The organism is Dyadobacter sp. LHD-138, from assembly GCF_030929615.1.
Lineage (GTDB): Bacteria > Bacteroidota > Bacteroidia > Cytophagales > Spirosomataceae > Dyadobacter.
In genome coordinates this window covers 57,672-115,342 of sequence record NZ_JAVFVU010000022.1, presented here as the reverse complement: position 1 = coordinate 115,342, position 57,671 = coordinate 57,672, and the positions used below count along the sequence as shown (strand labels likewise).

The 57,671-nt window shown below is 44.4% G+C and carries 46 protein-coding genes (2 of these 46 cut by a window edge); 27 read left to right on the top strand and 19 right to left on the bottom strand.

All coding sequences use genetic code 11. The features are described from left to right. Both RB622_RS17550 and RB622_RS17545 read right to left on the bottom strand, forming a co-directional pair. On the bottom strand, window positions 1-878 hold the 5' portion of the coding sequence (locus RB622_RS17550) for a phosphatidylglycerol lysyltransferase domain-containing protein (RefSeq protein WP_308047887.1). Its footprint begins 1,738 nt before the window's first position; the window shows 878 of its 2,616 coding nt (coding positions 1-878); its start codon is at window positions 876-878; its stop codon lies off the left edge, out of view. Window positions 879-955: 77 nt separating this feature from the next. Next, window positions 956-1,864: an alpha/beta hydrolase gene (locus RB622_RS17545; RefSeq protein ID WP_308047886.1), complete on the bottom strand. Its 909-nt coding sequence runs from the start codon at window positions 1,862-1,864 to the stop codon at window positions 956-958. Between the two features lie 204 nt (window positions 1,865-2,068). Here RB622_RS17545 and epsC point away from each other — a divergent pair, with 204 nt between their 5' ends. After that, window positions 2,069-2,902, top strand: coding sequence for a serine O-acetyltransferase EpsC (epsC, locus tag RB622_RS17540; protein ID WP_308047885.1), 834 nt, complete (start codon window positions 2,069-2,071; stop codon window positions 2,900-2,902). Here the strand turns inward: epsC and RB622_RS17535 are convergent. Both RB622_RS17535 and ppk1 read right to left on the bottom strand, forming a co-directional pair. Beyond that, window positions 2,895-3,488: a TetR/AcrR family transcriptional regulator gene (locus RB622_RS17535; RefSeq protein WP_254560481.1), complete on the bottom strand. Its 594-nt coding sequence runs from the start codon at window positions 3,486-3,488 to the stop codon at window positions 2,895-2,897. The two genes, epsC and RB622_RS17535, sit on opposite strands and share 8 nt — an antisense overlap. A gap of 213 nt (window positions 3,489-3,701) precedes the next feature. Beyond that, window positions 3,702-5,801: a polyphosphate kinase 1 gene (ppk1, locus tag RB622_RS17530; protein ID WP_308047884.1), complete on the bottom strand. Its 2,100-nt coding sequence runs from the start codon at window positions 5,799-5,801 to the stop codon at window positions 3,702-3,704. 144 nt (window positions 5,802-5,945) lie between these two features. Between ppk1 and RB622_RS17525 the strand changes: the two genes are divergently transcribed. After that, window positions 5,946-6,968: an aldo/keto reductase gene (locus tag RB622_RS17525; protein WP_308047883.1), complete on the top strand. Its 1,023-nt coding sequence runs from the start codon at window positions 5,946-5,948 to the stop codon at window positions 6,966-6,968. A gap of 62 nt (window positions 6,969-7,030) precedes the next feature. On the opposite strand, the gene pyrE is transcribed toward RB622_RS17525, so the two are convergent. Both pyrE and RB622_RS17515 read right to left on the bottom strand, forming a co-directional pair. Further along, a complete protein-coding gene (gene pyrE / locus RB622_RS17520; RefSeq protein ID WP_308047882.1) occupies window positions 7,031-7,672 on the bottom strand; it encodes an orotate phosphoribosyltransferase in 642 nt (213 codons plus the stop codon). Between the two features lies 1 nt (window position 7,673). Next, on the bottom strand, window positions 7,674-8,975 hold the full coding sequence (locus RB622_RS17515; RefSeq protein ID WP_308047881.1) for a hemolysin family protein: 1,302 nt from the start codon (window positions 8,973-8,975) through the stop codon (window positions 7,674-7,676). Between the two features lie 101 nt (window positions 8,976-9,076). Between RB622_RS17515 and RB622_RS17510 the strand changes: the two genes are divergently transcribed. The 14 genes from RB622_RS17510 (at window position 9,077) to RB622_RS17445 (ending at window position 26,686) form a co-directional block, all read left to right on the top strand. Beyond that, window positions 9,077-9,766 carry an NUDIX domain-containing protein gene (locus RB622_RS17510; protein ID WP_308047880.1) on the top strand — a complete coding sequence of 230 codons (690 nt, stop codon included), beginning with the start codon at window positions 9,077-9,079 and terminating at the stop codon, window positions 9,764-9,766. A gap of 66 nt (window positions 9,767-9,832) precedes the next feature. Then, window positions 9,833-10,240 (top strand): DUF983 domain-containing protein, encoded by a 408-nt coding sequence (locus tag RB622_RS17505; RefSeq protein ID WP_308047879.1) that lies wholly within the window; start codon window positions 9,833-9,835, stop codon window positions 10,238-10,240. 262 nt (window positions 10,241-10,502) lie between these two features. Next, window positions 10,503-11,138 (top strand): sigma-70 family RNA polymerase sigma factor, encoded by a 636-nt coding sequence (locus tag RB622_RS17500; protein WP_308047878.1) that lies wholly within the window; start codon window positions 10,503-10,505, stop codon window positions 11,136-11,138. Between the two features lie 48 nt (window positions 11,139-11,186). Then, the gene (locus RB622_RS17495) at window positions 11,187-12,386 is read left to right on the top strand and encodes a FecR domain-containing protein (protein ID WP_308047877.1); all 1,200 of its coding nucleotides are present in this window, start codon (window positions 11,187-11,189) and stop codon (window positions 12,384-12,386) included. Window positions 12,387-12,609: 223 nt separating this feature from the next. Next, window positions 12,610-15,936, top strand: a complete 3,327-nt coding sequence (locus RB622_RS17490) for a TonB-dependent receptor (RefSeq protein WP_308047876.1) — start codon at window positions 12,610-12,612, stop codon at window positions 15,934-15,936. Window positions 15,937-15,978: 42 nt separating this feature from the next. After that, the gene (locus RB622_RS17485; RefSeq protein ID WP_308047875.1) at window positions 15,979-17,502 is read left to right on the top strand and encodes a RagB/SusD family nutrient uptake outer membrane protein; all 1,524 of its coding nucleotides are present in this window, start codon (window positions 15,979-15,981) and stop codon (window positions 17,500-17,502) included. A gap of 152 nt (window positions 17,503-17,654) precedes the next feature. Then, on the top strand, window positions 17,655-18,344 hold the full coding sequence (locus tag RB622_RS17480; RefSeq protein ID WP_308047874.1) for a DUF1080 domain-containing protein: 690 nt from the start codon (window positions 17,655-17,657) through the stop codon (window positions 18,342-18,344). A 107-nt stretch (window positions 18,345-18,451) separates the two neighbouring features. Beyond that, a complete protein-coding gene (locus RB622_RS17475; protein WP_308047873.1) occupies window positions 18,452-21,592 on the top strand; it encodes a HEAT repeat domain-containing protein in 3,141 nt (1,046 codons plus the stop codon). Between the two features lie 141 nt (window positions 21,593-21,733). Next, window positions 21,734-22,030: a Dabb family protein gene (locus RB622_RS17470; protein ID WP_308047872.1), complete on the top strand. Its 297-nt coding sequence runs from the start codon at window positions 21,734-21,736 to the stop codon at window positions 22,028-22,030. 75 nt (window positions 22,031-22,105) lie between these two features. Next, a complete protein-coding gene (locus RB622_RS17465) occupies window positions 22,106-23,338 on the top strand; it encodes a Tm-1-like ATP-binding domain-containing protein (protein WP_308047871.1) in 1,233 nt (410 codons plus the stop codon). 50 nt (window positions 23,339-23,388) lie between these two features. Then, window positions 23,389-24,252, top strand: coding sequence for a phosphoenolpyruvate hydrolase family protein (locus RB622_RS17460; RefSeq protein ID WP_308047870.1), 864 nt, complete (start codon window positions 23,389-23,391; stop codon window positions 24,250-24,252). A 344-nt stretch (window positions 24,253-24,596) separates the two neighbouring features. Continuing rightward, complete coding sequence (locus RB622_RS17455) at window positions 24,597-25,193, top strand: Crp/Fnr family transcriptional regulator (protein WP_308047869.1); 597 nt, start codon at window positions 24,597-24,599, stop codon at window positions 25,191-25,193. Window positions 25,194-25,281: 88 nt separating this feature from the next. Continuing rightward, window positions 25,282-25,944, top strand: coding sequence for an NAD(P)-binding domain-containing protein (locus RB622_RS17450; RefSeq protein WP_308047868.1), 663 nt, complete (start codon window positions 25,282-25,284; stop codon window positions 25,942-25,944). A 37-nt stretch (window positions 25,945-25,981) separates the two neighbouring features. Further along, window positions 25,982-26,686: a hypothetical protein gene (locus RB622_RS17445; protein ID WP_308047867.1), complete on the top strand. Its 705-nt coding sequence runs from the start codon at window positions 25,982-25,984 to the stop codon at window positions 26,684-26,686. A gap of 623 nt (window positions 26,687-27,309) precedes the next feature. Here RB622_RS17445 and RB622_RS17440 read toward each other — a convergent pair. The 5 genes from RB622_RS17440 to RB622_RS17420 all read right to left on the bottom strand — a co-directional run bounded on the left by RB622_RS17440 (window position 27,310) and on the right by RB622_RS17420 (window position 33,258). Beyond that, on the bottom strand, window positions 27,310-28,386 hold the full coding sequence (locus RB622_RS17440) for an FAD:protein FMN transferase (RefSeq protein WP_308047866.1): 1,077 nt from the start codon (window positions 28,384-28,386) through the stop codon (window positions 27,310-27,312). Window positions 28,387-28,390: 4 nt separating this feature from the next. Further along, window positions 28,391-29,599, bottom strand: a complete 1,209-nt coding sequence (locus RB622_RS17435; RefSeq protein ID WP_308047865.1) for a Gfo/Idh/MocA family oxidoreductase — start codon at window positions 29,597-29,599, stop codon at window positions 28,391-28,393. A 105-nt stretch (window positions 29,600-29,704) separates the two neighbouring features. After that, window positions 29,705-31,024, bottom strand: coding sequence for an alpha/beta hydrolase family protein (locus tag RB622_RS17430; protein ID WP_308047864.1), 1,320 nt, complete (start codon window positions 31,022-31,024; stop codon window positions 29,705-29,707). A gap of 39 nt (window positions 31,025-31,063) precedes the next feature. Further along, window positions 31,064-31,813, bottom strand: coding sequence for a glucosamine-6-phosphate deaminase (locus tag RB622_RS17425; protein WP_308047863.1), 750 nt, complete (start codon window positions 31,811-31,813; stop codon window positions 31,064-31,066). A 47-nt stretch (window positions 31,814-31,860) separates the two neighbouring features. Continuing rightward, window positions 31,861-33,258: a Gfo/Idh/MocA family oxidoreductase gene (locus RB622_RS17420; RefSeq protein WP_308047862.1), complete on the bottom strand. Its 1,398-nt coding sequence runs from the start codon at window positions 33,256-33,258 to the stop codon at window positions 31,861-31,863. A gap of 366 nt (window positions 33,259-33,624) precedes the next feature. Here RB622_RS17420 and RB622_RS17415 point away from each other — a divergent pair, with 366 nt between their 5' ends. The 3 genes from RB622_RS17415 (at window position 33,625) to RB622_RS17405 (ending at window position 36,027) form a co-directional block, all read left to right on the top strand. Continuing rightward, entirely contained in the window at window positions 33,625-34,644 is a 1,020-nt protein-coding gene (locus RB622_RS17415; RefSeq protein WP_308047861.1) for a LacI family DNA-binding transcriptional regulator, read from the top strand. 1 nt (window position 34,645) lies between these two features. Continuing rightward, window positions 34,646-35,221, top strand: coding sequence for a Crp/Fnr family transcriptional regulator (locus tag RB622_RS17410; RefSeq protein ID WP_308047860.1), 576 nt, complete (start codon window positions 34,646-34,648; stop codon window positions 35,219-35,221). Between the two features lie 65 nt (window positions 35,222-35,286). Next, window positions 35,287-36,027, top strand: coding sequence for an SDR family NAD(P)-dependent oxidoreductase (locus RB622_RS17405; RefSeq protein WP_308047859.1), 741 nt, complete (start codon window positions 35,287-35,289; stop codon window positions 36,025-36,027). A gap of 26 nt (window positions 36,028-36,053) precedes the next feature. Here the strand turns inward: RB622_RS17405 and RB622_RS17400 are convergent, their stop codons facing one another. After that, window positions 36,054-36,395: a hypothetical protein gene (locus tag RB622_RS17400; RefSeq protein WP_308047858.1), complete on the bottom strand. Its 342-nt coding sequence runs from the start codon at window positions 36,393-36,395 to the stop codon at window positions 36,054-36,056. Between the two features lie 328 nt (window positions 36,396-36,723). On the opposite strand from RB622_RS17400, the gene RB622_RS17395 reads away from it, so the two are divergent. The 4 genes from RB622_RS17395 to RB622_RS17380 all read left to right on the top strand — a co-directional run bounded on the left by RB622_RS17395 (window position 36,724) and on the right by RB622_RS17380 (window position 44,669). Next, window positions 36,724-36,885 carry a hypothetical protein gene (locus RB622_RS17395; protein ID WP_308047857.1) on the top strand — a complete coding sequence of 54 codons (162 nt, stop codon included), beginning with the start codon at window positions 36,724-36,726 and terminating at the stop codon, window positions 36,883-36,885. Window positions 36,886-37,303: 418 nt separating this feature from the next. Further along, window positions 37,304-39,607 (top strand): prolyl oligopeptidase family serine peptidase, encoded by a 2,304-nt coding sequence (locus RB622_RS17390; RefSeq protein WP_308047856.1) that lies wholly within the window; start codon window positions 37,304-37,306, stop codon window positions 39,605-39,607. A 454-nt stretch (window positions 39,608-40,061) separates the two neighbouring features. Continuing rightward, window positions 40,062-43,067, top strand: a complete 3,006-nt coding sequence (locus tag RB622_RS17385) for a TonB-dependent receptor (protein WP_308047855.1) — start codon at window positions 40,062-40,064, stop codon at window positions 43,065-43,067. A 21-nt stretch (window positions 43,068-43,088) separates the two neighbouring features. After that, window positions 43,089-44,669, top strand: coding sequence for a RagB/SusD family nutrient uptake outer membrane protein (locus RB622_RS17380; RefSeq protein WP_308047854.1), 1,581 nt, complete (start codon window positions 43,089-43,091; stop codon window positions 44,667-44,669). A gap of 78 nt (window positions 44,670-44,747) precedes the next feature. On the opposite strand, the gene RB622_RS17375 is transcribed toward RB622_RS17380, so the two are convergent. After that, window positions 44,748-46,535, bottom strand: a complete 1,788-nt coding sequence (locus RB622_RS17375; RefSeq protein WP_308047853.1) for a DUF885 family protein — start codon at window positions 46,533-46,535, stop codon at window positions 44,748-44,750. Between the two features lie 155 nt (window positions 46,536-46,690). Next, a complete protein-coding gene (locus RB622_RS17370) occupies window positions 46,691-48,514 on the bottom strand; it encodes a MutS-related protein (RefSeq protein ID WP_308047852.1) in 1,824 nt (607 codons plus the stop codon). A 759-nt stretch (window positions 48,515-49,273) separates the two neighbouring features. On the opposite strand from RB622_RS17370, the gene RB622_RS17365 reads away from it, so the two are divergent. From RB622_RS17365 to RB622_RS17355, 3 genes are all read left to right on the top strand, one after another. Continuing rightward, window positions 49,274-49,615, top strand: a complete 342-nt coding sequence (locus RB622_RS17365; RefSeq protein WP_308047851.1) for a hypothetical protein — start codon at window positions 49,274-49,276, stop codon at window positions 49,613-49,615. 10 nt (window positions 49,616-49,625) lie between these two features. After that, window positions 49,626-49,832: a helix-turn-helix transcriptional regulator gene (locus RB622_RS17360; protein WP_308047850.1), complete on the top strand. Its 207-nt coding sequence runs from the start codon at window positions 49,626-49,628 to the stop codon at window positions 49,830-49,832. A gap of 293 nt (window positions 49,833-50,125) precedes the next feature. Then, window positions 50,126-51,469: a Gfo/Idh/MocA family oxidoreductase gene (locus tag RB622_RS17355; protein WP_308047849.1), complete on the top strand. Its 1,344-nt coding sequence runs from the start codon at window positions 50,126-50,128 to the stop codon at window positions 51,467-51,469. A gap of 83 nt (window positions 51,470-51,552) precedes the next feature. Here the strand turns inward: RB622_RS17355 and RB622_RS17350 are convergent, their stop codons facing one another. Both RB622_RS17350 and RB622_RS17345 read right to left on the bottom strand, forming a co-directional pair. Further along, a complete protein-coding gene (locus tag RB622_RS17350; RefSeq protein WP_308047848.1) occupies window positions 51,553-53,250 on the bottom strand; it encodes a ribonucleoside-diphosphate reductase subunit alpha in 1,698 nt (565 codons plus the stop codon). 67 nt (window positions 53,251-53,317) lie between these two features. Next, complete coding sequence (locus RB622_RS17345; protein ID WP_308047847.1) at window positions 53,318-54,292, bottom strand: ribonucleotide-diphosphate reductase subunit beta; 975 nt, start codon at window positions 54,290-54,292, stop codon at window positions 53,318-53,320. Window positions 54,293-55,028: 736 nt separating this feature from the next. Here RB622_RS17345 and RB622_RS17340 point away from each other — a divergent pair. Next, window positions 55,029-55,505, top strand: coding sequence for a hypothetical protein (locus tag RB622_RS17340; protein ID WP_308047846.1), 477 nt, complete (start codon window positions 55,029-55,031; stop codon window positions 55,503-55,505). A gap of 65 nt (window positions 55,506-55,570) precedes the next feature. On the opposite strand, the gene RB622_RS17335 is transcribed toward RB622_RS17340, so the two are convergent. The 3 genes from RB622_RS17335 to fdhA form a co-directional block, all read right to left on the bottom strand. Further along, a complete protein-coding gene (locus RB622_RS17335) occupies window positions 55,571-56,008 on the bottom strand; it encodes a hypothetical protein (protein ID WP_308047845.1) in 438 nt (145 codons plus the stop codon). A 28-nt stretch (window positions 56,009-56,036) separates the two neighbouring features. Further along, complete coding sequence (locus RB622_RS17330) at window positions 56,037-56,486, bottom strand: hypothetical protein (protein ID WP_308047844.1); 450 nt, start codon at window positions 56,484-56,486, stop codon at window positions 56,037-56,039. Between the two features lie 320 nt (window positions 56,487-56,806). Next, window positions 56,807-57,671, bottom strand: partial view of a formaldehyde dehydrogenase, glutathione-independent gene (gene fdhA / locus RB622_RS17325; RefSeq protein ID WP_308047843.1) — the 3' portion only. Its footprint extends 326 nt past the window's final position; only the last 865 of its 1,191 coding nucleotides appear in the window; its start codon lies off the right edge, out of view — the gene reads right to left on this strand; it ends in the stop codon at window positions 56,807-56,809.

The following is a 57,671-nucleotide window of genomic DNA, read 5'->3' as shown; positions in this document are numbered from 1 at the left end:
TATTGGACCAACAACACACTCAGCGAAAGCTCAATGGCACCAATACCTCTTAAAAAAGGAGAAAGAATAAGAAAAATAGTGGCGATGAGGTATCCCATGAAAGCGGCTTCAAAAGGAGCCGTAACGTGCAGCGCAAAAAAGGCAATGTATAAATGAACGATACCGGCCAGATCGATCAGAACGGAGGCCAGTAGACAGTAACCAATCGAGGACCGGGAAAAACGGCCATCCGAAACCTGTTCCATCACCACATCCAGATCCGGCTGATATTTCAGCAAAAATTTGAAAAAGCGCCCGCGTTGGACGAAAGATTTTACTCCTAAAAACAATAAAATGATCAGTACAAATAACCCGCAAAATGCGTAAACCTCGCTATCGGAAACCGTTTTTTGAAATAAAAGCCAGACGATCGCGGGAACAGCGACGACAAAAACCGAGACAATCCCGCAAACGGCATAAATGGATGAAGCCAGATGGATTTCGGTTTTAGTTACCCCTTTTCGCTCCGTTCTGGAAGTAAAAAAAGCAAGCGAAGAAATTCCACCGGCAGGTAAGAAAACACTGATAAAATTTCTTCGAAGAAATAATTCTGTCAGAGTCAATAAATCTATCTTTTTTTCAAGCGCCTTAAAGGACAACTGATACGTTAACCCCTGCAAAAAAATGTATAATACCGTAACCAACAACCCCAGGGCGATGTACACCGGAGTGGCCGTTTGTACTAAATCGTAAACTTTCCTGACCTCGGCCTCTTCATGGCGAACAAACCAAACGGCCATGAGCATACAAACGGCTCCAATAAGCCCCCTGACAATGATCCGTTTGTTTTCCGTTAAAAAATTAAAGCTTGACCTAAATAAACTCGATTCCTTTTGCATAGAAACACCACCGGTAAAATGTCAGGAGAGAGGGATTACTCACCAGGTATCAGACAAAAAAAGGACAACTGATTTTATCAGTTGTCCAGAGTTATATCAACAGCCGTTATTTTCTCTTTAAAAAGCTGGCTTTTCAGAAGCATTTCCTTGATCATTTCCAGGTGCGTAAACGTGATCATGTGGCCCGCATTGTAAAGGAATATGTATTGGGCTCTTTTACTTTTAATATGTTTTTTTGCGAAGTCAATATTGGAAGGATCCGCAATCCAGTCATTGCCGCCCTGAATAACCGTGGTAGGGACATGAAGATTCTGCCAGACGGGCAATAGCTTTTTCAGTTCGTCCGAATGGCTATACTTTTCGGCAGTCGCCGTATTGAAGTCTCCCGGTAAAAAAAGCTGCACAAGCGCATTTCTTCCCCATTTTGAGAACCAGTAAAATTTTTCCTTGTCGGGATCAATCACGGGGGACACCATAATTAGCTCCTTCACTTTTTCAGGCACCATCGATACCATTTTCGCGGCGATTGGCGCGCCGTAAGAACGTCCCAGTACGATAACTTTCTGGTCGGAGTGATTCAGTGAAAAGACCGGAAGTAGTGCCTTTGCCTGGGTAGCGATCGACGTTACATACTTCCTTTTTTTCTTCATTTTCAGCCTGGATTTGCCATAACCCACCCGATCAACAGACACAATGTGAAAATGTTTCTGCAAATCCTGATCGTCCATGAGGTTCATATATCCCCAAAGCGAACCTGGCGCGCCATGTATGAGTAAAAGCATCGGCAGAGTATCGGCACCAACGCTTGCAATAGAAAGAGAAAGCGTATCGTTTTTAATGATCTGAATCTCAGGCTTGATATCTTTTGAGGCATAATGTCTGCGCACCTGCTTTTCAGAAATGAGATATCTTGAAAAACAGGATGTGAGTAATACCGACAGGATTACAATGATAATATGGGATCGAAAAAATTTAACACGCACCATAGCTTCCGTATTGTTCCAAAGAATTTATAACTTCACAGCTCCATTATATATACGATAGAATTTACTCAAAAAACACGTACAGGACAAAAATTTCAAAAGAATTAATTAAATTATAATCTTTCTGGACGATTTTTTGTTTCTATTTATATTGTACAAAAACAGTGCCGTTTCTGAATAAAGCATTACCCAATAAAATAAAGAATAATGACAAACCACCAGCAGGAATTATTTTTTCAAAGATTAAACGAACAGAATGTAAACTTTCAATACAAACTACCCTCAAGACACGACGCAGGGCTTTTTATCCAACGACTGATTAATTTTTTATTCCCGATCAGTCAGGATTGCCAGCAGAATGAACGAACGAAGGATATGCACGGTGCATTCAACGAACTTCGTAACAGGTTAGATTGTATGCTGACACCGCTCATGCCACAGATGGACCGCAGCAAGGATGAAATTCTGGATACTGTTTTTGCTCAGATCCCGGACATTTACGAAATGCTTTTGTTGGATGCCAAGGCAATCACGGAAAACGACCCCGCGTCTGTCAGCATGGAAGAAGTAATTGCTTTGTATCCGGGTTTTACGGCCATTGCTACGTACCGTGTTGCACACAGTTTTGCCAAATGCGGGATTCCGCTTTTACCAAGAATGCTCACCGAATTTGCACACAGCCAGACCGGAATTGATATTCACCCAAATGCCGTCATCGGTCATTCGTTTTTCATCGATCACGGGACAGGTATCGTGATTGGAGAAACGACGCATATTGGAAACAATGTTAAACTATACCAGGGCGTTACGCTGGGCGCGACGCATGTGTCCAAGTCACTTGCTTCCAAAAAACGTCATCCGACCATTGAAGACAATGTCGTGGTTTACGCAAACGCCACCATTTTAGGGGGTGATACCGTGATAGGCAACGATTCTGTCATTGGGGGAAATGCCTGGCTCGTTCGCAGCGTACCTCCCTACTCCATGGTTTATCACCAAAGCAAATTAGAAGTACGCCCGCAAACAACCTCGGCTACATAATACTTTTTATAAATCTCCGGACGCCCTCCATGTATATCGGTTCCGCCTGAGCGAAAGCGTAACGTGGCTGGGTGGTCATGGTGATGGAGATAAATCCATAGGTAAGGCACCACCACTCATAGTAAGTTTTGGTGACCGCCTCTCCTGACTTCGGACGTAATATCGCTATCATTTCCCAGACAGGATTATCACGGATATTCATGGCGTGTGAATAGACCCGTTTTGAATCGCAATAGGCACCTTCCAGGTTAAACATGACCTGAAAGATCTCCGGATTTTCCACCGAAAACGACCAGATGCAACGCGCAACCTCTGTCAGCTGCTTTTCAGGATTCCTGAAATGGCCTTTTATTTTTATGAACTCCGCCTGAAGAAAATCAAACCCTTCAACCCTTATCGCTTCAAGTAATTTGTCCTTACTTTCAAAATATTCATACAAAATAGGTGGGCTATACTCAATAACCTCAGCGATTTTACGAATCGAAACGGCGGTCCACCCATCCTCACGGGCTATTTCTTTGGCTGTCTTTACGATATCGGAACGTACCTGATTTCTCAGTCGTTCTCTTCGCTCTACTATTCCCATATTTCGTATTCCTGTTTATATATTGAGATACAGCTATATACTTTCAAATATAGTCATATAGTTTTTACATCTCAAGGAGATCTAAGGCCGACAGCAAGTCAAACACCGGTCAATTTCTGTCGGAAATTTTTAAATTATAGCCTGGCGAATCCAAAAACGCGCATCTGGAATATACGTTTCAGCGCGATTATTTTTGATAATAATTTAAAAAAATTATTCCGGCTTGCGAATTGGTACGCCGCGTTCAAGTCGTTCGGCGAGGCGATAATTAGCCTCCTGTGCTCTGACTTTTGGCATACTGGGATCGTAGGAAATTCTCAAATTATTTTGATACAAATCCAACCGGACAGCCTTCTGATTGTCATTAACGTAGTTTTTCAACACCTGCCTCATCTGGTTTTTGAGCGTATCATCCAGAATGGGAAAGCAAACATCGATCCGGCGATGCAGGTTGCGATAAGTCCAGTCGCAGGATGACAGATAGATCTCATCATTGCCCCGATTGCCAAAATGAAAAATGCGGGTATTTTCCATATATCTGTCCACATGGCGGCTTACGGTAATGTTGTCACTAATGGAAGGAAGCTCCGGAATGACCCCACAGCTTTCACTGATAATGACATGGATACTGACCCCCGCCTTACTCGCCTGATACAGTTTATCAATCAAGGTATGGTCCTGTATCTGATTCAGTTTAATGGTGATAAAGGATTTAAGCCCGGCATTCGAATTTTTGATTTCCCGGTCTATCAACTCGACAAGTTTCTTTTGAATCGTAAACTGCGTCACCTGTAAGAAATTGAATGGCAGATACTTATACTTCTTCGGTTCATCCTGTGTATAAAGATATCCGAATAATAATTCTAATTCGTTGGTCAGTTCGCGATGGCTCGTCAGCAGGGCATGGTCTACAAACTCCCGGCTCGTCAGGCGATAAAAACCACCGGTTCCCAGATAAGCATAACGCTCCCACCCTTTTTGGACCCGTCGCTTGATAAGCGCCATTTTAGCATGAACCTTCAACCCCGGAACACTGAAAATAATCTTCACACCGGCATCACGCATCTTTTTTGACCACAGGATATTTTCCTGAATATCAAGCTTGGCATTCAGTTCAACGTAGGTAACAACCCTTTTTCCGTTACGCGCAGCACTGATTAACGAATTAAGAATAAATGAGTTAGCACTAATTTTATACAATGAAACATGTATTTCCTTCACAAAAGGATCAATCGCAGCTTCATTGAAAAATCTGACTATCGGGTCATAAGAATGGTAGGGTAAATGCAGCAACTGGTCTGAACGCTGGATCGTTTCAAAAACCGATTCCCTTTCTTCAAAATCTACATTCTGAATAGGGCGCTGATAAGGATAGTCGAGTTTCTTTGAAAAAGCAGGAAAAGTCATCAGGTCCTGCATATAGATATACTGCCCCCGCTCATGAAATTCATTCATCAGCATGCCGGCTCTGTACGAAAGATATTCCTTGATGTACAGCGGTATCCCCGACTCACAGAAAAACTGAAGCGGCTGTACAAAATTTCTCTTCTCCAGCTGTTTTAAAATACGCTGCGCCGTGGCCAGAGGATATTCATCTTCAATGGTCATCTCGGTCTCTTTTTCAGCCCTTAACGCATAGGAATCAATAATTTCATACCCCGGAAACAGCACCTGCAAATTAACCCTGATCACATCCTCCATGAAAGCAACGTGCTTTTTACCATCCAGCTCAGGCAGTTCCAGAAATCTTCCGAACGGTTCTGTCGGGATATTCACCACGGCATACCAATCTTCATCGGGATCTTCCCTTCGTACCATTTGAATCACCAGATACAATTCTTTTGACTCAAAAAATGGCAGTTTTGAATTGCGCCTTCCATCCAGAAAAACCGGCTGAAGGTATCTGAATAACTTATCAATGAAGAATTTCCGGGCAAATGCCAGGTGCTCCTGCGCAAAGGTTTCCTTGTAATATAAATGAATTCCCTGGTCGCTTAATGCCGGTAAAATTCGTGAAATAAGGATTTCGTTAAACTCTCTTAGTTGATTATCAACAGTTTCATAAACATGTTCGAGCAATGGCTCCGGATAAACGTTCAATTTGGAACGAATATCTTTGCTCACTTCCCCCATGGCCAGAAGATTCGGGATACGCACCCTGAAAAATTCCTCGATCTGATACGAGTACTGTCCCATAAATTTCAATCGCTCGCGAACAGGGACGGTATCATCGTTTGCCTCAAGGAGTAATCTGAAATTATTGGAAAGCCAGCTTAAATTAGTATCAAAATAGGGGTAAGAAACATCAATCATTTAACAAACTAAAAAAGATTCGAATTTTCCCACAATATAAAGACATTTGTCGCTAAGGATATAACTTTGCACTGGAAAATATAACATTGTATCAAAAACATGCCATGTTACAAGCCGTTTTATTTAACTTAATTTAAAATATCAATGCGTTATCAATTACTGGGTCGGTCAGGTTTAAGAGTTTCAGAACTATGCCTGGGGACCATGACTTTTGGAACAGAATGGGGTTGGGGGGCTGATAAACATGAAAGTTTTAGAATATTTGAAACTTATGCCAATGCAGGTGGAAATTTTATCGACACTGCCAACAGATATACAGAAGGATCATCTGAAAAATATGTCGGAGAGTTCATCGAGGCGGATCGTGACCACTGGGTTTTGGCAACAAAATTCACCTTAAAGGATCGGAATGACGATTTGAATTTTGCAGGAAACCATAGAAAAAATATGATGCGTTCTGTGACAAACAGCCTCAAACGCATGAATACGGAATACATCGATTTATTGTGGGTTCATCTTTGGGACAACACAACACCGGTCGAAGAAGTGATGCGGGGGCTGGATGATCTTGTTACACGCGGACTGGTACATTACATTGGTATTTCCGATACGCCGGCCTGGATCGTTTCACAGGCAAACACCATCGCAGATTTCAGGGGGTGGAATGCATTTGCCGCACTTCAGTTTGAATATTCTCTGCTTCAACGCACACCGGAAAGAGATTTGTTGCCCATGGCCAAAGCCCTTGATTTGGCCGTAACTCCCTGGGGTGCTATCGGCGGCGGTGCTTTGACCGGTAAATACCTGCGCGGTGAAAACGGCCGTGTTCCTGATCATAGCAGCCGAAGAAATGAAAATAGCATGAAAATAGCACAGGAAGTTGTTGACATTGCAGCGGAACTCGGCGTAGCACCGGTACAGGTCGCCATCAACTGGACGCGTCACCGCCAGCAGGTGATGACCCCGATTATCGGGGCTTCACGGGCCAAACAGCTGGAAGATTCATTAGGCTGTCTGGACTTCACACTGCCGGAAGAAATGGTCGTCCGCCTCGATGAGATAAGCAAAATCGAGCTGGGTTTCCCGCACGAGTTTTTGAAATCAGATGGAGTAAAAGACGAAGCTTTTGGGGGTTTATACGAAAAACTGGACAATCACAGGCTTTAAAATAATAAGTCCTGACGGATACAAAAATCTGTCAGGACTTATCAATTATTTTTAACCGCAATTTACTTCCCCCACTGATCAGGGCTTAAACGCCATGCGCTCAAACTTTCTACCTGCTCCTGGCTGATGTAATCATGTTCAAGGGCAGCACTGATCAAAGCGTTGTAATTGCTAATCACGCTTAATTTCACATCTTTTTCTGCGAAGTTATTGGCAGCCAGTTCAAATCCGTAAGTAAAAATCGCGACCATACCGGCCACTTCAATACCTTCTTTTCTCAGCGCATCCACAACTTTCAATGAACTTCCACCGGTGGAAATTAAATCTTCCACGATCACCACCGATTGCCCTTTTTCAAGTCTGCCCTCAATCTGATTTCCCATACCGTGTTTTTTCGGTTCAGGACGTACATAGGCAAAAGGCAATTCAAGCAAGTCCGCAACAAGTGCTCCCTGCGCGATTCCGCCCGTTGCAACGCCCACTACGGCGTCAACATCCGTGTATTCCGCCTTAATCAGGTCAGCCAGTGCTTTTTTGATGAAAGTACGGGTATCAGGATAGGACAACGCTACACGATTGTCACAATAAATCGGTGATAACCAGCCTGAGCTCCATTGAAAAGGCTTTTCAGGGCTTAATTTGATGGCTTTCGCCTCAAGAAGCAATTCTGCTATTCTGCGGGATAATTCGGTTTCCTCTGCCATTTTATTCGTCTGTATCTTCTTTCTTGTTATTAGTAATCAGTAATTTATCAATTCTACTTTTATCCATATCAATCACCTCAAAATCAAAGTGTTTCCACTTAAACTTCTCACCGGCCTTGGGAATATTTTCCAATACATGAAGCACAAATCCGCCGAGGGTATTAAACCCGACAAATTCTTTTCTTTCTGCTTCCTGCATACTCAAATCGAAATATTGGATAAAATCATCGAACGGAAGCTGGGCATCGATCAGATAGGTGCCATCCTCCCGTTTAACAATTTCGGATTCTTCTTCATCTTCCTCTGAAATATTTCCAACCAGCGCATCCATAATGTCATGCATCGTTACAACCCCCAAAAGCCCGCCGTACTCATCAACAATAATACCGAAGTATACTTTCTGTTCTTTGAATTTTTCAAGCGCCTGATAGGCTCTGTTGCTCTCGGGGAGGTAAACAGGTTCTCGTAAAATATCGGTCAGATCAGCCAGTTTCGCCTCCAGGTCTGTCGCCAGAAGGTCTTTTATATAAATTAATCCGACCACATCATCCACGGTATCGCGGCAAACCGGATAAACAGAATGACGGGATTCAAGCACTTTCGCTTTATTTTCCTCGACAGAATCTTCAATGTCCAGCCAGACAATTTCCTGGCGGTTGGTCATCAGCGAAGTCACTTTCCGGTCGCCCAACTGAAAAACATTATGAACGATTTCCTGTTCAATTTCTTCAAAAACCCCGCCCGTTGTCCCCTCCTGGATCAGGCTTTTTATTTCTTCTTCCGTAACAGAATTCTCGCTCTGTTTGATATTCAAAAGCCGGATTATTAAATCGCTGGAAAAACCGAGCAATGAAATGAATGGTGCCGTAACAACAGAAATCAGGTTCATTGGCCGCGCCATAAACTTCGAAATCGCCTCCGGATTGGCCATTCCGATCCGTTTTGGCACCAGTTCACCCAACACCAGCGAAAGATAGGTGATCAAAACCAGCACCGTTCCCACCGCAAGCGTGTGGCTATACGGCAACAGAACCGGGATGCCGGCGATGATCTTTTCAAAGTCCGCGGTAATGTTGTCACCACTGTACATACCCGTAAGAAGGCCTATTAACGTAATACCGATCTGAACAGTAGAAAGAAATCTTGTTGGCGAATTGGCCAGGTTTAAAGCTGCTTTGGCACTGGAGTCGCCATTACGCGCCGCTGCTTCAAGTCTGGATTTTCTGGAGGATACCAGTGCAATCTCAGACATGGAGAATATACCATTGAGAAGCACTAAAAGTAGAATGATAAGGAGTTCCAAGAAATTATTATTTATTATTACTGCAAATTTATCAATAATAATCACTGTCTAAACTAAACTCTTTACTTAATTTTGCTGATCGACATCCGTACCAACAACAAATGATTATTTTTTTCGACGACCGTCCTTTCCGAATTGTACGGACAAACCAACTTACTGCCGCAGAAACATCTGATTTTGATCACATTGTGGATCTGAGGCTTGAGAAGCTTCAGAAAAGTATGCTTACCGGCCATGTTCTTTTTCTAAATGCCACAGCAACCACTGCCATACAGGTAATCGATGTGCTTGAAAGGGAAATCCCTAAACAGATGCTTTCCATCACCATGGCAACCCGTGAAAAGGCAGAAGTGGAAGAAAAAGTAAAAGGCCTGTACAAAGTCATTAAAGCCGCAGGTGGTGTGGTGGTGAAAGATGATAAATGGCTTTTCATGTACCGCCGCAAAAAATGGGATTTACCAAAAGGTAAACTGGACAAAGGAGAAAACTCCAAAACGGCAGCCATCCGGGAAATTGAAGAAGAGACTGGTGTGAAGGCGCTGGTCCGCGATAAGATCTGCACGACCTGGCATACTTATACCATGAACAACAGCCGAATTCTGAAACGTACCAAATGGTACCTTTTCGATTGCCTGGATGATTCAAAAATGAGCCCTCAGGCAGAAGAACAGATTGAAAAACTGGACTGGTACACGCCATTGGAGGCAAAATCAATTCTGATTAATTCATTCAGCTCCATTCGCTACGTGGTTGACAACCTGAAAAAAATTCAGAATCTCAAAGAACAATAAGCATACGGAGATGTGCAAAAGCTGCGCATCTCTGATTAAATTTTTTATTCACGAACCTTGATTTTCATGTTTAAAGGCACCAAACTATACAGTATCTTTTCTAACAAATGTCCTAAGTGCCAGACAGGCTCTTTCTTTAAAACAAACAATCCTTATAACCTCAAAAAGTTTGATAAACTGAATGAGGAATGTGCCTATTGCGAAGAGTCTTTCACAAGGGAACCTGGATTTTACATCGGATCCATGTATGTGAGTTATGCCCTGTCTGTCGCATTGATGGTCGTTTTTTTTGTTGGGTTTGTGTTGATATTAGGGCTCGAAATGGAGTATGTGCTGATAGGCCTGGTGGTCGCCTACGTCTTGCTGATACCAGTTATGTTCCGCCTTGCCAGACTGATCTGGATCAATATTTTTGTAAAATATGACCCAGAGAAAAGGAAAATGGCTGAAGAAAAGAAGTTGCGGATTGAATGAAAAAAGTAATTACGCCAACGATCCGTAATTAATTCCGGTAATCACAGGGCTTACGGGCCCTGGATACTTTAAATCCCGCTGCATCAAAGATCGTGGCATTTACAATCATAGTAATCTTATCATCCCGGTAGAAATAAGTCCATTTTAGTAAAGTAGAAAAACGATATATTTAATTTTAATATTAAATATGTACTATTGTTGCGTTTGTAAGTCTCGCATGTTCGAATGTCGGCGGTTGATGTAACGACTTTACCATAATAAAATGTCATACATATCTCTTTTATACGAAGAAAACGAAGTGTTACGGCACGCCGCAGCAGGCGATGAAAGGGCTTTTGGAATTCTTTTCAACCGATATCACCAACGGCTCGGCAGTCATATTTTCCGCTTGACAAAGTCCTATGAATTGGCTGAGGAAATTGTACAGGACGTGTTTTTGAAAATATGGATTGGCCGCGAATCGCTCAGTGAGATTCAAAATTTCCAGGCTTACCTGTACGTCATTTCAAAAAATCATGCGCTCAGCTGCCTTAAAAAAGTGGCGCAGGAAAGAACCATTTCAACAGATTTCAATGAGACCATTTATGATGTGGAGATGGAAGAAGCAGGTGAAGAACACGAACGATACATTCTTATTGACGAAGCGATTGACCACCTGCCTCCCCAACAACGCCAGGTATATTTGTTAAGCAGGCATGAACGGCTTCAATACGCCGAAATTGCAGTCCGGCTCAATTTGTCGCGGGAGACGGTGAAGAAATACTTACAACTCTCCTCCGAATCAATCAGCTCCTACATCCGTAAGAAGATGATTATCAATGCATTATTTATTATTTTATTTTTATTTAAAAATATCCGTATCCTACTACCCCCTTTTGTCACACTTTTTCTGTCTTAGATACAAAGAATGAAAATTTATTGCGGTTCAACATAAACCCGATGACAAATGGCGACTTCTCCTGCAAGGCTGGCAATTCTATTTAATCTTTATTACAACGGCGACGCAAGTGCGAAGGAAACGGATGAATTATTAACCCTTATTAGCAATGCAAAAAATGATAAGTTGCTCGCCGCACTTGTACAGGATGCATGGGAAAATCTGAACACGGATGATAATCTTTTTACTGCGGACAAAAGTGCGGGCATATTGGATTCAATTCTGAAGCCGGACGATAAACCGATTGAGAATGAAGAATTTGAAACAGCAGAAGTAAGAAGCCTGCACTGGTGGCGATATGTTGCTGCCGCCGCCGTTGTATTAATTGGTTTTGGCGTTTTCTGGAAGTATCAAAAAACAGCGGATAAACCGCTGGAGACTGTGGCAAGGAAAATCAGCAAAGACATTCCACCTGGAAGCAACAGGGCGATACTAACCCTGGCAGACGGATCGAAAATTTCACTTGACAGCGCTACCAACGGCTTGCTGGCCCAACAGGGCTCCACGGATGTACGAAAAACAGAGGACGGAAAATTGATTTATGATACAAAAAACGCTGATAATTCCGCCATATCACCGCACATAAACCTACTTTCAACACCCAAAGGCGGGCAGTATCAGGTTGTTTTACCAGATGGCAGCAAGGTTTGGCTTAATGCATCATCTTCGATCCGGTTTCCGGCAGTATTTAGCAAAAATGAGCGGACCGTAGAGATAACCGGCGAAGTTTTTTTTGAAGTGGCCAAGGATAAATCAAAGCCATTCCGGGTGTTATTCGGGAGCAACGAAGTGGAAGTGCTGGGTACTTCCTTCAATATCATGGCTTATGAAGACGAAGAATCCTCAAAAACAACTTTGGTCGAAGGTTCGGTTTCATTAAGGAGTGCTTATAAAAACAAACAGCTGAAGCCCGGTGAGCAGGCTTCTGTGCTATCCGGAGGCCAAATAGTTTCCAGATTCGTGGACGTAGAGGCGACAATTGCCTGGAAAAATGGTTTGTTTTATTTCAAAGATTCGGGGATAGAAGAGGTCATGCGACAGGCCGCGCGATGGTACAACATTGACGTAAAATACGTCGGCAAGATCCCCATACGACAGTTTACGGGTAAAGTTTCCAGGAATGTCAATATTTCGGAATTGCTCAGCATGCTTCGCTATGCCGGTGTCAATTGCAGGCTTGCAGATAATAAGGTGATTGTCTCTTCGTGACAAGTATCGTATAGTGACAATCGTTAACAGTTTTATATAGGAGTTGTCTAATTTTTAAACATATCTGCCACTATGATCCCGCAAAAACCACCTTGAAAAAAACGGCTGGCCATAACATAAAACAGGGAAAATGCTGCAAACATTTCCCCTGCGCAAATTCGGGCCTCGCAAATACAACTTTGTTCAGAAAGCAATTCTTGTAACACCCAAACCTTACAAATATATGAAAATTAACTTTTTACTCCTGCATAGGAGATATTATCTGGTATCTGTACCTCCAAAACTCCTATTGACAATGAAGCTGATCACGTTTCTGTTAATGGCCACGTTATCTCAGGTAACGGCCATTGGGTTTAGTCAGAAAATTTCCATGAATGAGCGTAATATCCCTATTGAAACCGCTTTAAAGGTCATTGAAAAGCAAACGGAATATCTATTTCTGTATGATAAACTTGATTTGCCTACTTCAAAAACGGTTACGCTGAGTATCAAAAATGCCACCATTGATCAGGCATTGTCACAGCTCTTTCAGAACCTTCCCCTGTCTTACAAGATTTTCAACAAGAGTATTGTCATTAAAAGACAGGAAAAAAGGAAGGATCAGGTATTCATTGAACCTGTGCCGGCAACAGAACAAATAATTAGGGGGAAAGTGACGGATGACAAAGGTGAGGCATTGCCTGGTGTGAGTGTACTTTTGAAAGGAACCCAAAACGGCACAACCACCGACACGCAGGGAAATTTCAATATTGAAGTAAAAGATGAATCCATGATACTGATATTCAGCTTTGTAGGATATATGAGTCAGGAAATCATAGCGGGAAATAAAACAACGCTTACGGTTCAGTTACTGGCTGACACAAAGACACTGAGCGAGCTCGTTGTGATTGGCTATGGGACGATCAAGAAAGCAGATCTGACAGGCGCTGTTGGCGTTGTCTCCGGAAAACAAACGGAAAACCAGGCTGTGGCTTCGGTTTCGCAAGCGTTACAGGGAAAAGTGGCCGGGCTTATGGTGCGACAAACGGATGGTATGCCAGGTTCAAGAGCGGAATTAAGGATACGGGGAATGGGAAGTTTTGGCGCGAATGCTTCTCCGTTGGTCGTGGTAGATGGGATTATCACCAATGGAGGGTTAACAGATATGGACCCGAGCAGCATTGAAACGGTGACCGTTCTGAAAGATGCTTCATCCGCAGCCATTTACGGATCCAGGGGTGCAAACGGTGTCGTACTGGTTACAACAAAGCGCGGGAAGGTGGGAAGGGAAGTTATCAATTTCGGTGCTTATTATAGTTTCGACCGGGTTATTCATAAAATTGGAACGGTGGATGCGGCAACTTACGGAGGAATGGTGAACGATTTTTACGTAAATCAGGGAAAGGAAGCTCCCTATGCGGACCCTTCTTCATTAGGAAAAGGTACCAACTGGCAGGATGAGATCTTCAAAACAGGTGGCAAACAAAATTATTCTTTGTCATTGAGCGGCGGTACGGAAAAGAATTTACATGCGATCACAATGAGCTATTATAAAGGCAACGGGATCGTCCTCAATTCCAAATACAGCCGGGTTAATTTGCGGGTTAACAATGATATCAAACCTTTAAAAGGCTTAAAAATTGGTAGCAGCATTGGGTTTAGTTATGGCGCTTCCCGGCAGGGAGATCCCCAGGGAGCGGTTAATGCATCGTTGATTTACGCACCAAACGTGAAGCCTTACAACACCGATGGAAGTTATGGTATTGCCGACCGTGCCGGACAGCCCACAACCATGACGGCGCCGCTGGTGTACGCCTACGAGCGTGTGAACAACAGCAACCGGCTCGGTTTGCTTGGAAATCTTTATGCTGAATACGAGATCATTGCAGGCTTGAAATTTAAATCAAGTATCAGTGCCGAATACATTAATATGGATTCCAAGAATTTTGTACCCTCCTATAATTTCGGACTTGGTAATTCGAACGGAATCGCCACGCTGACAAGAGGCATCGAGAGTACTAAAAATTACATCATTGATAACATCCTGACTTATAGCAAGACGATCAACACCGCGCATCAGTTTGATGTAATGGCTGGTTATACTTTCCAGGATGAACGGTTTGAATATCTTCGGGGATTCCGGAATACATTCAGCAGGAATGATGAAAACCTTCAGGTTTTGGATGCCGCCTCCGCAAATGACCAGGCCAGGGGTAACTACACCGAATGGGCCCTGCAGTCTTACCTTGGACGCGTTAATTATGCATTTAAGGAGAAATATTTATTGTCATCGAGCATTAGGGTGGATCAGTCATCCAGGTTTGCAAAAAGTAACCGAAATGGTATTTTTCCATCTGTTTCTGCCGGCTGGGTGTTGTCAAATGAAAATTTCCTGATGGGCAAGCTGGGGCCTTTAAGTTATCTGAAACTGAGAGCCGGTTACGGTGTTTTGGGAAATCAGGACGTTGGGATCTACCCCTATCAATCCATGATGGATTATGGATTGAGCTACGACTTTGGAAGCGCGCAGAATGTAGTGGCGGGCGCGGCGCCAACGGCACTGGCCAACCAGAATATTTCCTGGGAAAAAACAAAGACGACAGGTGCCGGATTGGAATTCAATCTTTTTTCAGACAAGCTAAGTTTCGTGGTAGACTATTACGACCGTCGTACTTCCGACGTTCTCGTACGTGTTCCACTCCCTAACCTCTCCGGGCTGGCAACCTATCCTTATCAAAATGTAGGGAGCGCCCGCAATAACGGCATGGAGTTTACAGTCGATTACAGAAACTCAAGCAGAAACCAGGAATTTAGTTACAACATCGGATTTAACTTAACGCTGAACAAAAACCAGGTTACGAAGCTGGATAAAGGGCTTGATATTATTCAGGCAGGTGGCGGACAGGGCGGCGTGGAGACGCGCACATCCCAGGGACACGGCATCAACGAATATTATGGATACGTTCACAACGGGATTTTCCAAACGGCGGAGGAAGTCAAAAGTTCAGCCTTTCAGCCTAATGCCGCGCCGGGCGATATCAAGTTTAAAGACCTTAACAACGACAATATCATTAATGATAAAGACAGGACCTATATCGGAAAGTTCCTGCCAACCAAGATCATCGGTTTCAACGCCGGCGCCCGGTATAAAAACTTTGATCTGTCTGTTTCTGTCAATGGTGATTTTGGACGGTCGCAAAACATCTTCGCCAGCGGATTTGCCGCCGCGAGAGCCGCAGAATCAACCAATATTATGTGGGCCGATCGCTGGACGGGCCCGGGAACAAGCAATTATGTACCCCGTATTATTGGCGGCGACCCGAATAACAATTCAAGATCATCCGATTTTTGGGTAAGAAAACAGGATTATATCCGGATTCAGAACATTCAGCTGGGTTATGATTTTTCTAATAAACTGGCAAAAAAAGCCGGACTTGGAAAAATAAGACTTTATATCGCCGGACAAAACCTATTGACTTTCACCAGTTACCCTGGTTTTGACCCTGAAACGACACCTACCGCCTACCCCGTTTCCCGCTCCATTTTCGCTGGCTTAAACCTGGGTTTTTAAAATACCTGTCTAAAACTGACGCATTATACCATTCAAAATATCATGAAAAAACTCATTTATTCACTTTCATTTATTACCGTTCTGATGAGCGGCTGTAATAGCAAACTGGATCTTGATCCGGTCGGGTCTGTTGCGCAGGACGGCTTTTACAAAACTGCCGGCGATGCAAATGCGGCCATTGTAGCTTGCTATAATTCGATCCTGGCTTATCATACCGGCAACAACAACAGCAATGTAACCGGTATGGATATGTGGGGAGATATTCAATCTTCCGACGCCGAGCCGCATCCCGATGGAGTAGCCTGGAACCAGATCTACCAGTATACCCTGCAGCCCAATAATGGTGAACTGGGAAATCAATGGTTCCAGATATACGAGGGGATTTATCGTGCCAATCAGGCGATGGAGAAAATACCGGGCATTGAAATGGATGAAGCCTTAAAGACCCGGTTGCTCAAAGAAGCCCATTTTCTCCGTGGCTGGTGGATGCTCAGGCTCGCCAAAATGTACGGCGACGCACCTTTGGTCACTAAAACGCTGGGTATTGACGAATTACTGGTGCCCAAGTCGCCAAGACAGGATATTTTCGATCAGGCAGAAAAAGACCTGAAAGAAGCGCAAACGCTGCCAGATACTTATGATGACGCCAATTTGGGCCGCGCCACTTCCTACGCTGCGAAAACTGTTTTAGCCGAACTATACCTTTGGGAAAAGAAATGGGCCGATGCTAAACCCCTGCTGGAAACGGTTATTAAGTCCGGAAAATTCAAACTGCTGGATTCTTACGCTTCATTGTTCGATGGCTCAAAAGAGAACCACAGCGAATCCGTTTTCGAGATTCAGTACAAAGCGAACACGGGTAAGAATTTGGGGAATTTTTCAACCACATACAGTGCGCCCAATGGTGAGGGTTATGTACCTGGTGGCGGTTGGGGATGGATCAGACCAACAAAAGATCTAGTCAATGAATATGAAATGACGCCCAAGGAAGATCCGCGCCTGGGCTATTCCATTTTTAGAAAAGGCGATAATTTTGAAGGACAGGTTTTTAAGGATGTGGTAAACGGGACAGGATATGCTTTGAAAAAATGGGTGATTTCCGGAAAAACCGGGACTGAAATTGAACAGAATTATCCATGGCACACCTCCGCTAATTTTGCATTATACCGTTATGCCGAGGTTTTGCTTTTTTACGCAGAAGTGCTCAATGAAACAGGAAATTCGTCAGGAGCCGTGGAGTATATCAATATGGTCCGGTCGAGACCATCCGTGGCCATGCCTGCGCTGGCCGGTACTTTAAGCAAAGCTCAGATATTTGAAGCAATACGCCACGAGAGACGCGTTGAATTCACCTTCGAAGGAAAAATTTCTTTTGACCTGCGTAGATGGGGCATTGCGGGAAGCTTTTTAAGATCCAAGGACAGATGGCAAAATAATACGACGATTAATCCGCAATGGGGTGGTAATTTTTTCAAATATGTCGATGGAAAACATGATGTGTTTCCGATACCGCAATCCGAAATTGATAAATCCGGAGGCACCCTGGTTCAAAATCCGAACTGGTAATTCCTGAAAACAGTGGATGCCAAAACAAATTTTGTCAGGTATACGCAGCTTATGCATTGCCTGACAAATATTTGAATTCACTGAATTATGTCAATTTCGTGATTAAATTGGACTCATGTTGCAAATATTCCTAAAACCATAAAATTGAAAATATGAAAATTCAGATTAAAAGTGTTTCCCGCGGAGTTCATCTGGTAAAATCCTGTTTCAAGTTAACGACTTTTATTACAATGTTGATTATAAGCACTATGAACAGCAAAGCGCAGTCAACCGTTAAAAGTGTTTCTCTTTTTAACGGCAAAACCCTGGACGGCTGGAAGACCGTTGATCCCGCTCATGGCAAGTTGTGGTCTGTAAAAGACAGCACCATTCACAGCGGTGACGGGGTTAACAAAATCCCTGAAAACACTTATTTGTGTACCGTTAAGGAATATACTGACTTCGAATTCCGGTGCCTTTTCAAATTATACGGCGATTCAAAAACCGGAATGATTAACAGCGGTATCCAGTACCGATCTGTTTTGGAAGGCAAAAAAATAGTGGGCTATCAGGCCGATATCGGCAGCGGGTACTGGGGTGATATCTATGATGAACACCGCCGGGGCAAACTGGTGGGCGGTGATTTGCGTACACTCAGCCACCTGTTAAAGGAAGGTGAATGGAACAGCTACATAATCCGCTGCAAAGGCAACCGTCATGAACTTTACATCAATGGCGTAAAAACGGCTGATTACACGGAAAAAGACGCCAAAATACCGCAAAAAGGCGTAATCGCCGTTCAGATTCATTCGGGTGGCGCCGGGCAGGTCGATTTTCGTGACCTAACCATTTCAGAACTGTGAGAAATCTTTTTGAAATGACCAAAGTCTATTGTCGTCAGTCATCAGCTATTGAAGTATAGCTGATTTGAAAATTATTGATTTTTTCAATGCTAATTTTTAATGGAAATATGAAGGCCATACAAATAAGTTTTGCAAGCCTGATTTTGTTAGGATTGCTATATGCTCCAACTGCTTTTGCGCAAAAAAAAGATAAAACACAGTCGGTGCGAACCAGAGTCTATACACCAGAAGAAGAACTCGCTGGATTTAAAGTAGCAGACGGATTCGTCATTGAACTCGTTGCCAGTGAGCGCGACAGCGTCATTCACCCCATTGACCTTACCTTCGACGATGCGGGCAGGCTATGGACGCAAACTGCGCGGATGTATCCGTTGGATCCCATTGCCGATATTCAGTGGAACGACTTGCTAAAATTAATGGACGACCAGGAAGCGCAGAAAAACCATCCCAATTTTAAGCGGGTATCGGATCTGTATACTGGCAAAACGAAGGGTCTTGATAAGATCATTGTGATTTCAGATCTGTATGGAAAAACGCCCGCCAAAACGAGTATCTGGGCGGATGGCCTTACAATCCCCATGAGTATTTTGCCTTACAAAGACGGGACTTATGTGGTACAAGGCTCTGAACTCTTCTTTTTAAATGACGCGAACAAGGATGGAAAAGCGGACCAGCGCACACCGTTGTTCACGGGTTTTGGTTTTACGGATACGCATACCATGGCGCACGTGCTGGTGAGAGCGCCGGGCGACTGGATTAATTTCAGCCATGGTGCCTTGAACAAAGGCGAAGTCTCCTCCTATAAAAGCGATGCCAGGCTAAAAGTCGATTACAGCAAAATCGCCCGCTTTTCCATGGATGCCCGAAAAATGGAAATCGTGAGCTCAGGACTTAATAATATCTGGGGATTTCAGCTTCGGGGCAATGGCCAATGGTATGGTTCGGAGGCAAATGATCTCGGATTTTCGGTGGCACCGATGGAGCCGGGAACCGGTTTTCCAGGGATTGGCAATGAGCGGATTCGGTTCTATCAGCCGTTTATGCCGTCTTTGCATGATTTTCGCGTGGGTGGTACGGGGATTTCCGGCACAGCATTCGCCGATGATATCTCGGGATCTTTTCCGGAAGCATATAAAAATGTAGCGTTTCTGGCCAATCCGATAACAAGTTCTATCAATGCCGTTCAGGTTGTCCGGAATGCGGACGGGACCGTTACCTCCAAACATTTGCCAGATCTGCTGACTTCGGAGGACGACTGGTTTCGTCCTGTCAATATGGAATTTGGCCCCGACGGATCCTTGTACATTGCCGACTGGTATAACAAGATCGTTTCGCACAACGAGCTTCCTACAACCCATCCGGACCGCGACAAGACGCACGGACGCATCTGGAGAATTCGTCATGTCAGTCAAAAACCAAGAGCCGTTCCGAATCTTTATGAGGTCAAAACGGAAGATCTGGTAAACCATCTTAAATCACCGTCCCTCTGGGAAAAACGGGCAGCCTGGCATCAGATCACAGACCGGCCCTCGTCCGAAACCAAAACTTTGGCACCGCAGCTCCTGGCACTGGCCTCCAATGAATCTCAGGACGAAATCACAAGGATTCATGCCCTCTGGTCACTGGAAGGCATTAAATATTATGACGAAAAACTTATCACGCTACTTCTGAAATCTTCCCTTCCGGATTTGAAGCGCGAGGCTGTTCGCTCGCTAAACAGCTTTTCACTGACACCGGCCCAGATTGCTGCCGCTGTGAAAACGTTAATGGAAGACAAAAATCCTGCGGTGCGTTCACAGGTACTCCGCACACTCAATGATGCCGGCGCGGCGGATCAGTCAACCATCGATATCCTGGTAAGGGCTTGCAAACCCGAAATTCCCGGCAATGCAATGGGTGGTTCTTATGAAAGAAAATTCGAGCGTTTCCTGGCCAGAAAAGCTTTGGAGCAATACGCCAGTGAACTCCAGACTTTTATCAATACCCCACTTCCTGATGACTTGCCCGTCAGTAACATTTTGTGGGCCGTTCAGGCGCTGCCAACGGAGCAAAAAGAAACGGCCTTTCTGAAATTCTGGCCAAAAGCGAATATCAATGTGCTTGACGAATCCACTTTCGTGAGCATAACAAAAATGCTGGGCAACAGGCAGATTTACAATGCAGTAAAACCCGTGATCGAGAATCCGGCCTATGCAAAGGCCTATGTTACTTTTGCGCTTCAAAATCAGGCGCAGGTTCAGTCCGATGCGTTATCCGGATTGCTATTGGTTCCTGTAAATACGTTGCTAAAAAGTAAATCCCAGTCCGATGTCGATCTGGCCCTGGATGCTGTCGGACGTTTCAAAATGGAAAATTCGCAGGCGGCCATTGTTTCCTTAATCCATGATGATACTTCCGACAAAACCCTCAAACTTGCTCTGAAAGCCCTTGAAATTAATCCAAAAGCCAATCGGGATATTTTTTCAAAAATCGTTTTAAACAAAAATCTAAGCTTTGATGTGCGGGCGGCCTCTTTAAATAGTCTATCAAAGGCCGATCCTGATGCGGGTCAAAAGGCTTCACTGAAATGGATTCCCGAACTTAATCCGGCTGAAAAAGGAGAATTGGCAACGATTTTGTCTTCGTCCAGTCAGGGAGCAGGTTTGCTGATGCATGCACATGAAAAAAAGATAATAGACCTGTCTGCATTCGATCTTTCCACGGCAGAACGAATTGTTAACTCCGATAAAACCGACGGTCGCCGACTGGCTGTTATGAAGGGTGTTAAAAAACGTGAAGAAGAAAAAAAGAAAGCTTTTAAGGGGGAGCTGGCCAGATATATGACCATCGCTGAAAAGAACAACGGAAATGTACAAAACGGAAAATTACTTTTCCAAACTTGTTTGGCATGTCATCAGGTAGGTAAAACTGGACAGAGTATTGCGCCCGCGCTGGACGGGTCTGCTTCGAGAGAAAATGAAGCGCTTCTTACGGCAATCCTCAATCCGGATGCAGCCGTAGAATCAGGCTATGCGGTATTCCGGTTGACAAAAAAGGATGGCAGTATTCTGGAAGGTTATTTGGTGAATAGAGATGACCGCGGAACTACAATTGCATTCATGGGCGGCAGTAAAGTGTTTGTCGAGGCGGCGTCTATCAAAAGTCAGGGTTTTCTGGGGGGGCGTTCATTTATGGTAAAAGGGCTTATCGACGGTTACACAGACAAGCAGGTGGCCGATCTGTTATCCTATATCCATACGCTTAAATAATTATGTAGCTGTTGGCAATTAGCTGTATGCGATTAGCTCAGTAACCGAATGATTAAGAACTTATTATAAAAATCAATAACATAAACTAATTTTTCACTACTACTTATTCTTAAATCAACAGCTGGTTAAATATATATAACGATGGTCAGACATTTTGGGGTATTTAAGTTTAAAGAAGCCGTGACCGAAGAGCAGATTGCGATGTGTTTCGGAACAATGAAGGATATGGTTGGCAAAATTCCCGGACTTTTAGACATGGAATATGGTTGCTACAATAGTTCAGAAGGGCTCAATGAAGATTTCACACATGGTTTTGTGATGACTTTTGATAGCCTCGCCTCCAGAGATGCCTACCTGCCGCATCCGGTTCACGAACAAGCTAAGGAAATAGTAGTACCAAGACTCGAACGTGTTGTCGTTTTTGACATTGAAGTTTAATTTTCTTTCAGCAATAGTGTTAATTTGTTTAACCATTAAAAATTAAACCCGAAAGGGTACTTAAAAAATTAAAGCATGTCATCAATACCGAAGTCTATTCTTATAATTGGTTGTTTTGATACTAAAGGGGAGGTTTTTGCTTACTTGCGGAATTGTATTTTGGCACAGGGCGAACAGGTCCTGACGATCAACACGGGGGTAATGGGAAGCACGAATCTTTTTCATGTGGATTTCCAATGCGATACTGTCGCCCTGGAAGGAGGTGAAAGCATCACAGCACTGCGCAAAAATCGTGACCGGGGACACGCGATGAATGTGATGGGAAATGGAGCAGCAAAAATCGTAGCAAAACTCGTAGCGCAAAACCTGATCAAAGGAGCCATTGGCATGGGTGGCGGCGGAGGTACTTACATTACGCTCTCCACCATGCAGGAAATTCCCTTTGGTATTCCCAAAATTTGTTTGTCTACCATTGCAACGAAAGACCTGGCCCGACAGATTGGCAATAAGGATATTACGCTGATACCCTCAGTGGTAGACGTTGCAGGGCTAAACAGCGTGATACAGATACTGGTTGCGCAGGCAGCGGCGGCGATTTGTTCCATGTCCAATGTTACCGTAAACAAGAACGTCATCGCGTCCGGAACCATTGCAATCAGCATGTTTGGAAATACAACCGCGTGTGTAGACAAGTGCACGGAATTATTAAAGGAACAGGGATACGAGGTGCTGGCATTTCATGCGACCGGCGTTGGTGGAAAAGCCATGGAAGCACTGATCCGGGAAGGCGTTTTTAGCGCCGTTCTGGACATTACCACCACGGAATTGGCAGACAATCTGTGCGATGGGATATGCAGTGCCGGGCCGGAAAGATTGGAAGCTGCCACGGAAATGGGATTACCGCAGGTAGTGGTTCCCGGCTGCCTGGACATGGTAAATTTTGCGCATTTGGACACCGTACCACAAAAATTTAAGGACCGTCATTTGTACAGCTGGGCTCCGGATGTAACTTTGATGCGAACAAATGAAGAAGAAAATGAAATGCTTGGTAAAACGCTGGCGCAAAAATTAAATCGGTCATCCGCACCTGTTTCGGTTCTGCTGCCACTAAAAGGTATATCTCAGATTGATTCGGAGGGAGGGATATTTTACAATCCCGGAGCGGATCGTGTTTTGTTTGAGTCCATAAAAGATCATATCAATGACAAGGTGGAGGTCATTGAAGTCAATGCACATATCAATGATGACATCTTTGCCGAGGCATTGGTAGCCAGATTACTGACCTTGATGCCGGTTAAAATTGAATAGAACAATCGAAAATATTTAAATCAAAAATTAGACAAATCTTAATTAACATTATGCCAAATCCGTGGACAGGTAAGGGAAATCCTTATACAAAACAGGAAGTAGTAGACCGTTTGCAAGCGACATTAGATCAGGGAAAAGCCATCATTGCGGCCGGGGCCGGAACGGGTATCAGTGCCAAGTTTATTGAAAAAGGAGGTGCGGATCTTATCATCATATACAATTCAGGAAGGTTCAGAATGTCTGGACATGGTTCGACGGCAGGGCTTATGGCTTATGGTGATGCCAATGCCGAAGCCATGGATATTGGTGAATTTGAAGTATTGCCGGTCGTTGAAGAAATTCCGGTAATCTGTGGTGTATATGGTTCAGATCCGCGCAGAAGGATGTGGCACCATCTGTTGAAGGTAAAGGAAATGGGTTTTTCCGGCGTTAACAATTTCCCTACACATTCCATTGTCGACGGGCATTTCAGGAATGTTCTGGAAGAAACCGGAATGGGATTCGACAAAGAAGTTGAAATGATCCGCATTGCCTCTGAAATGGATTTGTTTACCATCGTTTACGTGGCAAAACCTGAGGAAGCGCGCCAGATGGCAAAGGCCGGTGCCAATGCAATCATTGCACACGTTGGCACAACGGTTGGAGGCTCAGTAGGCGTTGTTGATGCATCCTGCACGATGGATGACGCGATGGCACGCACCCAGGAAATCATTGAGGCGGCAAGGGAAATTAATCCTGATATATTCTTCCTCGCCCACGGAGGGCCTGTTAATACCCCGGAAGACGTGCGGATCGTTCTGGACGGAACGGATGCACATGGTTTTGTGGGCGCATCGTCTCTTGAAAGGATGGGCGTTGAAAAGTCGCTTACGGACCTAACGATGCAGTTTAAATCATTGACTATCAATAAATAAAAATGCATTGGGGTTTTGATTACAACGGACCAAAAAAAACGATGTACCCTTAGTTTGACAAGATCTATCGCAGTTTTCTCCTGTGATAGATCTTATCTTTTTTGCATTCGCAAAAAAAAACGTATTGCACGGGCTACAAATATCCTTGCCTGCGGTTAGTCGTAGTATCCAGGCCATCCAGAATTGGTTTTGGCTATTTTTCCGTTTCAGTTTTTATCAAGTCGGAAACTCACAAAAAGCGCCCATTAAGACTGAGCACAATCGCACTGGTCTGCAAATCCCTGGAAATAAAGTAAATTGGACATGCAATAAATGCAAATTACCTTTTAACAGCCATTTTTATTTTGGATCTCCTACCACTGATCAAACATTTCGAGCATTACATTGCTTTGACTGAAGATGAAAAATACCTCCTGCACGGAAAAATCAGTCAGCGTGTTATCAGGCGCCGACAATTTATCTTACAGGATGGTTTTCCTTGTCAGCACTATACTTTTGTCGTTGAAGGCTGCTTTCGCATGTTTGCTGTTGACCCCAAAGGCACTGAACACAATATCCAGTTTGCAGCGGAGAATAAATGGGTGGCCGATATCGGAAGCTTCCACTCCGGAAAGGCCAGTGGTTTCTTTATTGAGGCCATAGAACCATCGCTGATTCTACAAATTGAAAAACAGGATCTTTATTATCTCTACACGAACATTCCCAAGCTCGACCGGATTTTCAAAGTGATCGTCGAGAACAATTATGTTGAGCTGCAAAACCGAGTGTTGCAAACAATCAGCTCAACAGCCCAGGAGCGCTATCTGACCTTTCTTGATCAATATCCGGAGCTGGGTTTACGGCTTCCCAATAACCAGATCGCCTCATACCTCGGCATTACCCCCGAGTTTTTGAGCAAGATCAGGAAAGCAATAGCCTCACCTGCCCCACCCCATGCTTAATATAGTTTAAGCTCATTTCTTAATCTACCTTATTGGCAGTGCAGCCAATCGGGCAGACCTTTGCATGGTCAAATAAACAAAATAGATCATGTCAAAAATCACAGAATCCAAAGTGGCCATTATTGGCCTGGGCAATATCGGTCAGGTATTGGCAACCGACCTCGTCAACGGAAACCGACCCGTCATTTTAGCCGCCCGCGATTTTTCAAAAGCGCAAAATCTCTCTCAAAAACTAGGTAGTCTGGCGCAGCCCCTGGAAATTGAGGCGGCTATTCAGCAAGCAGATATTATTGTTCTCGCGATCTGGTTTGCATCCATCGCTGAGTTCCTGGGGCAATATTCCTCCTTGCTGGAAGGGAAAATCATAGTCGATCCTTCCAATCCTATTGTCCCAAATGAAAACGGAGGTTTTAACAAGACCATCGGCGAAAACGAGTCGGCAGGCCAGATCAATGCATCCCTGCTTCCGAAAGGCGCAAAACTGGCAAAAGCGTTCGGTACGCTGGGAGCGGCTTCCCTGTCTGATGCCTCCGGCCAAAAGCCAGAACTTGCTGTGCTATTCTACGCTACGGATGACCAGCAAATCAACACTTCAATAGAAGAATTAATTGTCGATGCAGGTTTTGAACCGATGCGTGTGGGTGGACTGGATCAATCCATTCGACTGGAAGTTTTTGGCGAACTCCACGAATTCGGGGCCCTCGGAAAGACCGTCACGTTATCAGAAGCAAAAAAAGAAGTAATTGGTTGAACATGACCGGGCAAACAAGAAGTTATTTTAAACACCTATGAAAAACACAATGCATTTATTATTGCTGCTGAACTTTTGCTCAATCGCAGTAATTGGTCAAAAATTGACCTTAGGCAGCCAATCATTTGAATTAAAGAATATTACCGGCTCTATTGCAACGCTGAATGGAGAAAATGTTTTGAAGATCCAGCGCGATTTAAAAGTGTTGCCCTTTGATGTAAAAAACTTAGGATCTACTGTTGATGAGCCAACCTACGCTAAACTGACTGACCTGGACTTCGAAAATGGCGCTATTGAGGTGAAGATGCTAAGCCGGATTCAAGATCCGTCGCCGTTTGCAGCAGCGCAGGGCTTTATAGGCGTTGCCTTTCGGATCGATGGAAATGATTCTGCTTACGAATCCATCTATTTAAGACCGAAGGTTGGACGTTCCGATAATCAATTGTTCCGAAATAAAACGGTTCAGTATTATTCCTATCCCGACTACAAATTTGACCGTCTGCGTAAGGAAGCAAATGACATGTATGAAACCACTGTGCCGGTTGATATCAATGAGTGGATCACGATGCGGATCGAAGTGATCGGCCAGAAGGCATACATGTTCATCAATGATGCAAAATATTCAAACTTTATCGTAGAAAAAATGAAAGGAAAAACCACACATGGCTCGATTGCCTTATGGGTGGATATTGGGACAATCGGCTTTTTCAAAGATCTGAAAGTTACCAGAAAGCAACGTTAATCAGGCAAAATGAAAAACGGTAAATACTGCGAATTTGCCGTTTTTCATCTGACGACCTTTTTGCGACTAATGAATGAGAGAATTGGTTACTTATTCCTTTTTCAGAACAATAAATAACCAATTCGGTCCTTTTCAAACAGAACATAAAACTTTACCTATACTTGACTGATGTAACCTCAAATGGTACCGGAGAAATGTTCATTACATCTAAACTTGGCGAAGTTAAATGATATCCGCTAACCAATAGAGGCAAACTATCTTTCGCAAATTCCTTAGGTAAATTGCAGGCACTCCATGCACTACCATTTGCCAGCATAAGCCGCCCAGCTAACATCAACCCACCCGAAAGTTGGAAGGTTACCGGTACATCAACTACGCGTCCTCCCCGTTGGAGGTCTGCTATTTCAGGGTAACAAGCCGCAGCCAGGATGACCTTGTCTCGCTTACAACCTCCTAAAACGAGCGCAAAAACCATTAGTGATAAATAACGCATCATAATTCTTGTTCATCAGAAATGTAAAAAATATGAGTACTTCGTACAGCCCCCTTTCATTTTAGTAAAGTCAGCTCTGAAAAAAGACACTTTTAAACAAAATTTGGTTGGAAACAAAATGGATAAGTTTTCACCTAACATATGGATAAAATCCTGCTGTCGCCGTGTCAGAAACAGAGCCGTCTGGTTTTTGAAAAATGAAGTACGCCTGAAGGTTTTTATGTGCTTCCAGAAACCTCAATGACTTATTCAGTCCCATGAGCAGTAGCGCATTGTCATAACCGTCGGCCGTGATCGCATCATCTGCGATCACTGTCACGCTGATCAGAGATGTTTGCGCTGAATATCCTGTTTTGGGATCAATGATATGCGAGATTTTTTGGGAACCCGATTGCCGAAATCTTCTGTAATTTCCCGACGTGGTAACCGCTCCCTGATCCAGCTGAATGACCTTTTGGATGCCCGTCTTTTCAAATTCATTTTTTGAAGGCGTTTCAATACCAATCCGCATCGGCTTGTTCCCCGGATACTTTTTACCCTTCACACGAATTTCCCCGCCAACTTCCACCAGATAGTTTTGGATATGATTCCTTTCCAGAAAATCCGCAACCACGTCCACACTATACCCCTGGGCGATTCCGTTAACGTCAATTTGCGTGCAGGATACCAGTTTTTCAAGACGATTATTGCGCAGCCGGATCTTGTCAGAACCTACGCAGGGCAATATCGATTTTATGCGTGAAGAATCCGGCAAAACACCGACTTTCTCCGTACCAAAACCCCAGGCTTGCACAAGCGGCAAAACTGTTATGTCAAATGCACCGTCAGTGTCTTTGTAGACTTCCATCGACTTTCTGATCACCTTATCAAAATGCACATCCGTTTCAATCCCGAAATCCGAGGCATTAAACTGACTGATAACGGATTCAGGTTTGTAAATGGAAAGTGACTGATCAATACGACTAAAAATACTGTCAATAGCCGTTTTTTTGATCAGCTCTTTTTCGCTGTAATACGTTACGGCATAGGTGGTTCCTTGCGTAGTCCCCGCAATATGAAAAGCCTGAATTTCAGAATCTTTTGCACCATCACTGAATGCGCACAGCAAAAAAGTCATCACTGAAACAGCGATGACGATCAGTTTTTTATTAAGGTTTTCTTTCTGCCCTCCGAAACACGTACAGCAGAAAATCCCGTTAAATATCATAGACTCAGACCGAATAAGCAGGCTTCCAAAGCTGCACCGACTCTGTGTCCGCCGCCGCATTTCCCATATGGATCGCAATGGAACCATCACGCCCGGTTTCTACATTGGAGATCGGCTGTTTTTTGGTTTGAATGCAATGCGCAAAATCCTGCAAAGCCGTTATTGTTGGCTCAGGGACCGCTTCTCCCGGTTTCCCAAATTTTAATTCAACACCCTGCCCTTGTGTGGTTAATGCCAAAGTTGCACCCGTCACGCCGTCCACCGTTCCCTTTGCGTTGTTGATATTTTCAGGGTAAATAAAAGCTTTGTCACGCAGGATTTCGGCCGTTGCCTTATCACCCAGAATACGGATGCTGTACCCATTATACGCATTGGAAAGAACAGAGGTTACACTGGCTTTCACGCCGTTTGGATAGTCGTAAACCGTTCTGATGTTATCGTAGGTATCCCGGCCATCTTTCCAGTAATTAATCCCGCCGAGTCCGACCACTTTTAAGGGATGGCTATCGAGCATAAAGTTGACCACGTCAATCTCGTGCGCACATAATTCAGATAACGGTCCGCCGCAATACGCGCGGTACATACGCCAGTTCACGGCTCTTTCCAGTTTTGGATCCGACACGGGAAAACGCCAGTTGGAGTTCCGGTTATACTGGCATTCAAAATGCGTAATTTTCCCGAGCCAGTTTTCCTTCATAATTTCCTTGACCCGATGATACAAACTGTAATAACGATACTGATAGCCCACCTGGAATATCAAACCGGATTTGTGTACCTGCTTCACCAGATCTATCGCCTGCGGAATGTCATAAGTCATAGACTTTTCCAGATAAATATGTTTCCCGGCCTGCAAAGCGGCAATGGCCATCGGATAATGCAGATAAAGTGGCGTTGCAATGATGACCGCATCGATATTTTTATCATCCAGCAATTGACGATAATCTGTATACGCTTTCGCACCTTTCTCGGCATGCGCCATACCATTTTTCAGGTTCGCCGGAATGGTATCACAGCAGGCGATCAGGGATAAGGCCGGTATATTTTTCACCAGCGAGGCCAGTCCAGCCCCTCGAGAACCCGTCCCGATAATACCCAGCCGGATTTTATCAGCCGGTTTCGCTGTCGTCCCGAAACCCGGGTGCGTCACAAGGGATAAACCAGCCAATGCACTCAGGCCGGTTTCAATAAATTTTCGTCGTGAAGCAGTTTGCATTACACTCATTTTTAAGGTTTAGGTTTAGCTGCCATTTGCTGTTTCAAGCATGTTGTTACCATTTTCTTACAAATAGCAGTATCAAATTGCAAAATACTCATTTCATTATGATTTCAACCACTTATCAAACCAGTTAAATGCGTCCTTTTGCATAGCGGTGTCAAATTTGTGCGGTCCCTCATAGAACTTTGCCGCGTATTTTTCGCCTGCGCCAGCTTTTGTAAACACCTCCTTCAATATCCCATCCGCCTTTTTCATTTCGTCCAAAGTGAAAAGTTCATCCTGATTGTTATTCAGCACCAAGGTTGGCAAGGGCACCCGCAAACCCAGAATCTCTGGAAAATCCATGTAATTGGGCAAAAGCGGCGCATAAGTCATCCAGGTGTGCGTGAAGGATTTTGTAAGAATTTGGTCTTTCCAGGTCGTCATAAACCCAACGCAAACAGCACATTTGATCCTCGGATCCAGTCCCGCCAGATACACCGTCCGCAGTCCCCCACCAGACAAACCCCCGCAGCCAATTTTTCCAGATATCACATCTTTTCTTGCCGCCAGAATATCCAGTGCCACCTGATCCTCTGACAAAAAAACGCCCGGCCATGTTGTACCCGCGCAAAACAATGATTTGGACATCACATGCTCGTGCGCCCCCGACCAACGGTTGTAGGTTTCGATATTTTCGCTTTTTTCCGGATCCTTGTCGCTCTTATTTGTAATGTCCACGTCACCATAGTTCAACCCCTGCACATCTTCATACAATACACGCCTGCTTCCAAATGCGAAGGTATCGTGCACCAGAACAACATAACCGCGCCTGGCTACTTCATTGGCCCAGGCCATTCCGCCATAGTCAGAAGCCTGATGCTCCTTCAGCTGCGGATGCTGTTCATCGCCAGTCCGGACGATCTTCCGGTATCCGAAATATTTTTTCCCCGCGTGGTCATGCAAACCCAGAATCGCAGGTAAGGGTTTGTCTACGCCTGCCGGTTTTAGTACCACAGCCTGTGTTTTGCTGCCGTATGGAAGCTGCCAGGATATTTCTTCAATTTCCAGGCCGTCGTAAACATACTTTTTGTCGATCGTCACTTTCGGAACTTCATGATGCCGTGCCGGACTGGCCATGCATTCTTTTGTTTTACCAACCGCTTCTTTTTTCCAGGACGCGAGATCATTCCATTCCGGGTTTCGGAAAGATAAGGGCGGAACCGGTTTTAACAAGGAAGCAGCCCATTCGCCATAGGCACCGATGATACTTTTTCCGTTACTGATATCCTTTTTCATGATCATGTTTTCAGCGTTCATCATAGCAGGCAATTTATGGGTTGGCAGCGACAAAGAAAAGGCTAACAAAGAAACAGATGTTTTGATAAATCCTCTTCTGCCACTGACCGTACTTTGCGGATCCGGATTTTCTTCTTTAATCATTTGTTCTTATCGCGGTATGGTCGTTTTTGATCCGTTATGTTAAGCAAGTACCTGATCAGAAAGTAGTGACGCCGAACTTTTATCCAGATAAAATGTACAATCAGGGTGCTGCTGCAAAATACTCGCCGGATAAAGGTTGCTCACCTCACGGGTAAGACTGTTCTTAATCGCCAGCGCTTTCCGCGCATCAGGCACGGAACAAATGATATGTCCCGACTTCATGATCTGCCTCACCGACATGCTGATCGCCTGCAAAGGAACTTCTTCCAGCGTACTGAACCAGCCCTCGCCCATCTGTTGTTTCCGGCACGGTTCATCCAGGTTTACTACGAGATACGGTGTTTCATTTTCAAAATCCGCAGGTGGATCATTGAAAGCGAGATGCCCGTTTTCTCCGATTCCCACCAATGCGACATCAATCGGATGTGCACCGATGATTGCGCTCAAATGTTTTACCTCTTGTGCTATATCCCCTTCTCCATTAATGAGATAAACAGCTTTTAGCGCAGAAACCCTGGCGAGAAAACGCTCCTGAAGATATTTTCTGAAACTTGCCGGATGCGACAGCGGCAACCCGATATACTCATCCAGATGGAACATTGTCACCTTCGACCAATCGATATCCCTGGCTTCCACCAATGCATTTAACGTTTCAAACTGACTTGTTCCTGTTGCCAGAATAATGTTGGCACTGCCTTTTTCTTCTATAACATCCCGAATTAACGCTGCGGCATAACCAGCCGCTTTATTTCCCAGTTCGTTTGCACTTTGCGTTATGACAACTTTCATCCCTGCCTGATTTAAATGAGCTGTTTAGATTTAAATAAAAATTACCTCTATATTCTGACGCCTGTATTTCCGCCTTTTTCCAAGGCGATATCCACGGGTTTGTTATTTTTCCAGGCTCCCGAAGTGAAATCCGGAATATCGATGGAATTGGAACGGTGTGCCACCGACCATTCGCTCAACGGCGCAATGACACTCCATGAAGCCGCGTCATAAACATCCTGATCCAGCGGCAATCCGTTCCGCAAACAATCGATTAAACGCCAGTCCATCAGAAAATCCATACCGCCATGACCACCTATTTTTTTCGCAAGTTCGCCGATTCTCTTTACAATTTCGGGCTGAAACTTCTGTTCCAGTAACTTGAAATTCTCCGGGGTCAGCCACTCGTGCCCTTGCGAAATACGCCCCTGCTCCCCTTCCGCTAACGGATATTTCTGCGCCGAACCTTTCGTCCCGCTGATCAGGTGCAAACGTGAATAAACTCTCGGCGAAGTCACGTCATGTTGCAGCATGATGGTTTTACCCTTTGCCGTTCTGATGGTTGTGGTGTTCATATTACCCCTGAATTTTTTCCCCGCAAATTGTTGGAAAGCCGGGTTTTCTTTCGCCACTTTCTCAGCCTGCTGTCCAAGCATAAAATCATTACTCGACATACTTACCAGATAATCCATTTTATCCCCGCGGTTGATGTCAAGCACCTGCGCCACAGGACCCAATCCGTGCATCGGATACAAATTCCCGTTTCTCTGATTTTCTTTCAGTCGCCAATGGTCATATCGTTTCGTTGTATCAAAAAACGAGTCATAGATATCATGGATATAGGCGCCTTCAACGTGCACAACATCACCGAAATAACCCTGTCTTGCCATATTCAGCGTTAACATTTCGAAGAAATCGTAACAACAGTTTTCAAGCATCATGCAGTGTTTCTTAGTCCGCTCGGAAGTTTCCACAAGTTTCCAGCAATCATCGACCGTCGTAGCAACTGGAATTTCCACAGCCACATGTTTGCCATGTTCCATCGCATAAAGCGCCATAGGGGCATGCAGGCTCCATGGCGTACAGATATAAACCAGGTCGATATCATCCCTTTCACACATTTTTTTCCACGCATCTGCCGATCCTGAATAAACCTGCGGTTTTACGTCTCCCTTAAAAGTATTTCTGGCGGCTTCCGCATTTGCCGTCCTGATGTCACACAACGCCTTCACTTCCACGTTTTCGAGTTTCTGAATGCGCTGAATGGCACCACCGCCCCGGTTTCCCAAACCAATGTAACCGATGCGCACCGTATCAATTTTAGGCGCCGCATAGCCGCTCATATTGAACTTTTGCGGACGACTGCCCCGACTTGAAATTAACGCCGGCTGTGCATTGGCAGCATCAAAATGCATTAACCCAATACCGCTTAAACCAGTTAGTTTTAAAAAATCCCGTTTCTTCATAAATACAACGTTTGTCTATTAAGGGTTAGTTTTTTGTAAACATACAGGACTTCCAAAACCTGATTCAGGGCAATGGGAATCCAAAAAAGGCCGGATTAAGTCGCGGAATCAGTAGTTTCCGATAAGAATCTATTGCGCAACCGATGATCCGAAATCGAGCCCGGTTGCCGGATAAAATATTTCATTAACTTTGTTCAAAACGTACGAAACGGGCTTGCAGACATTAATTTTCAAATCCTCCGAACCCGATTTATCACACACAATTTTACAATGATTTTGATTGGTTATCGCCGACTTTCCCGGTAAATATTAGCGAGAACGTTATCGAAAACAACAACTTTTAAATTTCTGTCCTGACCCACATTGATGCGGAGATTCACTACGATCAAAGATATAGCCAAAGCGCTGGACATTTCAGTGGCGACCGTTTCCCGCGCGCTCCGGGATGCCTATGATGTGAGCCCGAAAACCCGGCAACTGGTACTGGATATGGCTTTGCAAATGAACTACAAACCCAATTTCAACGCAACGGGTCTGGTTAAAAGCAGTACGCATAACATTGGCGTGATCATCCCGGCCATTACCAATTACTATTTTTCGACTGTCATTACGGGTATCCAGGAAATGGCCCGAAGCAAGGGTTACAATATCATTTTATACATCACGAACGATTCGCCCGAGCTGGAAAGGAAAATTGTTCAGGACCTTTCGGTGAGCAGTCTGGACGGTTTGCTGGCCTGCGTTTCCTCAGCTTCGGATTCCTGCATGCACTTTCAGGGAATCATTGATGACGGCCTGCCCGTTGTATTTTTTGACCGGGTACCCGAAGAAATGAAAGGCTCAAAAGTCATGCAGGACGACTATAACGGTGCGTATCAGGCGGTAAAGCATTTGATTGAAAGCGGCTATCAAAACATCGCGCACATTACCGGTCCGCGGGGTGTTTTTCTCACGGAAAACCGTCTCCGTGGTTATCAGGATGCACTGCGCGACAACCAGCTGCCTGCCAGACCTGAATGGATCATTTATTCCGGTTTTTCGCAAAAAGCGGGCGAATCGGATATTGTTATTTTGTTTGATAAAAACGGGCCTAAACCGGACTCGATATTTGCTGTAAACGATAGAAAAGCAATCGGCGCGATCGTTGCCTTAAAGCGAAAAAATATATCCGTTGGCCCCGAAGTTGGCGTGATCGGTTTCACCAACGATCCTATTTGCGAAATTATCTCCCCAACCCTTTCCACGGTTGCCGAACCTGCGTATGATATTGGGCGAACGAGCTGCGAACTCCTTTTAAAACATATTATAAAAAGTAATTTCGCGGGAGAAGAAGTTGTGCTTGCGGGAGCGCTTATAAACCGGGAATCCACTGTAAAAAGTCGATAAAATGAATGCGTATAACGACCGAGAACTTTTCAAAAGCATGCAGATTCAGGAGAGGGAATATGCTGAATTACTAGAAATTTCAAAAGTAAGGAATATAACCAACGGAAGCTTTTACGTTGCCGAAGGCCAGATTCCTACAAAATTTGCCTTTCTGCTGAGCGGCCTTTTCAGGTACGTCTACATCGACAGTAAGGGAAATGAATTTACAAAATCCATAATCACGGAACATAACCTGCTTGTATCCTACTCCTCGATGCTTTACCAAAAGCCCTCTCATTTTTTTATCCAGGCCATTGAAGATGCTGAAATCCTGGAAGTGAATTACCAAAGCTGGCTGGAGCTTCAAAAGACGAATACCAGATGGGACAAATTTCTGATCGCCGCCCTGGAAAAAGGTTATTGTTTGAAAGAAAAGCGGGAAAGAGACCTCCTCATGCTCGACGCTGAAACCCGTTACAAAAACTTCCTGACGGAATTCCCCGGTCTGGAAAGCCGCATCACCCAGCAAATGATAGCATCTTATCTGGGTATAAAACCCGAATCACTCAGCAGGATCAGAAAAAAATTGCAGGGTTAACATAGGTCAATCCGATCCTTCAATCGCCTCTATACTTTTGAGCCATCATGTCAACTTAAAACATTATGGCTCTCACAAACAACACAATACTGATTACCGGCGGCAGTTCAGGAATCGGACTGGAAATGGCAAGACAATTTATTGCCAGTAAAAACCGCGTAATCATTTGCTCCCGTTCTCTGGAAAAACTTCACACGGCGAAAAAGCTATTGCCTGAACTGATCATTTATCAATGTGACATATCCAATCCGGAGGCCTTACAGCACATGGCTGACTGGCTTGTTACCGGGCATTCTGATTTGAACATTTTAATAAACAATGCCGCCGTTGTTCATCGAACAAATTTTGCAGAAGAAACCAATCTGCATGAAAAATTTGCTACGGAAATCGCTACGAATTTGCTGGCCCCCGCCAGTCTGGCACATATGTTATACCCGGTTCTTCTGAAACACCCCAACGCCAAAATCATCAACATCACGACCGGACTGGTTTATACACCCCGGGCAGATTATCTGTTCTACAACGCCACCAAGGCAGCCCTGCATTCATTTTCGCAGGTATTGCGCCACCAGTTGCGAAATGAGCCCGTTAAAATTATCGAAGTGTTATTCCCGGTTGTAGACACACCCTGGCACAAAGGCAATACACCAAAAATGGCAATTAGCCCGCAAAGAGCCGTGGAAGAAATGATCAGCAAACTAGAAAAAAATCCGGACGAAATAAGAATAGGCGCAGTAAAACTGCTATACTTTTTATCAAAGATTGCACCAAAATTTGCTTTCAAAAAAATCAATAGTTTGTCATAAAATGCAAGGCCTTCTCTCCGGCAGGTCTAGCGGCCGGAGAGACTTTGCATCTGATCGATCCTGCTGTTGATACGCCGGATTTCCTTCATAACAAGCGTGCTGTCATGTCCATTCGAACTGGACAAGTAGATATTGTTAAGAAATTTTTCAAGCCGATGTAGACTGTCCGACGGGAAGTATGATTTCCGTACCAGCTGATTCTGAATCGACTTTAACAATACATCCTGCCGTTGCCAATGTTGCTGTAAATCAAGAAAAGTGTTTTGGGCCACGTCAAACTGCCCACGTTTACATTCATTATGTAAATGAAAAAGGTATTCATTTATCTTAACCAGACCCGTGTGATATTTGAATTCGCTACTACTCATCTGACAAGTGAAAGGAGAAATATTTACTAAGAAATTATATAAAAACAACGCTATTAAAAACACGCCAGAAAATACTATCGATGGTTTTAACTGTGAAAAAAATGGGTTATTGTCCTGGTTAGACATAAAAACTAGTTCTTGTCATAGCACTAATAGGATTAAACGTAACACGCTAAAGAGGCCGTTCGACAGCTGAATGGTTGTATCCGCTCAGAGTTTTTCAGAAAAATATTCATAAAATGAAATGTACTATCCCCTATTAACCGGATTTCAACGGAAAATTCGGGAGCAATATCTGGTTCGGTGAGGTCCTCCCGAAAAATATATTTTGAAGAAAAAACAGAACAATGGCAACAATGCCCTGATCAATTACGGTTGTTTTCCGCCGGAAAGGTTTGTTTTCTCTCAAATTGTCGGGTTTTCACTTCCAACGGCCTCCCTTCCCACAGGTTCCTATACAGCACCTACTTATTATTCCACGATTTCGTAAAACTGCCGAATAAAACGCTTCAAATTCGCCAACAAGCCAAATCCGAGTTCAACTTAGGTTAATATCGGTAAATCAGTCGCTAATTACAATAAAGTTTGTATTGGATGTTACCGGTAATTTTACAAAAAGATAACAAAAACTCAATTTAATGATAGTACCTGAAAATACACATCAGGAGCACCGTCGCCTAATTAAAATTATTTTACTGATAAACAATGAGTTACACCTAACTTAATCCAACAGATAAAATAAATAGTTAAGAAGTTAACATTCAGTTTTGTATTTATCCCGTGCCGTCGAAATTCCGGTGAATAACACCACTTCACGTCACCAATCAAATGCCCTTTCCTAAACTGCCCAAAGGGCAGAATGATTTCGTATTGCTCTTTATCAAGTATAAAATTTTCAACAACCGGTCATGAAACCCCTTAGAAATTACGGCAAACTTGCACTACTCTTTTTGTCCTCACTGATTATATGTCAGAAAAACACTTATGGGCAAAAAAGCCAGCTACCTTCCTACAAACCCTCTCCCAGCGAAATAGCCGCGTCTTATAAACGGATGGAATTATCGGATTCACTGTCGAAAGGCACGGTTCTTAAATCAGGCATTCAACCTGGCTGGCAGGCCGACGGGAAGTCGTTCTGGTACAGGAATATTTTAAAAGACAGCCTTACCGAATACATGTATGTAGATCCGGTTGATGAAAAAAAGACCAGGGCTTTTGATAACGAACATATCGCGAAAGCGCTTTCAACGGCTGCCGACACAAGTTATTCCGCGCCAAAACTCCTGTTGCAGGATCTGCGTTTTGATCCCGCCGCGCACATTATTTTTGTTAAAGCAAAAGGCGGCTGGTTCGCCTATAACACTGAAAATCAAACGGCTAAAAAGGTAGACAAACCAACGGTTGAGCCTCCCAAAAGCATGGGCTGGACCTATCAGCCAAGCCGTTGGCGTCCATTCCGGGCTGACAGTATTTCGCCGGACAGAAAGCGTAAAGCTTTTGTCAAAAACGGCAATATCTATTTAAATGAAACCGGCAAAAAAGAAGCAGTACAGCTTACGTATGATGGAAATCCTTTGAAACCTTATGGCGAATTAAGCTGGTCTCCGACAGGAGATTATCTTGTTTGTCACCGCATTACGCCTCAGGAAGAGCGGCAAATCAGTATTTTGCTTTCCTCCCTGCCCAATACCACCCGCGGGGAAGTACGGACGCGCGGATATGCCCAGCCCGGAGATGAGTTCACAACGTATGAAATGTATGTTATTAATATTCAGTCAAAAGAAAATGTAAAAGTAAAATCGGAAGTGACGGATTTCTTCAACGCGCCGGTCATCCGATGGCGGCAGGAAGATAAAAATCATTTCACCTACGAAAAAGTAGACCGGGGGCATCAGCGTTTCAGGGTTATTGACGTCGATGCGGCAACCGGTGATACCCGTCCGGTTATTGATGAAAAGACGGATACCTTTATTTATCAAAACCTGATTTACACGCATTACCAGCCAGCAACGCATGAAATTATCTGGGCTTCCGAAAAGGACGGCTGGCGGCATCTTTACCTGGTTGATGAAATTACCGGTAAAGAGAAAAACCAGATTACAAAAGGCGAATGGGTTGTTCGCGACATTGACAGCATTGATACGCAAAAACGTGAAATCTGGTTTCGTGCCAATGGTATGGACCCACAGGAAGATCCGTATCATATTCATTATTACAGGATTAAATTCGATGGAACCGGTTTGGTGAAGCTTACCAGCCATGCCAAAGCCATGCATACGCTGACGTTTTCTCCGGACCGGACTTACTACATTGATACCTATTCCACCATGGTAAGCCCGCCGGTTACGGAACTGCGCAGAACTTCGGATGCATCCCTGGTCATGCAGCTCGAACAGGCCGATATAGCACAGTATTTGTCCTTGGGTTTCAAATTGCCCGAGATTTTCAAAGCAAAAGGGCGGGACGGCCAAACGGATATATGGGGAATTGTATATCGTCCGAGCAAATTTGATCCAAAAAAGAAATACCCGATTATCGAAAACATTTACGCAGGACCGCAGGATTCCTTTGTGCCCAAGGCTTTCAGACATTACGGCGAAATGCAAAGCATGGCTGAGCTTGGCTTTATTGTCGTGCAGATGGACGGAATGGGTACGGCCAACCGGTCAAAAGCATTTCATGATGTATGTTGGAAAAACCTGGCAGATGCAGGTTTCCCGGACCGTATCGCCTGGATGAAGGCATTGGCAGCCAAATACCCTCATGCCGATACCACCCGGGTTGGGGTCTATGGGACGTCGGCAGGCGGGCAAAATTCACTGGGAGCGCTGTTATTTCAATCGGGTTTTTACGACGCGGCTGTTTCTGCATGCGGCTGTCACGATAACCGCGTGGACAAACAATGGTGGAATGAGCAGTGGATGGGTTATCCCGTTGGCAAACATTACGACCAACAGTCCAATATCACGAATGCCGCGCAACTCAAAGGTGATTTGCTGCTGATCGTAGGAGAAGCCGATACCAATGTGCCGCCGGAATCAACCTACCGGGTCGCCGATGCGCTGATCAAAGCCAACAAGGACTTTGAACTGCTGGTCGTTCCGGGCATGGGACACAGTGACGGCGGGCCTTATGGCCGACGGAAGAAACGGGACTTTTTTGTCAATAAACTATTAGGAGTCAGCCCTCCAAACCGGAATAAAGGAATATAATTCCCGACGGGAATAAACATCGTGGTGTACCCGGAAACGGTTTTCATGGCTTACCAGACGGTAATTTCCAAACGGGAGAAATCTGTCCAGGCCAGTAATATACTCAAACACTTACCATCGTAATCTGAAAATGAAAAGAGCATGCATACATCAAATCGTTAAACAAGCGCACAACGTATAAGCTATATCGTCAAGTAAAAACGATAACCTATTCAGGTGCAGCAGCGGATCTGCTTGCCTGCAGTCCCTCGTTGTTCCTGGGCATTAATAAGTACGGAGGCTAGTGCAACGCTGATAGGGATTATGAGCTACAATAATCTGATTTTAAACATAAACGATCAGCCTATGAAAAAATAGAAAAACAGCACCCTAACAGATCCGAATTTCAGTTTCAGGACACGCACTTTTTACCCAAACGGCCTTAAAATTACTACCACCGTCTAAAACAACGAACATGAGAAGAAAATTATCCAAACACATCAAAACGTTATCCGGCTACCTGCCAGGCCTGATGACACTGCTGCTTTTCCTTTCCGGGAATGCCATCGCTTTTAGCGCAGACCGGCAAATTACCGGTACCGTCGTATCCTCCGAAGACAAGAATCCATTGCCCGGCGTGACCGTTATTATCAAGGGAAACAACACAGCCGGGACCTCCACCGATGCCGAGGGAAAATTTAAACTGACAGTCGGAGAAAATGCCACGCTTATTTTGAGCTACATTGGTTATGTCAGTCAGGAGATTGTTGTAGGCGCGCAAAGCAACCTGAGCATTGCACTCGATCCCGACCAGAAACAGCTTGCCGAAGTGGTGGTCATCGGATACGGAACACAGAAAAAAGGTGATGTAACCAGTTCTGTGGCGAGTGTCAAAAGTGAAGATTTCATCAAAGGGACGGTGCGCGACGCCGCTCAGCTGATACAGGGAAAAGTAGCTGGTTTGCGGATTACCACGCCAAGCGGCTCTCCTACTTCGAATACGCAAATCAACCTGCGCGGTATCAACTCCATTAACGGAACATCAGCGCCCCTGATCCTGATTGATGGTATTCCGGGAGATTTAAACACCGTGGCGCCCGAAGATATCGAATCGGTAGACGTTTTAAAAGATGGCTCCGCGGCTGCGATTTACGGGACAAGGGCAACAGGCGGGGTCATTCTAATCACGACCCGGAGAAACCGCACAGGTTCCCGGTCAACGATTGAATACTCGAATTACGTCAATATCCAGACCATCGCCAGCCGACCAAAATTACTGACGGGCGACGATTATCGTCAAAAAATCAAGGAGGGCATTGACTACAAAGACTACGGCGGCAACACCGACTGGCTTTCGGAAATTATGCAAAAACCGGTGAGCCATAACCACAACCTTACTTTTTTTGGCGGAAACAGCACAACGAATTTTACCGGATCCGTCAACTATCGCAACTGGGAAGGAATCTTTTTGAGATCAGGGCAGAACAGATTTACCGGCCGTGCAGACCTGAACCATGCAATGTTTAACAATAAGTTAAAAACCAATCTGCAAATCATCAACCGCGTGACCAAGACCAAAGGTGCCGTTAGCCCGGGTCCGGAGAATAACGACGAAGCCTATGGTTATATCTACCGTCAGGCCATGATCCGAAACCCGACAGACCGGGTAAAAACAGAGAACGGTAAATGGCAGGAGCGGGACGGTTATTTTTACGAAAATCCGGTTTCCAGAATTTATGAATCGGATTATGATGCGTCATTCAAAGAAATGCGGATGAGCGGGAGCCTGGATTATGCACCAATCAGCGATTTGAATTTCAAGTTGCTTGTGTCCAATGTGCAGAACAGCAACCTGGAAGGCGGTTCCACGTCTTTCAACCACACCAATACGTTGCTCAATAACCAGAATGCCACGGCGTATCGAAACACCTATGCCAACAACCAAAATTTGCTGGAATTCACCGGAAATTATGCCAAATCCTTCGGTAAACATCGTTTTACCTTGTTGGGCGGGTATAGCTGGCAGGATGCGACGTATGAAACCTTCTCTGCCAGCAACTGGGATTTTCCAACAGACGCTTACGACTGGAACAACCTGGGTGCAGGCGGCGCTCTGCAAAAAGGCCAGGCTGTGATGAGCAGCAACAAAAACAAATGGCAACTGGCCGGTTTCTTCGGTCGGCTTACTTACAGTCTGGATGAAAAGTATCTTTTCATGGCCAGCGTGCGCCGCGAAGGCTCATCCCGGTTTGGGTTTAATAACCAATGGGGAACATTCCCGGCTGCGTCGGTTGGCTGGCGTATCAGCAAGGAAAAATTCATGGAAAGCCTGACAGGCGTTTCAGAAATTAAACTGCGTGCAGGTTTTGGTGTCACGGGTACAATTGCCAACAATCCGTATATGTCGCAGATCAGTTATAACTTCGACCGCAGCCAGGGTGCTTTTATCGGAGGAAAATGGGTTCCGGGATTCATCCCTGCGCGAAATTTCAACCCGGACTTACGCTGGGAGAAAAAAGAGGAGATCAACGCCGGTGTTGATTTTGGTTTCCTGAAAAACAGGATCAATGGTTCGGTTGATTTTTACAGCCGTAAAGTGAAGGATCTGCTGTACAATTTCCCCGTGCCGGTTCCTCCCTACCTGACCAATTCCATGCTGATCAACGCCGGAACCATGGAAAACCAGGGGCTGGAAGTGCTTCTGAACGTTGTCCCGATTCAGACCACCAAATTGCAATGGAATTCAGGTTTTACGTATTCGACAAATCGCAATAAGCTGGTAAGCCTTTCCAACGATCAGTTTGAAGCTGCCAATGACTTCTTTGATGCCGGTTATACCGGTGAGCCAATTCAGGTTAGCACACACCGCGTCAAAGTGGGTGAACCAATCGGACGTTTCTTTGTACTGAAAAGTGTAGGGCTTGACGAAAAAGGCGGATGGCTGATAGAAAATAAAGACGGAAAAGTAATTTCGATTGCGGATGCCAAGCCGGAAGACCGCCAGTATTATGGTAACGGAATTCCCAAGCATATTCTGGGCTGGAATAATTCGGTACGATATAAAAACTTCGATCTGGCCGTAAACATGCGCGGTGCATTCGGTTTTGACATTCTGAATTTCCAGAGCATGTTTTACAATAACCCGAAAAACAAGGCTTACAACATGCTGAGCACCGCTTACGACCCAATTGGCGGAAAGGTACTGAACAACGATCTTGTATATGTTTCGAACTACATTGAAAAGGGCAATTACTGGAAAATTGACAACGTTACGTTTGGCTATACTTTACCTGCCAACCTGATCAAAGGCATGAAAAATGCCCGCGTATTTGTTTCAGGACTTAACCTGATCACCATTACCGGCTATACCGGTATAGATCCGGAGGGTGTTTCGATGACCGGTTTTGCTCCCGGCAGCGACCAGCGTGACAAATATCCAACGACGCGCACCTTCACAGCAGGACTTAGTGTAACATTCTGATCAACATAACTTTTTGAAACGATGAAAAATAAAAACACCCGATATATTTTGCTGGCATCCCTGATGGGCGCGGCCACTTTGTCCTGTACCGATCTTAAAGAGGAAGTTTACTCGGAGGTGCTTGCCAGTAACTATCAGCCTACCGAAAAAGATCTTCCCGCTATTGTGGCTCCCGTTTATTCTTCTTTACGCGGACTGATGCTCGGCTGGCAGGGTTACTTCGACTTACAGGAAGAATCTGCCGATGCGATCATCACCCCGGTCCGTCCGAATGGCTGGGACGATGCCGGTACCTACCGCCGGATGCACCAGCACACCTGGACGTCCTTGCAATGGCAGCCGGAAAACGCGTGGCAAAGTTCTTTCCGCAGTATCACCACCGCCAACCGGGTTTTATCGCAGATCGCAGACGGTGAAATTCCATTGACAACCGGCAAACAAGAGATCGAAGCGGAACTTAAAGCGGTCAGAGCATTGGCTTATTATCTGCTGTTGGATAACCACGGCAATGTCCCGATCGTTACCGATTTCAAAGATGTCAACCTGCCAAAACAAAGCACGAGAAAGGACGTCTACGATTTCATTGTCAAGGAACTGACCGATGCCATGCCGTTTTTAAGCGAAAATGCATCGACAACTTATGGGCAGCTGAACAAATGGGGTGCCAAGGCTTTACTGGCAAAAATTTATTTGAATGCTGAGGTTTACACAGGAACACCGCAGTGGGCAAAAGCCATTGAACAGGCCGATGAGGTAATCAAAAGCGGGAAATACGTGCTGGACGCAAATTACTCGGATGTATTTACCTGGACGAATTTCAATTCCAAAGAAATCATTTTCGCCATACCTTACGACGAGATTTATGGTACCGGCAACCAGATCCATATGAAAACGCTGGACCCACTGAGCAGAAGCGTATATCCACTCAACACCGGTCCATGGGGCGGTAACTGCGCCGTGCCGCAATTCATCGACAGTTATGACACGGAAGACAGCCGCCTGACCGACACCTGGATTATGGGTCCGCAGAAAAGCAGCACAACGGGTGCGGTCGTGATCACCTATTCCAAATCCGTTCCGGGTATGGAAAAAACCGCTTCGACGGACGGATACCGGATCGGGAAGTACAAGATCAAACCCAATGCAACCAATAGTCTGGACAATGATTTTCCTTTCCTGCGTTATGCGGACGTGCTGATGATTAAAGCAGAGGCGCTTTTAAGAACCGGCAAAGCGGATGAAGCCGCCGTAATTGTGACCGACGTCCGTAAACGTGCATTTAAAAACAATCCTGCAAAAGCAACCGTAACGGGTGCAGATCTGGTAAAAGGAAGCCGCTACAACTACGGCTACCAGGCAACGGACGGAAGCATCACGGAACGTCAGGGAGGAGATGACATCAAGTTTGGAAGATTTATGGACGAACTGGGATGGGAATTTGCCGCCGAAGCGCACCGCCGTCAGGACCTGATCCGCTTTGGTGTTTATGAGACGAAAAAGTGGTTTAACCACCGCCCGCAAACCGGACAACGTGCCCTGTTCCCTATTCCGCAGGCCGAACTTGACAAGAACACAAATCTCAAACAAAATCCAGGGTACTAATCCATTTAAATTAAGATAGATAGTAAGTAATGCAATCTTGCTCACAGGCTAAAAGTCCGGTGAGCAAGATTTTTTTCGCTATTTTAAATCGTAAAACTTCCACTGGGTTTTAAAATCCGGCTTCAACGATTGTTTGGTAAGCGTAGCCCTTACCATTTCTATCGGCATATTATTTTCCTTCAAAATGGCTTCATGAAATTGTTTGTAGGTCATTTTTCCACTTTGAACCAGCTCTTTTTTCAGACTAAAAATCTGCAATCCACCGATCAGATAAGCGACCTGATACAGCGGGCTGTAATTCCCTTCAAACGAGCGGCGAACTTCTCCCTCTGCATTTGCTCTCTCATGTCCAACGCGGTCAACCAGAAAATCGATACATTCCTGCGGCGTCCAGTTTCCAAGGTGATAGTTCAGTGAAAAAATAATGCGCGCACAACGGTGCATTCGCCAGAACAACATGCCAATCCGCTCTTCGGGTGTTTTAGCAAATCCTTTTTCATACAATAACAATTCCCAGTACAGAGCCCAGCCCTCCGTCCAGAAAGGCGTCCGAAAATCACCCCGGTATGCTTTGTAACGGCTGTTCATATAATACTGAAGGTGGTGCCCCGGCACCAGTTCATGATGCACCGTTGACCTGGAAAAATAAGGATTATTGCCCCGCATACTCATCAGCTTATCTTCATGAGCCATGGTGTTGGTGGGGTACGAAATGATGATATCCCTGCCCCCGAGAAAAAACGGATTCACCAGCTGGCGCTCCGGTGTCATCATCTGCATTCCCCAGGTTTCATCGGCGATCTCAGAGTAATCGATCAGGTTGTTTTTCAGGATAAATGCTTTGGAATCATTGTACAATTTCATGATCAGTTCCGGCTGACTTCCGGCAGAAACATAACTGTTTTTTACTTTTTCCTGCGCCTTTTTCCATTCAATGCCAAAACCCATTTCATTGGATGCTTTCAGCAGTTCTTTGTCGCACCAGGCAAATTCTTTGTTTGCCAGAGCGATCAGTTCATCCGGAGAATAACTGATCATCTCCGTGCCAAGCTGCCGGATCAGCTCTTCCTTCCCGATAGGCACGCCCTTTATGCCACTGATATCTTCCTTTTGTGTTGTCTGTAATTTCCCTTTGCTTCTGATCAGCTTGGCATAAGCCTGTAAGGTACTGTCCAGCGATTTGTACGGCTTCGGGACCCACCAGGTAAACAAGGGATCATAACCATTGTAAAACTCAAACGTGCTTTTCAACCGGGACTGAACACCCTGCACGGCTTCTTCTCCGCGTCTTGCGAGGGACATATCGATCGATTCCAGCTTTTTAAAAGCATCCGCAGCTGTTTTCACTTCTTTTGCTATTTCGTTCAGCGAACCGGCAACCTGCTCCCCATTCATCGTTGCACCTCTTCGCCTGCTTTTTTCGAGGTCGTAAATTTTACCCGCAAAAGGAATGTGTTTTTCAATCTGGGCATACTCTTTTTCTTCCAGTGTCAAGGTCAGTTTATGGTCTTCAATCCGGCTTTTCAGGAGAATGTAATCCACTTTGCCATAAACGCTCATGGCGTTAAAATTCAGCGCGGCCAGCTTTTGCAAATACTGGTTATCAATTTCTCCCAATCTTTTCCGCTGTTCCGGTGCGTTTAAAACATCACTGTTTCCGCCATAGCCTCTGCTTTGTGACATGGGTGAATAAAAATACCGGACCGCCCGGATATCCTGAGCATACTGGATGACAAGCCCGGCGGTTTCGCTCGTCTGTTCGTAGAGATTAAAATCCTTGCCTGGATTTTGGGCAAACGTCACGTTTTTTCCCAGAAAAAGGACCAGCAGCAACAGAATGGATGTAAACTTTTCGTTGTGATTCATTGCAGAAATTTTGTCAGGATTTAGAAAGATAAGGATGTAAGCCATTAAACCAGTGCCTTATCTATCAAAAATAACGGATCACCAACCCGAAAATGCAGCGGGTTTTAATCAATTATTTACAGATTTTATCCTGATCGGTTATTTCACACGTCCATTCAGGCAAGATCAGCAAGAATCTTTATCCCGCTTCGCTTCATCAACTCACTCGCATTAAAATCCTTACAAATACCCGGGGTAAGCTTGTAGCTGAAAATTATTTCACTTTCCCGAATTTCGCTGTTAAAGCTAAAATTGGCGATCGTCATGTGTTTTGCGGTAAGATGGGCCAGCTCTAAATCATGGGTTGAAATAATACCAAAAGCATTAAGTTCATTGAGCTGTTTGATCAGCGACGCCCCTCCTTTGTAGCGATCCTGAGAATTTGTTCCCTTAAACATTTCATCCAGAAGAAAGAATATGGCTTCACCGCTTTCGATCAGTTTCAAAAGCTGTTCTATTCTTTTCAATTCGGCATAAAAGGACGAAACACCTTCTTCCAGATTATCCTGGGTCCGCATACTCGTGAATATTTTCATCGGTGACACACGCGCGGACTTTGCACAGCATGGCGCACCCATTAAAGCCAGCACCAGATTTATGCCTATCGTTCTTTGAAAAGTACTTTTCCCGGCCATGTTCGAGCCGGTTATCATCGTGATGGCGCCCCGACCATTCAAGCTAAAATCATTGTAAACCCTCGTCTCCGGGTTTAACAAAGGATGCCCTACCCTTTCGAAATCAATCACATAAACCCCCTCTTCAATTTCAGGGAAGTGATAGGAAGGATTCGTATGATAAAAACCCGCCAGACTAGATAATACCTCAAATTCACTGACCGAAGAAGCCCAGTGTCGGAGATTGGACCTGTTTTTAACCTTCCATTTTTCAGTGCGGATAATCAGGTGAATATCAAAAAGGAAGAATTTATTAAGAAGATTATAAAAGTCATTTTTACCAATTGATCGCTTCGTCCCTTTTTGCTGAAATATCTCCAGTATCTTTCTGAGGTTGTTAATTTCACCGGCAGCCGAGTAATGCTCCTGGTAAAAGGCCGACTGAAGCCGTTGTAATATTTCCGAGTCAAATTTCTCAGATTCAATTTGAGCGATCAGCGACTGATATCCGCCCAAGATCTGAATATTGGCCTGGGTGCTGTCAATAATTTCTTCTGCAACGGGCCGGACCCGCTTTAAATAATACGAGTTAAAAATCAAAACGGCCAGCAACGGAATAATGGAAGCCACCGAAAAAATATAAAAAAAATACACCATGGCCAATGCCGAGGCCGTCGACAACAAAATACTCACGGTCAGATACTTGTATTTATCCGGCAATAGTATAACCGGCTCTTCTACCCAGGTCAGCAGTTTATTATAATCACCGGCGGCATTCTGATAAGGCATTCCGGCCGCCTGAAAATTCTGGCGCCAGTCGAATTTAGGAGCCAGCTCCGCAATAGCCCGCTGCCTTTCCAGGATCACATTTTTGGACGCAGGCCCCGAGAGCCATTCCGCCAATAATACACGGCCGGATTCCGTTGTCGCCCGATTAATCAGTTGAAAAAGCGAATGAGAGCCGAATATGTCAAAATCTGAAACATAGGCATGGTCACGTCTGTTGAAGGATTGTCCTGTTGGAAAAACCGATAACTTGTTCTCAGCCCTTAAAATCTCCTGTTCATTGATTTCCAATAAAAACGTAAGATTTCGCCTTAACGATGCAGTCTGCTGATAAAGCGCGAGTATCGCGCCAAAACCAACGAGCCAAATCATGATAAAAATCAACACCAGAACGATCAGCTTTGCATTGGCCAAAATAATGATAAGAACGATCGGGACAAGGAAGGCAAGCAGCCTGAGTGTCGAAAGACGCTTTAAAACCTCGTCCAGCTTAATAATTTCCTGCTTATACTTCTGAATTTTATCCTGATAAATATGCATCCCGCTACACTTAAATTGCTGGTAATTTCCTGTATTTTAATATATAATTATATTGTATATCGCCAGCAATTTAGTCAATAATTTTTCATTTGTATCCCTTGGGATCATTATTTTAAATCGAATTTCCTTACTCATTTCAGCTCAGGCATTTACAGAAAAAAGTTAACCCGGAGGCTAAATGTTTTCGAGATAAAAGATTGGATTCATGCAGCGATCTCTACAGACTTTCAACATTTTACCTTACTTTAGCTGCCGTAATCATTTTATTCTTTTATCGGAGCCATTTTATGGACCGCAGGAGCTAATCCTGTTGCATGTACTTAAACTTGCTGTTTTCCATAAATTAAAAGAATGAATTCAATGCAAATATCGGGGTTACTCCTGTATAGATTGGTCATTGACCACAAAGATGCAATTGCAAACTTGCGCCCGCTCTTTGTTGTAGATTACTAAGGCGGCCGAAATGGCCGCCTTTTTTATTGCTAAGTTTTCAAAACGACTTCCCTGAAAGCCGGCTGTAGCTCCTATCTGGCTGTCTAATTCCTTGGCCGTCTCAAGCCAGGCACCCGTTAATACCATGCGAGAATTGCAAAGCAAGGATCAGCCAGCCGGATAAAACCGGTATGCCCGGCAATAGCAGAAGGGAAAGGTCCTTCACGGCCACCATTGGATATTCAACAACAGGCTTATCTAAAAGTCAAGTATTCTTGTCTTTTAGATAAATTAAATGTACTTTTAGACAATTAAACTTACATTACTATGCATAAGATTTTTAAGTTTCTGGCTGTATTATTTACCCTCTTCGGTGTAGCGATATTTTTTAATGACCAGTCAAAAGGCTCTGAAATACCTTTACTGGCGGGGCTTTTTATGATATTTGTGAGCAAAGAAAAAATAGAAGATGAACGGGTGAAAATTTTAAAATCTTCTTCTGCCTATATTGCACTGATTGTAGGGTACGGATTCAAGTTGATTAGTACAAATCTTTATGAACATCAGGCATTTCCCTTCCAGCTGATTGATATAAACCACTTCCTCATACTGGTATTTGCTTTGGCTATCTGTATTTACTATTTACGATTATACCTTTCTTGGGAATAGCGCTCTGAAAATGAAAAATTCCCTCAAAGTCGAACGGGCAAAACAGAATTTAACGCAAGCGGAATTGGCAAACCGCGTAGGTGTTTCAAGGCAAACGATTAATTCGATCGAGATTGGAAAGTTTGTTCCGTCAACGCTACTTGCCTTAAAGATCGCTTTCGTCTTCCAGACAACAGTCGACGAAATTTTTACCCTGACAGAAACAGATTGGATTTAGATGCGGCAATTGTTGACTACCTATCAAGTCCACTAAGAGATTAGCGACCTCCAGCACTACGGTTTCTTGGAGTAAACTTCCATCCCTTTGCAATCAAAACGCCTTATAGGCCGATCTTGCAGACCAACTTTCTGATTCCGGTACAGTACGGTATAATCCGCACGTTCCGGCCTTTCAATAGCAGTACTGGTTTTAACCCGTATAGGGAGGCTATGATAACGGCAACTATCATCCTTCTGGGCCCGAATAAATTTAAAAATACAGGAATCCACAACAATATAATTTAACATTTTATGCAAGGCAGAAGGAGCTTCCTAAAAAATGTGACCGCCGCTTCGGTGGGCGTGGCAGTTGGCAATTCGGCATTCGGATTTAGTGCAAAAAGTTATAACCGAATCATCGGTGCTAATGAACTGATCCGCGTTGCTACAATCGGCGTTAACAGTCGCGGAAATAGCATGGGCGGCACCTTTGCAAGCCAGAAAAATACCGAAGTAGGCATCGTTTGTGATGTCGACGAGCGAGCAATTCCGAAGGCAATAAAGACGATTATGGATGCCAAACAGGTACAAACCCCTAAACCTGAAAAGGACTGCCGCAAAGTGCTTGAAGATAAGTCCATTGATGCCATCTACATTGCCACACCGGATCACTGGCATGCACCGTTGACCATTATGGGTTGTCAGGCCGGAAAACATGTGTATGTTGAAAAACCTTTGAGCCACAATCCCAGAGAGGGAGAAATGGCGGTCGAGGCCGCACGCAAATACAAACGGGTGGTGCAAATGGGTGCCCAGCGCAGGTCTGCACCGGTTTTGACGGAAGGTATTAATCAATTGCACAAAGAAATTATAGGTCGTGTATATCTTGCAAAAACCTGGTATACCAATAAACGCAAGGCAACTTTCCTTAAACCCGGCACAGTGCCGTCGTGGCTGGACTATGAATTATGGCAGGGCCCGGCGCCCCGAATGCCCTATAAAGAAGGCTTGATTCATTATGACTGGCACTGGTTCTGGCATTGGGGAACAGGGGAAGCGCTCAACAACGGAACGCATGAAGTGGATGTGGCGCGCTGGGGCCTTGGTGTCGACTTCCCTACGCGTGTCAGTTCTATTGGCGGACGCTACCAATTCAGGGACGATTGGGAAACGCCCGATACACAGATCGTTGCGATGGACTACCCTGGTAAAATTTCACTAATATGGGAGTCCAGAAGCTCAAACGGCAGAAAAATTGAAGGACAGGACAGAGGCATTATTTTTTACGGAGAAAACGGGAGTCTTGATACCGGCGGCGACAGCTATAAAGTTTATGACCTGGACGGAAAGCTGATTAAAGAAGTTAAATCCGTGGAAGAAGGCGACATGCAGGGCCGCAATACAGCCAGCCCAAGTTTGGGCATGGATAATCTGCACGTGATGGATTTTCTTGATGCGATAAAAAATAACAGGAAGCCAAATTGTGACGTTGAACTGGGTTACAAAAGCGTCGTAGCGATGCAACTCGGAAATATCGCATGGCGAGTTGGCCGGGACCTTAAAATCGATCCCCAAAATGGTCATATCATCGGCGACAAAGAAGCGCAGAAACTCTGGTCACGGGAGTATGAAAACGGCTGGAAACCGGTTGTCTGATTAAGAAGCTATCGTAATTATTCTATCTAATAAAAATACCCGGATCTCGAAGTTATTCTTTTAAGATCCGGGTAATTTTCTATTTATGACTCACAAGATGAACAGGATACCAGACTTGTAACCAGCTCCTTGGATACGCTCTGGCTACGCTGATAATAAAGCGTTTTCACACCCAGTTTCCATGCTTCAATAAGCAATTTGTTCACTTCCTTTACCGGCAGATTTGATGGAATGTTCAGGTTAAGGCTCTGAGACTGATCCACATAATTCTGACGGATGGACGCCTGCTGAATAATTTCCAGCTGACTGATTTCCTTGAAAGTTTTGAAAACATCTTTTTCCTCGTCCGTAAGCTCTTCCATGTGGCGCACGCTGCCATGGTTAAGCATAATCGTCCGCCAGGTTTCTTCGTTATCGATTCCTTTTTTCTCTAACAGCGCTTTCAGGTACTTATTTTTCCGCATGAAATTACCTTTCGCAAGCCCTGCTTTGTAATAATTACTGCTAAAAGGTTCAATACCAGGCGATGTCTGACCAAGAATTGCGGACGATGAAGTCGTTGGCGCAATGGCAAGCAAAGTCGTATTTCTACGGCCATAACCTTTCAATAATTCAGGCTCTCCGTAAATCAATGCAAGCTCTTCCGTCGCTTTTTCTGCCTTGGCTTGAATTCCTTTAAAAATCTTCGTTGTAAGCTGTTTCGCCTGCATTCCTTCAAACGGAATCATATTCTTTTGCAAATAGGAATGCCATCCCAACACGCCCAAACCAAGCGCACGGTGGCGTTTCGCAAAACGGTTGGCGCTTGCCAAAAAGTGATTTCCTTCTGTTTTCTCAATGAACTCCTGAAGAACAGCATCCAAAAAGAAAATAGCCAGTCTGACTGCATCTGTATCTTTCCATTCATCATACAATTCCAAATTCATGGACGACAAACAGCAAATAAATGATTCGTCTTCTGACGACGGAAGCATAATCTCCGAACAAAGATTGCTGGCGTTGATGCGCAGGTTTTTGTCCTTATAAACCTGAGGTTTATTCAGGTTAACATTGTCTGAAAAGAAAATGTAAGGAAGACCTTTTTGCTGACGGCTTTGCAGGATTTTGGCCCAGATTTCTCTTTTTGCCATATCCCCGTCAATCATATCCTGCATCCAGTAATCCGGTACGCAAACGCCTGAGAAAAGATTTTGTATCGGGTGACCAATATCCTTAATCTGTAAAAATTCTTCTATATCCTCATGGTCGATGTCCATGTAAGCAGCAAAGGCACCGCGACGTACACCACCCTGAGAAATCGTATCCATGGCCGTATCGAAAAGACGCATAAAGCTCACCGCTCCGCTGCTTTTTCCGTTGTCGGTCACGGCACTCCCGCGGGCACGTAAATCGCCAAAATATGCGGAGGTTCCGCCGCCAATTTTGGTTTGCATGATCACCTCGCCCAGCTTATGCGTGATCCCTTCAATATTGTCAGGCACGTGCACATTGAAACAAGAAATTGGCAATCCGCGCTCTGTGCCCATATTTGCCCAGATCGGCGAACTAAGGCTCATCCAGCCTCTTTCGATCATTTCCTGGAAAGCTTCTTTCAGTTCGGGACGGTAAAGACGTTTGGCTGCTGCCGCGCAAACGCGCTCGATAGCGCCTTCAACGGTCTCCCCTTTCAACAAATACCCCCGGTTAAGCACCTGCTCACTTTCAGTATTTTTCCACCACATTTTTTCCATTTCATACTGGCCGGTTACACCTTCCAGCAGATCCAATTCAGGTATTTTCATTTACTGTATTGCTTTAAATATTGTTGATGTCTTATATATCGGTGTGATCAATTTCTTTTTTGAAAGTCTAGAACAGGTCAAAAGCCGAGATACTCTTGTCATGCTTCGTGTAGTCCACCGGGCGTTTCGCAAAGAAATCATCTAGGCTGTTGGCAAATACCTCTTCTTCAAACCATTGCAAAAGTTTCACATCGGCAATAGCCAGGTTAAACTGACGCGGCAAACCTATTTTTTCAAGGCTGTCATCAGCACGGTATTTCATGAAATTGATCAAATCTTCTTTGTTGATACTTTCAATTTCACCTTCGCTGAAAATCCAGTCGATAATACGGGATTCCACATCGATTGAAGAACGTACCAGTTTTGTGATATCACTCACGGTCTCAACATCGAACATCTCCGGATATTCCTCACGGATTTTGTTTACCAGATAAATACCGGCATTGGCATGGATCTGCTCGTCGATTGACGTCCAGGCGATGATATTGCTCACATTTTTCATCAAACCTTTAAAGCGGGCAAATGACAAAATGATAGCAAACTGACTGAACAAACTTACGTTTTCGATCAGGATCGAGAATAGTATAAGCGAGGTCGCGTATTCCTTTCTGTCGGTTGACTTGGCATTACCCAAAGCCTGTGTAAGATAGTCGATACGCTCACGAATTACAGGCTCTTCAACCAGTGTTTCAAACTGGTTTGAATAACCCAAAACTTCCAGCAGACGTGAATATGCTTCTGAATGGCGGAATTCACATTCCGCAAATGTAGCGCCTAACCCATTAAACTCAGGTTTTGGCAAATGATTGAAAAGATTACCCCAGAACGATTTTACCGATACTTCAATCTGCGCAATGGCAAGCAAACTGTTTTTCACGGCATTTCTTTCTGCCGGGCTCAAATGTGAATGAAAATCCTGCGTATCCGCAGTAAAATCTACCTCCGAGTGTACCCAAAATGCCTTGTTGATCGCTTCTGTAAATTGTAATATTTCAGGATATTCAAAAGGTTTATACTGTAATCTTTTATCAAAAATACTCATTCTTAATGGTGTTTTATATGCTTACAAATTCATATCCAATGCTGATCAAGGGGCTTAAACCTTCGTTTTTAAGACAAAAAACCAAAAAAAAGTGATCATGGTATCCTGTTTAACTTAAATTATAATAGGATAATTCTCACTGTTTTCGAAGTTTCAAGCGCAATAAAACGTTCCTGAAATGCCTCCACAACCGCCAACAAAGCTACAAATTATATTCAATTATTTTCAAAATTTGTAAACTTTTAAAATTAATGAAATATTTAAATCATTGATTATAAGTTATTTGAATAATTATTTTTGCTAACTTTTTTATTTTGATAATTCTACACGATGTAATTTAAAATCACACTTCTCATCAAACAATATAAAGTATTATCACTCACCATTTTGACGTAAAAAAGAGTTCATCCAGCCTTTCCAGGCGATGATTATGATCTTTTGATAACAAACTGATCTGCAAGGAGAATAAAATCCGGCATATATACGTCAGGTTTATCAAGGGCCGTCCAAAAACGAAATAGGAAATAAGTAATTTTACAAGGATTTACAAGCGACCGACTACATTGGCGCATTTCAGGCCTCATCATGCTCACGCTTAAATCTATAACCGTGTATTTTCGATCATATCTGTATTAGGATTAATTCCAAATTTTCCCTTCCGCGCCAAAAATCGATTCATATGCACTCTTTTGTCTTTTAAGGTGTTTAAGTTTGAGGTAGCTAAACAGTTATTGCCATGGTTACCCAGAAAACGTATCGAAAATATGGTCCTCTCACTGAACTTCAGATCAAACGTCTGCAAAAGTTAAGTGAGTTTGACGGGACAGATCCGGTCGAGCATATCAGAAATGCGGTTGACAAATATTTACAGAATCTCAAAGTAAATTTTACACCGCCGAAGGAAGAAGAAATTTCTGCTGAGCTGAAAAATCGTTATGAAGATCCTAATATGTCCCGGGCTGTATGGTTTGAAGGTGTTGTAGACCGGTACGAATTTTCCGCACTGATCCTGAACCTCCCCTATAAGCTGGGCATTGACAAGGGAAGAATTTCAAAATTGGCAATCTGGGACCCTATCATCAAAGAAAACACGCATAATTTTATCAGTGCCTGCATTGTCAACTACGACCGTGGCTGGGATATACGGCCAAGCAAAATCGCCGAGCCTTATTACAATAAGGTGAAATCGCTTATCGAAAATTCGCTTCGCTAGACCTTTCAATTCGAAAATTCCGGAATAAAATGAAGTGACAGTCCAGCCGTTGATTTACGGCTGTGCTACTTTTTTACCTCATTCAAAAAATCGAGAATTACCGCCTCCATTTTTTCCATCGGTTGCATTTCTATGGACAGAATGGGGACATTTTTCTTTTTGGCGAAATGGCAGAATAACCCATAGGCATGAGACTGGGCCAGGTCGATGCATTCTCTAATGCAACTAACGGCATCGGGAGTTACACCCTTTTCGATCATTTCAGTTCTTGGGAAATAAAATTTGGTAAGATACCGGCAGTGCGCAATTTCCTCTGTTTTGGCGGATACGGTAATAAAAGCCATTTCGGTGTGAATAGAAAGTTGTTGATTTTCCAGACCGACAATACGCGAATCCACCCTGCTGCCAGTATTTCCTGTAAATTCGCCGCCATTAATTTTTACAAGAACACTCTCATTAACGTCAAAATTTGAATTGACGACCAGTAACGTATAATAGTTCATTCTTCAAGCCTTAAGATAATTTCCAAACCTAATTTGCTGGTATTTGATGTTCCTTTAGGAAGGCCTGTACACCTTCGATAAAGCTACTTACAGGAGTCGTCTCAATCGGCGCCAGTGGGACTTCGTTTTCCGTTGAAAGCAGGTTGAACACCGAGTAAGATTGCGCCTGGGCGAGATGCGTGCATTTTGTCAGTGCATCGATCGCATCCTGGTTCACACCGGAGGTGAGCAGGTTTTTACTTTCAAATGTAAAGGTCGAAATAAACTCGCCGTCAGCCACCACGTAAACCTGCGGCCGTGATAACGCCACATACTTGATATTCGTCAGGATCGTGAGCACATTTTTAGTATACTCCTGATAAAAGGAAACAACAGACAATCCTTTTTGATTACCAAACTCATTCTGCTGCACTCTTTTTAAAACCGCCTCATCTACTGTAAATGATATATTTTCAGCACTTTTGATAGAAAAATCCATTCCTGTTTTAAAGAACGTTAGGTTTATTGTAATGATAAAGGACGCAAGTTAACCATTATTCCGGCGTTAAAATGCTTTAAACCCGATTCCCATGCTAAATAACCAGGAAGCCTGAGCAGCAATCCGAGGCTGGTTGCTAACCAAAGGAGTTTATTTTACTGTAAAGTCAGACAATGGCCGGATGTCAACTGATGCGTCAGGCAGATTCCTTTTCCAAGGTCCGTCAGATGAATAAAAACGGGACTCATTTTTGTTAAATGAGTCCCGTTTTTGAATCTATTACTCCGGGTCATAATCCGGATTGCAGCTTTCGTAGCCTATTAATTCGCAATCATGTTGTGTGGGTCGATGACGAACTTCTTTGCGGCCCCTTTGTCAAAATCACTGTAACCTTTCACCGCGTCGTTCAACGAAATAACCTCGACATTTACAGCATCGGCTATCTTGATCTTATCATACAAAATAGCATTCATAAGCTGCCGATGATATTTCATTACCGGACATTGACCTGTATGTATTGAATGTGACTTAGCCCAGCCAAGACCGATACGTATACTCAGGCTTCCTTTTTTTGCCGCATCATCCACAGCGCCCGGATCTCCGGTCACGTAGAGTCCTGGGATGCCAAGTTGTCCACCTGCCCGGGTCACTTCCATGATCGAGTTCAGAACGGTGGCCGGTTGTTCCACATTGCTGTCATGCCCATGACCTTTTGCTTCGAAACCAACGCAGTCTACCGCGCAATCAACTTCGGGAACGCCTACGATTGCCTCGATCTGTTCGGCAAGGGTTGCATCCTTTTTCAAATCAATTACTTCGCACCCAAAGCTTCGGGCCTGTGCAAGCCTTTCGTCGATCATATCCCCGACGATAACAAGTGCCGCGCCCAGCAGGTGACAGGATGCCGCGCAGGCAAGCCCTACCGGACCTGCACCGGCAACATACACGATGCTGCCCGGTCCAACGCCCGCCGTTACTGCGCCGTGGAAACCGGTTGGAAAAATATCGGACAACAAAGTCAGGTCCTTGATCTTTGCCATCGCGTGGTCACTGTCGGGGAATTTGAGCAGGTTGAAATCAGCATACGGTACCATCACATACTCGGCCTGACCACCTACCCAACCACCCATATCCACATAGCCGTAAGCAGCTCCGGGACGTGATGGGTTTACATTCAGACAGATA

Bases quoted from the DNA above. Each gene is read 5' to 3' on its own strand.
- RB622_RS17545 (WP_308047886.1), bottom strand. From the start codon at position 1,864: ATGGTGCGTGTTAAATTTTTTCGATCCCATATTATCATTGTAATCCTG.
- epsC (WP_308047885.1), top strand. From the start codon at position 2,069: ATGACAAACCACCAGCAGGAATTATTTTTTCAAAGATTAAACGAACAG.
- RB622_RS17535 (WP_254560481.1), bottom strand. From the start codon at position 3,488: ATGGGAATAGTAGAGCGAAGAGAACGACTGAGAAATCAGGTACGTTCC.
- ppk1 (WP_308047884.1), bottom strand. From the start codon at position 5,801: ATGATTGATGTTTCTTACCCCTATTTTGATACTAATTTAAGCTGGCTT.
- RB622_RS17525 (WP_308047883.1), top strand. From the start codon at position 5,946: ATGCGTTATCAATTACTGGGTCGGTCAGGTTTAAGAGTTTCAGAACTA.
- pyrE (WP_308047882.1), bottom strand. From the start codon at position 7,672: ATGGCAGAGGAAACCGAATTATCCCGCAGAATAGCAGAATTGCTTCTT.
- RB622_RS17510 (WP_308047880.1), top strand. From the start codon at position 9,077: ATGATTATTTTTTTCGACGACCGTCCTTTCCGAATTGTACGGACAAAC.
- RB622_RS17505 (WP_308047879.1), top strand. From the start codon at position 9,833: ATGTTTAAAGGCACCAAACTATACAGTATCTTTTCTAACAAATGTCCT.
- RB622_RS17500 (WP_308047878.1), top strand. From the start codon at position 10,503: ATGTCATACATATCTCTTTTATACGAAGAAAACGAAGTGTTACGGCAC.
- RB622_RS17495 (WP_308047877.1), top strand. From the start codon at position 11,187: ATGGCGACTTCTCCTGCAAGGCTGGCAATTCTATTTAATCTTTATTAC.
- RB622_RS17490 (WP_308047876.1), top strand. From the start codon at position 12,610: ATGAAAATTAACTTTTTACTCCTGCATAGGAGATATTATCTGGTATCT.
- RB622_RS17485 (WP_308047875.1), top strand. From the start codon at position 15,979: ATGAAAAAACTCATTTATTCACTTTCATTTATTACCGTTCTGATGAGC.
- RB622_RS17480 (WP_308047874.1), top strand. From the start codon at position 17,655: ATGAAAATTCAGATTAAAAGTGTTTCCCGCGGAGTTCATCTGGTAAAA.
- RB622_RS17475 (WP_308047873.1), top strand. From the start codon at position 18,452: ATGAAGGCCATACAAATAAGTTTTGCAAGCCTGATTTTGTTAGGATTG.
- RB622_RS17470 (WP_308047872.1), top strand. From the start codon at position 21,734: ATGGTCAGACATTTTGGGGTATTTAAGTTTAAAGAAGCCGTGACCGAA.
- RB622_RS17465 (WP_308047871.1), top strand. From the start codon at position 22,106: ATGTCATCAATACCGAAGTCTATTCTTATAATTGGTTGTTTTGATACT.
- RB622_RS17460 (WP_308047870.1), top strand. From the start codon at position 23,389: ATGCCAAATCCGTGGACAGGTAAGGGAAATCCTTATACAAAACAGGAA.
- RB622_RS17450 (WP_308047868.1), top strand. From the start codon at position 25,282: ATGTCAAAAATCACAGAATCCAAAGTGGCCATTATTGGCCTGGGCAAT.
- RB622_RS17445 (WP_308047867.1), top strand. From the start codon at position 25,982: ATGAAAAACACAATGCATTTATTATTGCTGCTGAACTTTTGCTCAATC.
- RB622_RS17440 (WP_308047866.1), bottom strand. From the start codon at position 28,386: ATGATATTTAACGGGATTTTCTGCTGTACGTGTTTCGGAGGGCAGAAA.
- RB622_RS17435 (WP_308047865.1), bottom strand. From the start codon at position 29,599: ATGCAAACTGCTTCACGACGAAAATTTATTGAAACCGGCCTGAGTGCA.
- RB622_RS17430 (WP_308047864.1), bottom strand. From the start codon at position 31,024: ATGATTAAAGAAGAAAATCCGGATCCGCAAAGTACGGTCAGTGGCAGA.
- RB622_RS17425 (WP_308047863.1), bottom strand. From the start codon at position 31,813: ATGAAAGTTGTCATAACGCAAAGTGCAAACGAACTGGGAAATAAAGCG.
- RB622_RS17420 (WP_308047862.1), bottom strand. From the start codon at position 33,258: ATGAAGAAACGGGATTTTTTAAAACTAACTGGTTTAAGCGGTATTGGG.
- RB622_RS17415 (WP_308047861.1), top strand. From the start codon at position 33,625: ATGCGGAGATTCACTACGATCAAAGATATAGCCAAAGCGCTGGACATT.
- RB622_RS17410 (WP_308047860.1), top strand. From the start codon at position 34,646: ATGAATGCGTATAACGACCGAGAACTTTTCAAAAGCATGCAGATTCAG.
- RB622_RS17405 (WP_308047859.1), top strand. From the start codon at position 35,287: ATGGCTCTCACAAACAACACAATACTGATTACCGGCGGCAGTTCAGGA.
- RB622_RS17400 (WP_308047858.1), bottom strand. From the start codon at position 36,395: ATGAGTAGTAGCGAATTCAAATATCACACGGGTCTGGTTAAGATAAAT.
- RB622_RS17390 (WP_308047856.1), top strand. From the start codon at position 37,304: ATGAAACCCCTTAGAAATTACGGCAAACTTGCACTACTCTTTTTGTCC.
- RB622_RS17385 (WP_308047855.1), top strand. From the start codon at position 40,062: ATGAGAAGAAAATTATCCAAACACATCAAAACGTTATCCGGCTACCTG.
- RB622_RS17380 (WP_308047854.1), top strand. From the start codon at position 43,089: ATGAAAAATAAAAACACCCGATATATTTTGCTGGCATCCCTGATGGGC.
- RB622_RS17375 (WP_308047853.1), bottom strand. From the start codon at position 46,535: ATGAATCACAACGAAAAGTTTACATCCATTCTGTTGCTGCTGGTCCTT.
- RB622_RS17370 (WP_308047852.1), bottom strand. From the start codon at position 48,514: ATGCATATTTATCAGGATAAAATTCAGAAGTATAAGCAGGAAATTATT.
- RB622_RS17365 (WP_308047851.1), top strand. From the start codon at position 49,274: ATGCATAAGATTTTTAAGTTTCTGGCTGTATTATTTACCCTCTTCGGT.
- RB622_RS17360 (WP_308047850.1), top strand. From the start codon at position 49,626: ATGAAAAATTCCCTCAAAGTCGAACGGGCAAAACAGAATTTAACGCAA.
- RB622_RS17355 (WP_308047849.1), top strand. From the start codon at position 50,126: ATGCAAGGCAGAAGGAGCTTCCTAAAAAATGTGACCGCCGCTTCGGTG.
- RB622_RS17350 (WP_308047848.1), bottom strand. From the start codon at position 53,250: ATGAAAATACCTGAATTGGATCTGCTGGAAGGTGTAACCGGCCAGTAT.
- RB622_RS17345 (WP_308047847.1), bottom strand. From the start codon at position 54,292: ATGAGTATTTTTGATAAAAGATTACAGTATAAACCTTTTGAATATCCT.
- RB622_RS17340 (WP_308047846.1), top strand. From the start codon at position 55,029: ATGGTTACCCAGAAAACGTATCGAAAATATGGTCCTCTCACTGAACTT.
- RB622_RS17335 (WP_308047845.1), bottom strand. From the start codon at position 56,008: ATGAACTATTATACGTTACTGGTCGTCAATTCAAATTTTGACGTTAAT.
- RB622_RS17330 (WP_308047844.1), bottom strand. From the start codon at position 56,486: ATGGATTTTTCTATCAAAAGTGCTGAAAATATATCATTTACAGTAGAT.